General features: G+C 42.1%; 49 protein-coding genes (1 of these 49 only partly in view). 24 read left to right on the forward strand and 25 right to left on the reverse strand.

Features of this window, described 5'->3' with window-relative positions; genetic code table 11:
* The 5 genes from FTU05_RS07580 to FTU05_RS07600 form a co-directional block, all read left to right on the forward strand.
* A protein-coding gene (locus FTU05_RS07580) for a coniferyl aldehyde dehydrogenase (protein WP_180164812.1) crosses the window boundary here: on the forward strand, positions 1 to 1,276 show its 3' portion. The gene continues 173 nt to the left of window position 1, outside the view; only the last 1,276 of its 1,449 coding nucleotides appear in the window; the start codon falls outside the window, past its left edge; its stop codon occupies positions 1,274 to 1,276.
* Positions 1,277 to 1,438: 162 nt separating this feature from the next.
* Positions 1,439 to 1,675: a 50S ribosomal protein L28 gene (gene rpmB / locus FTU05_RS07585; protein WP_000048256.1), complete on the forward strand. Its 237-nt coding sequence runs from the start codon at positions 1,439 to 1,441 to the stop codon at positions 1,673 to 1,675.
* Between the two features lie 12 nt (positions 1,676 to 1,687).
* Positions 1,688 to 1,843 (forward strand): 50S ribosomal protein L33, encoded by a 156-nt coding sequence (gene rpmG, locus FTU05_RS07590; protein WP_001205031.1) that lies wholly within the window; start codon positions 1,688 to 1,690, stop codon positions 1,841 to 1,843.
* 142 nt (positions 1,844 to 1,985) lie between these two features.
* Positions 1,986 to 3,704 carry a cation:proton antiporter gene (locus tag FTU05_RS07595; protein ID WP_180073299.1) on the forward strand — a complete coding sequence of 573 codons (1,719 nt, stop codon included), beginning with the start codon at positions 1,986 to 1,988 and terminating at the stop codon, positions 3,702 to 3,704.
* Positions 3,705 to 3,888: 184 nt separating this feature from the next.
* Positions 3,889 to 4,131, forward strand: coding sequence for a hypothetical protein (locus tag FTU05_RS07600; RefSeq protein ID WP_180164814.1), 243 nt, complete (start codon positions 3,889 to 3,891; stop codon positions 4,129 to 4,131).
* A gap of 74 nt (positions 4,132 to 4,205) precedes the next feature.
* Here FTU05_RS07600 and FTU05_RS07605 read toward each other — a convergent pair whose 3' ends face one another.
* The 7 genes from FTU05_RS07605 to FTU05_RS07635 form a co-directional block, all read right to left on the reverse strand.
* Entirely contained in the window at positions 4,206 to 4,484 is a 279-nt protein-coding gene (locus FTU05_RS07605; RefSeq protein WP_078192732.1) for a hypothetical protein, read from the reverse strand.
* Positions 4,485 to 4,589: 105 nt separating this feature from the next.
* On the reverse strand, positions 4,590 to 5,093 hold the full coding sequence (locus tag FTU05_RS07610; RefSeq protein ID WP_180010190.1) for a DUF6586 family protein: 504 nt from the start codon (positions 5,091 to 5,093) through the stop codon (positions 4,590 to 4,592).
* Between the two features lie 75 nt (positions 5,094 to 5,168).
* Complete coding sequence (locus tag FTU05_RS07615; protein WP_180164816.1) at positions 5,169 to 5,531, reverse strand: ASCH domain-containing protein; 363 nt, start codon at positions 5,529 to 5,531, stop codon at positions 5,169 to 5,171.
* 42 nt (positions 5,532 to 5,573) lie between these two features.
* Positions 5,574 to 5,825, reverse strand: a complete 252-nt coding sequence (locus FTU05_RS07620) for an RNA-binding protein (protein WP_078189697.1) — start codon at positions 5,823 to 5,825, stop codon at positions 5,574 to 5,576.
* Between the two features lie 86 nt (positions 5,826 to 5,911).
* Entirely contained in the window at positions 5,912 to 7,900 is a 1,989-nt protein-coding gene (locus tag FTU05_RS07625) for an ATP-dependent helicase (protein ID WP_180164818.1), read from the reverse strand.
* 119 nt (positions 7,901 to 8,019) lie between these two features.
* A complete protein-coding gene (locus FTU05_RS07630) occupies positions 8,020 to 8,379 on the reverse strand; it encodes a hypothetical protein (RefSeq protein WP_180004573.1) in 360 nt (119 codons plus the stop codon).
* 125 nt (positions 8,380 to 8,504) lie between these two features.
* Positions 8,505 to 9,659, reverse strand: a complete 1,155-nt coding sequence (locus FTU05_RS07635) for a glycerate kinase (protein ID WP_180164820.1) — start codon at positions 9,657 to 9,659, stop codon at positions 8,505 to 8,507.
* 83 nt (positions 9,660 to 9,742) lie between these two features.
* On the opposite strand from FTU05_RS07635, the gene FTU05_RS07640 reads away from it, so the two are divergent.
* Entirely contained in the window at positions 9,743 to 10,192 is a 450-nt protein-coding gene (locus FTU05_RS07640; RefSeq protein ID WP_180164822.1) for a carboxymuconolactone decarboxylase family protein, read from the forward strand.
* Positions 10,193 to 10,269: 77 nt separating this feature from the next.
* Here the strand turns inward: FTU05_RS07640 and FTU05_RS07645 are convergent, their stop codons facing one another.
* The 6 genes from FTU05_RS07645 to FTU05_RS07670 all read right to left on the reverse strand — a co-directional run bounded on the left by FTU05_RS07645 (position 10,270) and on the right by FTU05_RS07670 (position 16,476).
* Entirely contained in the window at positions 10,270 to 10,842 is a 573-nt protein-coding gene (locus FTU05_RS07645) for an HdeD family acid-resistance protein (protein WP_180005283.1), read from the reverse strand.
* A 126-nt stretch (positions 10,843 to 10,968) separates the two neighbouring features.
* Entirely contained in the window at positions 10,969 to 11,727 is a 759-nt protein-coding gene (locus tag FTU05_RS07650) for a hypothetical protein (RefSeq protein ID WP_180005284.1), read from the reverse strand.
* A 168-nt stretch (positions 11,728 to 11,895) separates the two neighbouring features.
* Positions 11,896 to 14,538, reverse strand: coding sequence for a type I DNA topoisomerase (gene topA / locus FTU05_RS07655; protein WP_078192741.1), 2,643 nt, complete (start codon positions 14,536 to 14,538; stop codon positions 11,896 to 11,898).
* A gap of 38 nt (positions 14,539 to 14,576) precedes the next feature.
* The gene (locus FTU05_RS07660) at positions 14,577 to 15,026 is read right to left on the reverse strand and encodes a hypothetical protein (RefSeq protein ID WP_078189705.1); all 450 of its coding nucleotides are present in this window, start codon (positions 15,024 to 15,026) and stop codon (positions 14,577 to 14,579) included.
* A 70-nt stretch (positions 15,027 to 15,096) separates the two neighbouring features.
* A complete protein-coding gene (locus tag FTU05_RS07665; protein WP_180040575.1) occupies positions 15,097 to 16,098 on the reverse strand; it encodes a hypothetical protein in 1,002 nt (333 codons plus the stop codon).
* Between the two features lie 132 nt (positions 16,099 to 16,230).
* Positions 16,231 to 16,476, reverse strand: a complete 246-nt coding sequence (locus tag FTU05_RS07670) for a SlyX family protein (RefSeq protein WP_078189840.1) — start codon at positions 16,474 to 16,476, stop codon at positions 16,231 to 16,233.
* A 34-nt stretch (positions 16,477 to 16,510) separates the two neighbouring features.
* Between FTU05_RS07670 and FTU05_RS07675 the strand changes: the two genes are divergently transcribed.
* The 4 genes from FTU05_RS07675 (at position 16,511) to FTU05_RS07690 (ending at position 21,531) form a co-directional block, all read left to right on the forward strand.
* On the forward strand, positions 16,511 to 18,415 hold the full coding sequence (locus FTU05_RS07675) for an ATP-binding cassette domain-containing protein (protein WP_078192744.1): 1,905 nt from the start codon (positions 16,511 to 16,513) through the stop codon (positions 18,413 to 18,415).
* Between the two features lie 186 nt (positions 18,416 to 18,601).
* Positions 18,602 to 19,363 carry a 3-oxoacyl-ACP reductase gene (locus FTU05_RS07680; RefSeq protein WP_180164824.1) on the forward strand — a complete coding sequence of 254 codons (762 nt, stop codon included), beginning with the start codon at positions 18,602 to 18,604 and terminating at the stop codon, positions 19,361 to 19,363.
* A gap of 87 nt (positions 19,364 to 19,450) precedes the next feature.
* Positions 19,451 to 20,386: an LpxL/LpxP family Kdo(2)-lipid IV(A) lauroyl/palmitoleoyl acyltransferase gene (lpxL, locus tag FTU05_RS07685; protein WP_180164826.1), complete on the forward strand. Its 936-nt coding sequence runs from the start codon at positions 19,451 to 19,453 to the stop codon at positions 20,384 to 20,386.
* A 32-nt stretch (positions 20,387 to 20,418) separates the two neighbouring features.
* A complete protein-coding gene (locus tag FTU05_RS07690; protein WP_180164830.1) occupies positions 20,419 to 21,531 on the forward strand; it encodes a glycosyltransferase family 4 protein in 1,113 nt (370 codons plus the stop codon).
* Between the two features lie 178 nt (positions 21,532 to 21,709).
* Here FTU05_RS07690 and FTU05_RS07695 read toward each other — a convergent pair whose 3' ends face one another.
* Both FTU05_RS07695 and FTU05_RS07700 read right to left on the reverse strand, forming a co-directional pair.
* Positions 21,710 to 22,015 carry a hypothetical protein gene (locus FTU05_RS07695; protein WP_252725792.1) on the reverse strand — a complete coding sequence of 102 codons (306 nt, stop codon included), beginning with the start codon at positions 22,013 to 22,015 and terminating at the stop codon, positions 21,710 to 21,712.
* 371 nt (positions 22,016 to 22,386) lie between these two features.
* Positions 22,387 to 23,514 (reverse strand): endonuclease/exonuclease/phosphatase family protein, encoded by a 1,128-nt coding sequence (locus FTU05_RS07700; RefSeq protein WP_180164833.1) that lies wholly within the window; start codon positions 23,512 to 23,514, stop codon positions 22,387 to 22,389.
* A gap of 183 nt (positions 23,515 to 23,697) precedes the next feature.
* On the opposite strand from FTU05_RS07700, the gene asd reads away from it, so the two are divergent.
* The 5 genes from asd (at position 23,698) to truA (ending at position 29,593) form a co-directional block, all read left to right on the forward strand.
* Positions 23,698 to 24,816: an aspartate-semialdehyde dehydrogenase gene (asd, locus tag FTU05_RS07705; RefSeq protein ID WP_180164836.1), complete on the forward strand. Its 1,119-nt coding sequence runs from the start codon at positions 23,698 to 23,700 to the stop codon at positions 24,814 to 24,816.
* A 143-nt stretch (positions 24,817 to 24,959) separates the two neighbouring features.
* Positions 24,960 to 26,393: a hypothetical protein gene (locus FTU05_RS07710; RefSeq protein WP_180164838.1), complete on the forward strand. Its 1,434-nt coding sequence runs from the start codon at positions 24,960 to 24,962 to the stop codon at positions 26,391 to 26,393.
* 75 nt (positions 26,394 to 26,468) lie between these two features.
* Positions 26,469 to 27,767: a fimbrial protein FimV gene (locus FTU05_RS07715; RefSeq protein WP_180164841.1), complete on the forward strand. Its 1,299-nt coding sequence runs from the start codon at positions 26,469 to 26,471 to the stop codon at positions 27,765 to 27,767.
* A gap of 49 nt (positions 27,768 to 27,816) precedes the next feature.
* Complete coding sequence (locus FTU05_RS07720; protein WP_180164853.1) at positions 27,817 to 28,779, forward strand: asparaginase domain-containing protein; 963 nt, start codon at positions 27,817 to 27,819, stop codon at positions 28,777 to 28,779.
* Positions 28,780 to 28,795: 16 nt separating this feature from the next.
* Positions 28,796 to 29,593 carry a tRNA pseudouridine(38-40) synthase TruA gene (gene truA, locus FTU05_RS07725; protein WP_078189716.1) on the forward strand — a complete coding sequence of 266 codons (798 nt, stop codon included), beginning with the start codon at positions 28,796 to 28,798 and terminating at the stop codon, positions 29,591 to 29,593.
* A 129-nt stretch (positions 29,594 to 29,722) separates the two neighbouring features.
* Here the strand turns inward: truA and FTU05_RS07730 are convergent, their stop codons facing one another.
* Positions 29,723 to 30,730, reverse strand: a complete 1,008-nt coding sequence (locus tag FTU05_RS07730) for an AraC family transcriptional regulator (RefSeq protein WP_078189717.1) — start codon at positions 30,728 to 30,730, stop codon at positions 29,723 to 29,725.
* A 231-nt stretch (positions 30,731 to 30,961) separates the two neighbouring features.
* On the opposite strand from FTU05_RS07730, the gene infA reads away from it, so the two are divergent.
* The 3 genes from infA (at position 30,962) to FTU05_RS07745 (ending at position 32,267) form a co-directional block, all read left to right on the forward strand.
* A complete protein-coding gene (gene infA / locus FTU05_RS07735; RefSeq protein ID WP_001284370.1) occupies positions 30,962 to 31,183 on the forward strand; it encodes a translation initiation factor IF-1 in 222 nt (73 codons plus the stop codon).
* A 148-nt stretch (positions 31,184 to 31,331) separates the two neighbouring features.
* Positions 31,332 to 31,706: a hypothetical protein gene (locus FTU05_RS07740; protein WP_180164844.1), complete on the forward strand. Its 375-nt coding sequence runs from the start codon at positions 31,332 to 31,334 to the stop codon at positions 31,704 to 31,706.
* A 114-nt stretch (positions 31,707 to 31,820) separates the two neighbouring features.
* Positions 31,821 to 32,267, forward strand: coding sequence for a hypothetical protein (locus FTU05_RS07745; protein ID WP_306670321.1), 447 nt, complete (start codon positions 31,821 to 31,823; stop codon positions 32,265 to 32,267).
* A 74-nt stretch (positions 32,268 to 32,341) separates the two neighbouring features.
* Here the strand turns inward: FTU05_RS07745 and leuB are convergent, their stop codons facing one another.
* The 4 genes from leuB to leuC all read right to left on the reverse strand — a co-directional run bounded on the left by leuB (position 32,342) and on the right by leuC (position 36,259).
* The gene (leuB, locus tag FTU05_RS07750; protein ID WP_078189719.1) at positions 32,342 to 33,421 is read right to left on the reverse strand and encodes a 3-isopropylmalate dehydrogenase; all 1,080 of its coding nucleotides are present in this window, start codon (positions 33,419 to 33,421) and stop codon (positions 32,342 to 32,344) included.
* A 41-nt stretch (positions 33,422 to 33,462) separates the two neighbouring features.
* On the reverse strand, positions 33,463 to 34,026 hold the full coding sequence (locus FTU05_RS07755) for a hypothetical protein (protein WP_078189720.1): 564 nt from the start codon (positions 34,024 to 34,026) through the stop codon (positions 33,463 to 33,465).
* A gap of 109 nt (positions 34,027 to 34,135) precedes the next feature.
* Positions 34,136 to 34,786: a 3-isopropylmalate dehydratase small subunit gene (gene leuD, locus FTU05_RS07760; protein WP_078189721.1), complete on the reverse strand. Its 651-nt coding sequence runs from the start codon at positions 34,784 to 34,786 to the stop codon at positions 34,136 to 34,138.
* Between the two features lie 24 nt (positions 34,787 to 34,810).
* Entirely contained in the window at positions 34,811 to 36,259 is a 1,449-nt protein-coding gene (leuC, locus tag FTU05_RS07765) for a 3-isopropylmalate dehydratase large subunit (RefSeq protein ID WP_180010169.1), read from the reverse strand.
* A gap of 356 nt (positions 36,260 to 36,615) precedes the next feature.
* Between leuC and FTU05_RS07770 the strand changes: the two genes are divergently transcribed.
* Positions 36,616 to 36,852 carry a DUF2061 domain-containing protein gene (locus FTU05_RS07770; RefSeq protein ID WP_078192757.1) on the forward strand — a complete coding sequence of 79 codons (237 nt, stop codon included), beginning with the start codon at positions 36,616 to 36,618 and terminating at the stop codon, positions 36,850 to 36,852.
* A 129-nt stretch (positions 36,853 to 36,981) separates the two neighbouring features.
* Here FTU05_RS07770 and FTU05_RS07775 read toward each other — a convergent pair whose 3' ends face one another.
* On the reverse strand, positions 36,982 to 37,191 hold the full coding sequence (locus tag FTU05_RS07775; RefSeq protein WP_180005297.1) for a hypothetical protein: 210 nt from the start codon (positions 37,189 to 37,191) through the stop codon (positions 36,982 to 36,984).
* A 467-nt stretch (positions 37,192 to 37,658) separates the two neighbouring features.
* Here FTU05_RS07775 and FTU05_RS07780 point away from each other — a divergent pair, with 467 nt between their 5' ends.
* Entirely contained in the window at positions 37,659 to 38,522 is an 864-nt protein-coding gene (locus FTU05_RS07780) for a LysR family transcriptional regulator (protein ID WP_078189725.1), read from the forward strand.
* A 195-nt stretch (positions 38,523 to 38,717) separates the two neighbouring features.
* Here FTU05_RS07780 and FTU05_RS07785 read toward each other — a convergent pair whose 3' ends face one another.
* From FTU05_RS07785 to FTU05_RS07795, 3 genes are all read right to left on the reverse strand, one after another.
* Positions 38,718 to 38,960, reverse strand: coding sequence for a DUF2789 family protein (locus FTU05_RS07785; protein ID WP_078189726.1), 243 nt, complete (start codon positions 38,958 to 38,960; stop codon positions 38,718 to 38,720).
* A gap of 96 nt (positions 38,961 to 39,056) precedes the next feature.
* A complete protein-coding gene (locus tag FTU05_RS07790; RefSeq protein ID WP_168377917.1) occupies positions 39,057 to 39,530 on the reverse strand; it encodes a DUF2628 domain-containing protein in 474 nt (157 codons plus the stop codon).
* A 93-nt stretch (positions 39,531 to 39,623) separates the two neighbouring features.
* Positions 39,624 to 40,280 carry an HAD family phosphatase gene (locus tag FTU05_RS07795; RefSeq protein WP_078189728.1) on the reverse strand — a complete coding sequence of 219 codons (657 nt, stop codon included), beginning with the start codon at positions 40,278 to 40,280 and terminating at the stop codon, positions 39,624 to 39,626.
* 181 nt (positions 40,281 to 40,461) lie between these two features.
* Between FTU05_RS07795 and FTU05_RS07800 the strand changes: the two genes are divergently transcribed.
* From FTU05_RS07800 to FTU05_RS07815, 4 genes are all read left to right on the forward strand, one after another.
* Positions 40,462 to 40,941, forward strand: a complete 480-nt coding sequence (locus tag FTU05_RS07800; protein WP_180010168.1) for an RNA pyrophosphohydrolase — start codon at positions 40,462 to 40,464, stop codon at positions 40,939 to 40,941.
* Between the two features lie 77 nt (positions 40,942 to 41,018).
* Positions 41,019 to 43,316, forward strand: coding sequence for a phosphoenolpyruvate--protein phosphotransferase (gene ptsP, locus FTU05_RS07805; RefSeq protein WP_180005299.1), 2,298 nt, complete (start codon positions 41,019 to 41,021; stop codon positions 43,314 to 43,316).
* 79 nt (positions 43,317 to 43,395) lie between these two features.
* Positions 43,396 to 43,824 (forward strand): hypothetical protein, encoded by a 429-nt coding sequence (locus FTU05_RS07810; protein ID WP_180082394.1) that lies wholly within the window; start codon positions 43,396 to 43,398, stop codon positions 43,822 to 43,824.
* 67 nt (positions 43,825 to 43,891) lie between these two features.
* Positions 43,892 to 44,053 (forward strand): hypothetical protein, encoded by a 162-nt coding sequence (locus FTU05_RS07815; RefSeq protein WP_180010167.1) that lies wholly within the window; start codon positions 43,892 to 43,894, stop codon positions 44,051 to 44,053.
* Between the two features lie 22 nt (positions 44,054 to 44,075).
* Here the strand turns inward: FTU05_RS07815 and FTU05_RS07820 are convergent, their stop codons facing one another.
* Complete coding sequence (locus FTU05_RS07820; RefSeq protein ID WP_180164847.1) at positions 44,076 to 44,276, reverse strand: hypothetical protein; 201 nt, start codon at positions 44,274 to 44,276, stop codon at positions 44,076 to 44,078.
* Positions 44,277 to 44,576 lie beyond the last annotated feature (300 nt).

Here is a 44,576-nt window from a genome sequence, read left to right on the forward strand (position 1 = left end):
TCAATTTGCTGATGCAATTAATCAAGACTATGGTAACCGTTCTATCGGTGAAACCAAGATTGGTGAGTTACTCACATGTCTTGAGCACATTAAATATTATAGCAAGCATTTGACAGACTGGATGAAACCATCCAAACGCCATGTCGGAATTATTCACCAACCTGCAAAAGCATGGGTGCAATATCAACCGCTTGGTGTCGTCGGCATTATTACGCCATGGAACTACCCACTGCTTCTTTCTATAGGCCCACTGATTTGTGCTTTGGCTGCGGGCAACCATGCCATGATCAAAATTTCGAGTGCCTCTGCGGCATTCGGTGATGTGCTAGAAAAAGCTCTCGCAGAAGCATTTCCTCAAGAATTGGTGGCAGTCGTCAACGGTGGTGGCCCAATTTCAGATGCGTTTAGTCACCTTGCCTTCGACAAAATGATTTTTACTGGCTCGACCAATGTCGGTAAAACCGTCATGGCGGCAGCGTCTGAAAACTTAGTTCCGGTGATTTTAGAATTAGGCGGAAAGTCACCTGTATTGGTTCATCCGTCTATTGACCTTGCAGATGTCACACAGCGTCTTGCGGTTGGTAAACTTTGGAATGCAGGTCAAACTTGTGTTGCACCTGACTATGTGTTCTTACCTCGTGGTAAAACAGCTGAATTTTTAGATCACTATAAAGTGTGCGTTGAAGCAATGTACCCAAGTATTGCCCAAAATCAGGACTACACCTCGATTATTAATGACAAGCAGTACAACCGCCTACAAGGTTATTTAGAAGATGCGCGTGATCAAGGCGCACAAATCATCAGTTTTAACCCACAAAATGAAGATGTGGACGCTGTACGTAAAATTGCACCGACTGTTTTAACGGGTGTCACTCCAGACATGCAAATTATGCAGCATGAAATCTTCGGTCCGATCCTTCCGATCATGGAATATGATCAAATTGACGAGGTTATTGCTTTTATTAATAGCCGTCCTCGTCCACTTGCTTTATACTATTTCGACTTTGATCAGGCACGTGCCGACTATGTCGCAACACGTACCCATTCAGGACATTTCGGACAAAACACGGTATTAACCCATGTTGCTCAAGATGACCTGCCGTTTGGCGGTGTGGGGGCTTCGGGTATGGGGAAATATCATGGTCCAGAAGGTTTCTTCAGTTTGTCGCATGAACGCTCGGTGATGTCGAATCCAAAACTCTATAGTTTGAAATTCATTCTTCCACCGTTCAATAAGCCGATCCACAAACTGATTTCGAAGACACTTCTTCGATAAACGATCAAGGCATGAACGATCACACTAGGTGATCGTTCGTTTTATGCAAAATCGCTTGTCTTTTAAGCGCATTTTTGATATAAAACGCCCCTTGAATGAATTCAATGTTTTTTTTGACTGGCCATACAGATTTGCTGTTGGCTAAATCAATGGAGTTACACCATGTCTAAGGTTTGCCAAGTTACCGGCAAGCGTCCAGTCGTTGGTAACAACGTCTCACACGCCAACAACAAAACTAAACGCCGGTTCGAGCCGAACCTGCATCACCACCGTTTTTGGTTAGAAAGCGAAAAACGTTTCGTACGTCTTCGTCTAACTACTAAAGGTATGCGTATTATCGACAAATTGGGCATCGAAAAGGTTGTTGCTGACCTACGTGCTCAAGGTCAAAAGATCTAAGGAGCTACGAACATGCGTGATAAAATTCGCCTAGTTTCTTCTGCTGGTACAGGTTATTTCTACACTACCACTAAGAACAAACGTACTATGCCGGAAAAAATGGAAATCAAAAAATTTGATCCAAAAATCCGTCAACACGTAATCTTCAAAGAAGCTAAAATCAAATAATTTTAGTTTTTTGAAAAAAACGACCTACTTAGGTCGTTTTTTTTTGCATTTTTTTTATTCGAATTGCTAAACTTTCAAAATGCTTTTTGGCACTTTTTGTGCTTGTCTTTTTTACCCTTAACTTAGGCTTAAGGAGTTTTTAGTGCCTCATGATGTAGAACTCATAATATTACTTGCTGTTGGCTTTGGTTTTGCCTTAATTTTTGGCTATATTGCTGCACGCCTGCGACTTCCTCCCCTTATCGGCTATCTGATTGCCGGTATTATTATTAGCCCAAACACACCTGGGGTAGTTGGCGATATCCATCTCGCTAACCAATTGGCCGAACTCGGTGTCATGTTCCTGATGTTTGGCGTGGGTATGCACTTTTCACTCAATGATTTGATGCAAGTCCGTCGTATTGCCCTCCCGGGTGCCATTTTACAAATTGCAGTGGCGACCTTACTCGGTATGGGAATTTCCATGCTTTGGGGCTGGAGCATGGGCTCAGCCTTAGTGTTTGGCTTAAGTTTGTCGTGTGCAAGTACTGTCGTTCTACTCAAAGCCTTAGGTGATCGCGGTTTACTCAACTCCGTCAATGGTAAAATTGCCGTGGGTTGGCTCTTGGTTGAAGACTTGGTGATGGTTTTGGTCCTGGTCCTTCTGCCTGCTACTGCCGTACTGCTTGGCGGCCAACCGCTCACAGAAAGCAGTGCTGATGAAAATATTTGGCTGACCTTAGGTCTAACTTTACTCAAAGTTGCTGGCTTTATTGCCTTCATGCTGATCATTGGTAAACGTTTAGTGCCAATGATTATGCAAGTGGTTGCACGCTTAGGCTCACGTGAATTATTCACGCTCACTGTGGTTGCAGCAGCCGTGTCTATTGCCTTTGGTGCCTACAAGGTATTTGGTGTATCCATGGCACTGGGCGCATTTTTTGCCGGTATGGTGGTCAAAGAGTCTGACTTTAGTCACCGTGCAGAAGAAGAAACCCTTCCGCTTCGTGAAATTTTTTCGATTCTGTTTTTCGTCTCCGTCGGCATGCTGTTTGATCCACGGATCTTGATTGAACAACCGCTTCACGTCTTAGCTGTGGTCGGTATTATCATGATTGGTAAGACCATCGCTGCAATGGCATTAGTATTGTTCTTCCGCTACCCCATCAATACCGCATTAACCGTTGGGGCAAGCTTGGCGCAAATTGGTGAGTTCTCATTTATTTTGGCGACCTTGGGTGTATCTCTAAACCTCCTTTCTATGGAAGGACAAAACCTGATACTGGCAGGTGCATTAATCTCGATTACGCTGAATTCATTTGTATTTTCTGCAATCGAGCCTATGCAGCGACTCATCCGTGAGCGCTCGAATTTGGCTCGTTTACTGGAACGTAGTAGTGACCCATTGGCCATGTTGCCGGATGAGGTCTCACAGGATTATCTACGTGATCAGGTGGTGCTGATTGGTCATGGTGAAGTCGGTCGTCGTATTACCCGCGAATTAATGAATGAAAACATTAAAGTGGTTATTGCTGAAGAAAACCGTGAAATCGTGGAAAACTTGCGGGAAAAAGGCATCGCTGCGGTATCCGGTGTAGCAACAGAACCTGGCGTTTTAATTCAAGCCCATATTCAACACGCACGCCTTTTGGTCATTTCACCTATGGATATTTTAGATATTCATAAAATTGTCGATATTGCCAAAATGCTGAATCCTTCTATCCAAGTATTGGTTTGTGCGGAAAGCAAAGAAGAAGCTGAAGTCATTCGTCGTGACAATATCGGTGAGGTTTATTATGCCAAAGAGGAAATGGCGAAAAATATGAGCAATCATATTTTAAATCAAATCCAAATTGCCCATCACCAAACACCGACACACTAAGATGTCAAATTAAGTGCTTAAAGGTGATACCAAAAAGGCGATGCATTTAAGCATCGCCTTTTTTTAATGGATATAATTCATTAATTTTAAAATTACAAATAATTGAATTTAAAAAACATATTGATAAAATAAGCATCAAACGAAGCATCATTTTTAAAAACTTCAAACAAGATACGAGATAAACATGTTCATTCTTTATTTAGGCCTTGCCATTATTATAATTGGCGGTCTGGGCTTTCTCATCGCTGCATTTAAAACCAGTATTTTATGGGGACTAGGCTGTCTATTGTTTTATCCCATTTCCATCGTCTTTCTGATTCTGTATTGGCAAGATGCCAAAAATCCTTTTTTCTTACAGCTCATCGGGGTCTTTATTGTATTTTTAGGTTCGATACTGATCTCACCTACTGAACTGGGCACAGTCTAAGTGCCATTTTGGGTATAAAAAAACGCACCGAAAGGTGCGTTTTCATCATGATCTAAAAATCAGTGCCTATATGATTAGCTCATATATTTAGGCTTTTCATCGACCACTTCGGCATGCCATTCATCCACTTGTTTTTCTAACAAACCAAACAATGCAGCCTGAATCATTTGCTGAGCGATCACACTCATTTGATCGCCCAAAATATTGCGTAATTCTTCATTGAATTGGATAGTCACCAAAGGCTCTTTTTCTGAGCCTGCATTACGCAATGCCAACTCACCACCTTCCAATTGAACCAGCTCTAAAATTGCTTCCTGGTTCCCAAAGAGTTCTTTCAACTGTTCTATAGACATATATCCCTCCATGCGCAACATGGTGATAAAGGCATCTGCACTTTGTATTACTTAGATAATCTTATATCGGGTTAAATAAATTTATTTCAAGTAGCAATAGTCCGATTAGAACTCCACCATCTCGTTACGAAATCCATCAATTAATTGAGTTAGATCACGATGCCATTCACGCAAAATAGCGGTATCTGGCAACCATGCTTGCGGTGTTTGGGTAACTTTAATAATTAAATTTGAAGACGTTTCATCTTCTGGCTCTGGTGCAGACGGTTCAGGTGCATATTGACACATACGATGTGCGCGTTTCAGCTCTGCAATAAAGCCCTGCTTTGCCAATTGCTGCATAACAGTCACTTCAGGTGATACCTGACCTTTTTCAGCCATCAGCGTTTCAATCGACTTTAACGTGGGCGCAGGATCATTTAAACGATAGTAACGCACCAACTCTTGTAAAAACGCAAGTACTGCACCATGCAAATGAAAAACTGCTGCTTCGCGATAAGCCTGAGCTTGTTGAACATGATCGGTCTGCTCAGCTTGCTGACATGCAAGACGGCTAAAATATAACTTTTGATTGGTACGATCAGCATGAAAGCGAGCAACACGAGACATGAACAATTCCCTAAATTTTGGCGTTTTTCTACATGAATAAGCTTAAACGGATTTTTAGGAAATTCACAATAAATATTATGGATGATCGATTTCAATTAAATAAATGTCACGCTTTGCGGGAACAGGCATATCCCAATGGATCATCCTGATATTTTCCAGACGCCAAGCCCAGTACCCTGCTGCCCAATATGTCGCCTGCGCTTGCTCTACCTCTGTTTCAGTCCATGCATGAACGTCATATACATCGACCATCGCCACTGCACGTCCAATATCTTCATCTCCGCTTTCATGTAAGTAGCGTTGATTTTCCACGATCACTAAATCTTTTAAAGGCAAATGCTCAGGCTGCCATGAGCGGACTTCAAGCGTTTTAAGCCCAGACGCAATGTTCGAACCAGATGGCGCAACAATAGACAAAGCCGAGTAGCGTTTTTTCATAGATCCCCGATAAAAAAAGGAGCGTTACGCTCCTTTTTGAATTTATGCTTTAGGCTTATCTTCAGCCGCTTTTACACGAATACCCGCACCTTTGACTTTCAAAGTATTCAGGCCTTTAATCGCTTTTACAGCTTCACGACCATTTGGCATTTCAACAAAACCAAACCCTTTCGATTTACCTGTGCTTGCATCCATAACAACAACAGCAGACTCTACTGCGCCAAATGGTTTAAACAGTTCAACCAATTCTGCTTCAGTAACTGAACGCTCTAAGTTACGTACTAAAATTTTCATTCAATCTTCCAAATAGGCAGCATCATCAAAAAGCATTTGTCTATTTTGCTTTTTAACTTGCGTGTAAATCACGTCAAAAATCTATTTTAATCGAGATCGATACCAAAATCTAAATTAATCGATTTTCTTTCGATTAACGCACTTTTTACAGTCTGTTGACGGGTTTTATAGTGTGTTTCCAAACTACATAAATTTCGAGTTAAATCATTCATAAAGTAACTTTCTACTTTACGCCCTTGCTCATCCACAGTTTCACGTGCCCAGTGGTTCAAGTTTTGCTTAGTCAAAATCAATTCATTTTGCGCACGTGTCAGCGCCACATATAACACGCGACGCTCTTCTTCCACCTCATCGAAATTACCCTGAGCACGTGCATGCGGGTATTGCCCTGGCGTGACATTCGCCACATAACAGACTTTTTGCTCCGTTCCTTTTGCCGAATGAATGGTAATTAACGTCACGACATCACTGTCAGATTGGCGTTCAATTTCAGAAATGGAAACTGGATCAATGACATATTCTTCTAAGAATTCACTCAACTGCGTATGTTTGGATGCCAATTGTTTCACCAGATCAAAATCACCGACACGGCGGTTCCAATCTTTTTTATAGTTTTCTTCCAGCTGCTCAGAAATCGCTTGAACAGCCAAGCTTACACATTCTTTGACCTGATCTTTCAACACCGACATTTGCTTCATCATCAGAATCGCTTGGTCAGGTACTTTGCCAAACTTTTCCAACTTGGTTGCAATGGCTTGCATTTCTGGCTCAAGTAAAATCTGCTGCGATAACTTACTCGCACCTACATCACCCACACCATTCCACAAGGTTAAAAAGCGCATCCATGCAATATCATCTAAGGGATTGGCCACTACACGCAATACACTGAGTAAGTCTTTTACATGGGCTGTTTCAAGTAATTTCATGCCGCCAATAAAGCGATACGGCACGTTTGCGGCAATACAGGCCGCTTCAATATGACGAGCAGCAAAGCTTGAACGCACAAGCACCATATGATCCGACCATTTGCTGCCTTCGAGGTAATGACGCTCTTTAATATCAATGGCAATCCATTTGGCTTCATCAAACTCATTCGGGAAAATATGCATTTTCGGCTTAATCCCTTCACCACGATAGGCATCTAGGCGTTTGTCATATTTAATTTCACTTTCATCCAACAACCAATTCGACAGATCTAAAATTTCTTGGGTTGAACGATAATTTTTTTCGAGTTTGAAAATCTGTGCGTCGGGTACCCGCTCTTTGAAATGATGAATATTTTCAAAGTCTGCACCTCGGAAGCCATAGATTGACTGTGCATCATCGCCGACACAGAACAAACTGACACGTTCCTTTAGTGGCTCAAGTAACGCCCATTGCAGCGGATTGGTATCCTGCATTTCATCAACCAACATGTGGCGACAAATTGAAGCGACATAATCGACCAGTCCATCTGATTCCGCCAAGGCTTTCGCCACAATCGCCAAGATATCGTCATAATCTAAAAAACTACGCGCACGTTTACGAGCTTCGTATTCTTTCATGATATCCGCGATTTGATCTTTCAACGCAAAGTACTCAGGCATTTGCTTTTCCATGGCAATGCTAAGTTTTTGGCGCGTATTCCGCGCAAAGGAATACAGATCACAGAGTTCTTTCGGCTTGGGCAAGTGATTGGGGTTTTTCTTATCATCACGGCCACGAATCAGGCGGAACATCATGAGTTGATCATCACGATCAATAATCGAAAACTGTTCTAGGCCAAAGGCATTTGGAATACGGCGCAATAGGTACATACAAAAAGTATGAAAGGTTGATGCACGTAACCCTTTGGCTTGCTCACCTAGAGCCAACTCCACACGAGCGACAATTTCACTGGCCGCACGGCGAGTAAAAGTCAAAATTTGAATTTGATTGGCAGGCACGCCTTGATCAATTAAATAAGCTGCACGCGCCACGATGGTTTTGGTTTTACCACAACCTGCTCCCGCCAAAACCAAGCTATGCTGTGCTTCTGTTGTTGCGGCTTGTTTTTGTTGAGGATTTAATTCATCAATCAGGTTGGCTAAACTCATGGTGTCTCATCGTGCTATGTGAGTTGGTAGTTTAACAGAGCTATAGATAAATTATGAGTTTTACAATCTAGTAAGAAATCTTGATTACCAACAAAGTGCAACACTTTATAGAATTAATTTCATTTAATAATGCCACTTGCTATCGAAAGTTTTTCAATAGTTTCGCAGTTTTTTTCAAAAGTCGTTCCTGATAAATTCTGAATTGCTAGTTGAAAAGGTAATATTTCATTTTTCAAATTATTTGCTAGATGCCCAGCATCTTGAATCTGTTTATTTTCTAAAGCTAATTTATACATTGCAAGTTTTGAGTCCCAAACCTTACATGTTAATAAATTGCTTTTTACAGTTGCCTCAAACGAACTTTCAGAATTTAACTTCTTTAGTGCTGCCTGATCTCTAGCAAGTTCATTTTTATAATTCTTATAATTTACATTAAATTCCGCTTCAGAAATTCTTTCTGCATAAATCGGTGTGCTCATAAACACTATTGAGAGAATTATTATTGGTTTCATAAATTTCATTTGTTTAATAATTAAAGAAAAACAATACTACAAAATAAACAAAGCTATTAGTCTTTTATTATAAAAAAATCATTACTAAAATTTCAGTCCCTTATAATATTGTATCTACATCTAATAGCCCTAACCACATTCTTGCAACACCATTCTAAATTTCTCTTACCATTTTTTAATGCATCTTCCAACTTACAATCTGGTGGATTAATCCCAACAATCTGTGTGAAACCTAAATCATAAAGTTCTGTTATTTCCTCACCCACTAGACCAGCAAAGGCGATCACGGGTTTATTAAACTTTTTTGCAACCTGCGCCACACCAAATGGTGTTTTACCTAACTTGGTTTGATGATCAATTTTCCCTTCACCTGTCAGCACATAATCTGCCTGTGCTATTTTTTCCTTCAACTGAGTTTGTTCAATGACCAATTCCACACCTGATTGCATCGATGCACCTGCAAAAGCCATCAACCCAAAACCTAATCCACCTGCAGCACCTGCACCTGCTGCATCACGTAAAGCACAATCCAGAGTCGCTTCAACCACATTGGCATAATAACTGAGGTTCTGATCTAACTGACGCACCATCTCCTGCGTTGCGCCTTTTTGCGGGCCAAAGATATGGGATGTGCCATTATCACCACATAGTGGATTAATGACATCGCTGGCAATGATGATCTCTGTGTACTTTAAACGTGAGTCGAGCTGTGTCAAATCAAGACTATTAATTTGATCCAGATAACCACCACAAACTGCTATTTCGAAGCCATTTTCATCTAAAAATTGTGCCCCCAAGGCTTGCGCCATACCTGCACCGCCATCATTGGTCACACTCCCGCCCAAGCCAATGATAATTTTACTTACTCCGAAGTCTAGAGCAGCCTTGATCATTTCGCCCGTACCATAAGTTGACGTCAGTAATGGATTTCGCTGAGCCATATCGACAAGATGAATTCCATTGGCTTTTGCCATTTCAATCACTGCGGTTTTCCCACCGTCGATCAAACCGAAATACGTCGTCACACGTTGATTGGGCAAAGGACCTGTAAGCGCTATCGTCAATTTTTGGCCGTCGCAAGCACTGAGTAACGCATCTACAGTTCCCTCACCACCATCTGCCATTGGCACAGCGATGACATTTGCATCAGGTATGAGTTTTAAAATTGCACGCCGCATCGCGTCACAGGCTTGTTGAGCACTCATACTTTCTTTAAATGAATCGGGCGCAAGAACAAAAGTGGTCATCTAAATGCTCAAAATAAAACTTGTCCTCAACCATAACGGTTTTAAAATAGCAGGTATATCTAAAAACATCAGAAAGGCTCGAAATGTCACGAATCAATCTAGGTCAGTCTGCACCTGAGCTATATAAAAAAGTCGCAGAACTTGATGCACTGGCAATGAAAAAAATAAATGAAGCTGGCCTAAGTGAAGGATTAGCTCATTTACTCAAATTACGTGCATCCCAAATCAACGAATGTGCGTTCTGTATTCGCATGCATGCGCAAGATGCACTTAAAACAGGTGAAAGCATTGAACGTATTAGCCTACTCAATGCATGGCGTGAAACTGCGTACTACGATGAAAAAGAACGTGCGGCTTTAAGCTTGATCGAAGCGATTACATTGATCGCCGAAGGCCAAGTTCCCGATGCAGTTTATGAAGATGCTCTACCCTTTTTAACTGATGATCAAATCAGTGCAATTGAATGGCTCGCAATTGTCATTAACACATGGAATCGTATCGCCATTAGTAGCCTCTATAGCGTGAAACCTTAACGGGTTGTACACATTAAAACTGAATAAAAAAAGAGTGCCTCAGCACTCTTTTTTTATTTATCGGATCCGCAAGCAGTTTACTGCTCTGCCGAGCTTTTCGGTACTTCACGTCGAATATAAGAAGCCAAAGTAAGGTAGTTGACCCCTTGGAATAAAATATCAACCGCCAAGAATAATCCTAATACCCAAAATGGTGCATCAGGTGACATCAAAATGATCACACCCGTAATCAAGGTCAATAGACCTGAAAATAGTGTCCATCCCCAACCTTGAAATGCTCGAAATAGCACAGCATTAAAGATACGAATGACCCCTGCAATGATCAAAATAATCGCCAATAAATTGGTTAGGACAATGGCCGTTTTGACAGGCGTTGTAAATGCATAATAGCCTGCGACCAAATACAGCACACCAAATAATGCCCAGAACCAGCGGTAACCGCCTTCAAAAATTTTAAATGCTGCAATGAAATGGATTACGCCACCTAACATCATCAGCACACCAAAAATATAAATCACCGTAAGTGTCGCAAATGGCAAGGCTACCAAAAGGACCAATCCGAAGACCACCAATAAAGCACCTAAACCGAGATACCACTTACGGTTTTCATGGAGCTGACTGCGAATTAAATCGTTGCCTACTGTTCTCATGCTTTTTCTCAAGTTATTCGTTATTCAATGGATTATGCAACTTCATGATGAAGAAAAATGAAAGAAAAGTCCAAATCTTATCCACACTGCTGACTTAGACTGTGGATAAGATAGGTTTTATCCACATTATTTTTTCCATCCCACTTCAATCGCTGTGACGTCATTCACCACAGTATCAGCTAAATCTTCAGGCATTTTACTTTGCGTCTGTGAGGTAGGAATATGCCCTGCCATCAGTTCAGCTTTGCTTTGTGGAAACAAAGGCTGCCGCTCAGGTTCTGCATAACCGACAGGGAAGATTGGCTGACCTGTGGCCAAATCATACTTATCCGTTGCACCAAAAGCGTGTAATAACTCATGGGCTAAAACGATTTTATTCTGCGCAGTCTGTTTATTCGATGCAAATAAATTCACCGATCCAATTCGACCATTTTCCAAAGCTGTGGAATGTTTAAGTTCTTTGGTTTGAGTCGGATCGTAATAATTTAAAAATAGCGTCACACTCGAAACACCATCTACATTTTCATGCTGCTGCCAAGCATAGTAGCGGAATTTCAAACTCCATAAGATAACGTCCAACATGCCAGCATCATTGGGTACTTTGGGAGGTAAAACTTTTAACTCTCGACCTAACTTAAAATACACATAAGTCGGTTGTCCTCGGTATTTCTGTGCCGTCGTTTGTAAATATTGTTGAACATCGTTTAAATCATTGACAGAAAGCTGCTGTATATAAGCTTGTGTGCTCTCTCGACCATCTGCATTAATTGGATGTAACAATACAAAGATCGGTTTACTCCAGTCTTGATTTTTGTCTTTATAGGCATTGACTGCGACAACCAATAAAATCAGCAATAAACACAGTACCCGAATTTTTTTCCACATTCCCCAAGATCTCAATTAATTTTTAGCATTTATTTTCAGAATTAAAACAGAACATCCTTTGAATGTCTTGATCAATTTAAAAGCTCAATCGATTACTTACTTTAAAAATCCCTGATCAAAAGACATAAAAAATGCCGACCGAAGTCAGCATTTTATTGATTTTAAAGCTTAAGCCTCAACCCACTTACCGTCTTGGTACACCAAAGACCATTTGGTTTGTTTTCCTTCAGCATTTTCAGAACCAATATATTGCGCTTGGTTCTTACGGCTGAATTTCACCAATGTTGGGTTTCCTTCAGGATCGACATCCGGCGCTTGCAAGATGAACTGATATTTTGCATCCAACTGATCTGCGACAGAACGTAGTTCAGCTACTTTCGGTGCACGGGTTTCACGTACTTTCGGGAACTTACTTGCAGCTAAGAATAAACCTGCTGCGCCATCACGAAGAACAAAGAAGTCATCATGTTTGGTTGAGCGTAAGTGCTCCATTTTAATTGGATCTACACGTGGAGGTGCAGGCTGACCGCTCTTCAACACTTTACGTGTATTGTCACAGCTATTACATGCAAAGTAAGGACCGAAACGGCCTGTCTTCAATTGCATTTCGCCATCACATTTGTCGCACGGAATGGTTGGACCATCATACCCTTTGATTTTGAACTCACCTTCTTCAAGCTCAAAACCAGCACAGTCTGGGTTATTACCACAGATATGCAACTTACGCCCACCATCAATCACATAGCTGTCCATGGCTGTTTCACAAATTGGACAGCGTTTTTTCGACATTAAATCTGCTGTTTCAGCCGAGTCATCGTCAGACAGTGCAGCCAATGATTCTACAGGTGTCAGGTTTAAAGTTCCCTTACAACGCTCTTTAGGCGGTAAGTTATAACCTGAACAACCCAAGAACACTCCTGTAGTCCCTGTACGAATCTGCATCGGACGATCACATTCTTTACAGTGCACCGCATCCACTTCTACAGGTAAATTACGGCGCATGCCATTTTCACCCTGAGCTGTGGTTAAGCGTGTTTTAAAATCACCGTAGAAGCTATTGAGTAACTCTTTCCAGTTACGATCACCATCGGCGACTTTATCCAGCTGGCCTTCAAGGTCTGCCGTAAATGCATAGTTCATCAAGTTATTAAAGTTTTCATCGAGACGGTCTGTCACGATTTCACCCATTTTCTCGGCGAACAAACGACGGTTATCGAGCTTCACATAACCACGGTCTTGAATGGTTGAGATAATCGCAGCATACGTCGATGGACGACCAATCCCTTTTTTCTCAAGCTCTTTGACCAATGATGCTTCAGTGAAGCGCGCAGGTGGTTTAGTAAAGTGTTGAGATGGATCTAATTTTTCAAGCTTGAGTACTTCCCCAACTTTTACAGCAGGTAGCAGTACATCATCATCCGATTTGTTTTGGCCACGCACTTTAGTGAAACCATCAAAGACCAATGTACGGCCTTTGGCTTTGAGTTCAACACCATTGGCATTGACTAAAATCGTTGATGATAAATATTCTGCAGGGGTCATTTGACATGCAACGAACTGACGCCAGATCAGGTCATAAAGACGCTGCGCATCACGCTCTACACCCACCAAACTATCGCCTTTTAGCGCAACATTTGATGGACGAATCGCTTCATGGGCTTCTTGCGCACCGGCTTTATTACCATAACGATTTGGTTTAGCTGGTAAATATTTTTGACCAAACTCAGTTTCGATATGACCACGAACCATATTCACAGCATCATCACTCAAGAATGTGGAGTCTGTACGCATGTAAGTAATAAAGCCGGCTTCATATAGGCGCTGTGCCAACATCATGGTTTTCTTCACAGAAAAACCTAAACGTGTACTTGCTGCTTGTTGCAATGTAGACGTGATGTAAGGCGCGCTTGGATTGACCTTGGTTGGTTTGTCTTCACGTGCTGAAACTGTGTAGTCGGCATCTTTAATCAGGTTCAGTAAAGCATCCGTTTCAGCTTTATTGTGCAGTTTTAAAGTCTTGCCATTTTGCTTCACTGCTTCTAAACGGATATCGTCTTTCTTCGACTTGGTATCTGCAAAAACTTGCCAAAATTCTTCTGGAACGAAGGCACGAATTTCACGTTCACGCTCAACCACAAGTTTAACAGCCACAGATTGCACACGACCTGCTGATAAACCACGGGCGATTTTTTCCCATAAGAGTGGCGAGATCATAAAGCCCACAATACGGTCGAGGAAACGACGGGCTTGTTGAGCATTGACTTTATCTGTATCGAGGCGAGAAGGATGTTTAAACGCTTCTTGGATGGCATTTTTGGTAATTTCGTTGAACACTACACGTTGATAACGTGAGTCGTCACCGCCAATAACTTCTTTTAAATGCCAAGCAATTGCTTCTCCTTCCCTATCCATATCCGTTGCGAGATAGACCTCGTCAACTTGCGATGCAAGCTTTTTCAGTTCCGCAACAACATGTTCTTTACCCGGTAGGACTTCGTACTGTGCCTTCCAGTCATTTTCAGGGTCTACACCCATACGATTAACCAAAGCTTTTTGTGCTTTTTTGGCTTTTTCAGCTTCAGTTAATTTTGCACGAGTTACTGGCTTTTTTTCTGCTGTTTTACTCGAGCCGCCTGTAGGTAAATCACGGACATGACCCACCGATGATTTCACGATGTAATCAGAGCCCAAATATTTATTGATTGTTTTCGCTTTTGCAGGCGATTCCACAATCACTAACGCACGCTTTTTCCCAGCATCGGCAGATTTTGCTGTGGTACTTTTAGATGTGGACCGAGGAGCGTTCGCCATAGTTAACCATCATTCCTGTTTAATAGGTTTTTTAAAATTTAAAGTTCAGCCAATGAATGTAAAAATGCTTTCATATCATCAAGCTGTGTGGCTCTTAAGTCAGATTCTTCGTTCCAATAGAGTCCTACACAGTTTGCCTGCATATCAATAGCATAAATGCCCTTTAATGTAATGGCTAAATCCTTGAACTTGTCATCACCATGCACCAGTTCAAGTTTGTCATCGACCACTAAAGCACGCATTAAAGGCAAACGCGCATCTGGAATCAGCACACTGTAATACGCCACCATACTGGCACGTTTTTCAGAAGCCATTGGAATCTTGGTCCAAGCAGGTGCAGCCACTAAACGTGGGTGCAGCCCCATCTTACGCGCCTTCTCGCGCATAATGCCTAAGGCTTTTTCTCTAGGATTTACTCGAAGTCCAAAAATCGACCCAAGTACAAAGACCACAATAAAAACAGTAACCCAGATTCCAGTATTTTCCATAGCACAACCTTTATATTCCTTTATTAGAGTTGCATAAGCGCAATATAAAACGCAAGTTCACTCGATAAAATTAATTCAGGAACATCTCGTGGCTATATAGCACTTCGTGACCATTCCAATAGATATATCCTTTTTCGATCAACTCTTTAAGTAATAATCGAACATCAGATTGTGGGAACATTTGCTCCAATAAATCACGTAAGGCGTAGATATCTTTTGGTTTATCTGACTTTAATTCATGCAATTTTCGGATCACTTCCATTTGCACAGGATCAATTTTATTGAAATTTTTAAATAAGCCTTGTTGTGCAGCCTGAATCATCGATGCCGTATCATCAGTCTTTGAGGTTTGATCTTCGAGTGAAGCAGTAAATGCATTCAGGTCTGTTTTTATCGGCAATGCTGTTTCAGCAGTCGCATTTAAATCTAGCTGTACCCATTGTTTGAGTACTTTTTTTCGAATCGAAATTTGCTCATCAAAGCGTTTGACGATTTTTAGATTGATCAACATACCAACCAAATGCTGAGCTTTTTCGCTAGAGACTTGCAAAATATTCATCAGCGAGTTTTTCAGTTTATGCAAACTGTTGGGTTTGCCACTGAGTTTTTCCAGACCATCACAATAGTGTTTAATCAGTAATAAATCAGGTTTATTCCGAATGGTTTCAAGGTCAGGAATTTTATATTTCACTTTATGTGAAACTTCTTGTTCTGACTGAATTTGAATGAGATGTGCGCTGAGTCTAGAGCCGTCCAATTGTTCCATCAGTAATTCAATATCAGGCATCGCTGAAATCACTTCAATATGCGCATCTAGATCCATCAAGGCCATCAGTTGCCCCACAATCACCGCATATTCAAATTCTTTTTGCGGCGTTTCTGGAATATCCAAAACCACCAATTGGCCACTCACGATCCACCCTGCAATTTCAGTTAAATCTTCAAGTGCATATTCAAATTTTCCGCTGCAGCTAAACACATACAAAGTACTGTAATGTTCAATGATATTGCGCAATAGATTTGCTGTGGGCGGGTTATTTTCCAAATCTAGCAGGACAACTTTTTGACTCATGAGATGAAATAATGGGTTTCGATCAGCAGATGCGGTGCATTAGACCTGTCACGCTGCAAAAGGTCAAATAAATTTACACCAATCCACAGCTTTGGCGCTGATTCGTCATCTGCCTGTCATTCAATATCGACATTAATAATGCGGTGGGCGGTTGGTCATTGGGTCAAATGCTGCGATGCCTTCAGATAAATCTGCCGATTCAATACGACGATACAACATCTGCATTTGTTTCTTTAAATCAGCGATTTCGGCATTTTGACGGGCAACTTGATCATTCAATTGATCAACTAAATCATCTAAAAATGCAATTCGGACTTGCAAATCTTCAATGGGTGCGGAAAATGACGCCTGTTCATCAAGATTTTGTTGTGTAGTCAATTTACACTCCTCATATAAGATTTCAGGAAACATTATGGCCTATATTACCTTAAGGGACGTCCAGCTTGCGTTTGGCGGACCTTCCCTACTCGACGGCGCGAACTTCAGTTTAGAGCGTGGCGAACGAGTGTGTTTAATCGGTCGTAATGGTGAAGGTAAGTCTACTTTACTTAAACTGATTGAGGGAACTTTATTGCCAGACGGCGGTGAAGTTTCATTGCAAAATGGCATTACGATTTCAATGCTTGCTCAAGATGTACCCATGGATTCCGGTAAAGTCGCTGATATTGTTGCCGATGGTGCAGGTGAAGCTGCAACTGTATTACGTGCGTATCATGAAGCCAGCGAAGCCTGCGTACTTGGTGATATGGACGCCTGTGAGCGCATGGGTAACCTACAACATCAGATGGATCAAATGGATGGCTGGTCACTTGAAACCAAAGTGAATGCTATCCTCAGTAAAATGGGCCTAGACCCAGAAGCTGACCTTGCAGATTTGTCTGGTGGTCGTAAGCGTCGTGTTCTATTGGCACGTGCTCTCTTAACGCAGCCCGATGTATTGTTACTCGACGAACCAACTAACCATTTGGACGTTGAAAGTATTGAATGGCTCGAAAAATTCCTGCTTGATCAAAACAACTTAACCCTGTTGTTTATTTCGCATGACCGTTCATTTGTCGACAGCATCGCAACCCGTATTGTGGAACTTGACCGCGGTATTTTGCGTAGCTATGAAGGTAACTATTCACGTTACCTCGAACTCAAAGCTCAGCAAATGGAAGCAGAAGAAAAGCAAAATGCACTATTCGATAAAAAACTCGCTGAAGAAGAAGTATGGATTCGTCAGGGCATTAAAGCGCGTCGTACCCGTAACGAAGGTCGTGTTCGTGCCTTAAAAGCATTGCGTGAAGAGTCTAAAGCGCGCCGTTCACAACAAGGCAAAGTGAGCATGGCAACGCAAGATGCGCAGCGCTCAGGTAAAGTGGTCTTTGAAATTGAAAACTTAGCTGTGCAATTTGGCAACAGCGCACCAATCATCAAAGACTTCTCGGCACTGGTATTACGTGGTGACCGTATCGGCTTAGTCGGTGACAACGGTGTGGGTAAAACCACTCTTATCAAAGCTATTTTGGGTGAGCAAGAACATACTGGTACAGTAAAAACAGGTACACAGCTTGAAGTTGCTTACTTTGATCAGCTTCGAAATGCACTTGATCTTGAAAAATCAGTGAAAGATAACGTCTCTGAAGGCTCAGACCATGTCGATGTAAACGGTAGCCGTCGTCACATCTACAGTTATTTACAAGACTTCTTATTCTCTCCAGAACGTGCACGTACACCTGTTAAAGCACTGTCTGGGGGTGAGCGTAACCGTATTCTGTTGGCTAAGCTTCTACTAAAACCATCGAACCTTATCGTGATGGACGAACCGACCAACGACTTGGATATGGTGACGCTTGAACTGTTGGAAGAAATGCTCAGCGCTTACAAAGGCACACTGTTACTGATTTCGCATGACCGTGCCTTTATGGACAACGTGGTGACTTCGACTTGGGTATTTGATGGTAAAGGTCAAATCGATGAATACATCGGAGGTTACCAAGACTATTTGGAACAGCGTCCTGACCAAACTGTCGTGGATCAAAAAAGCGACGTGAAAAAAGCCATGGCTAAAGCCGAAGCAGCGGCTGCCGCTGCCGTGCCTAAAAAAGTCAAGCTCAGCTATAAAGACCAACGTGCCCTAGAACAACTACCGACTGAAATTGAAGCATTAGAACAAGAGCAAGCTGAATTGTCTGAAAAATTAGCCGACGGTTCTTGGTTCATGACTGACGCCGATGCTGCCACTAAAGCATCACAGCGTCTTGCTGAAATTGATGACGAAATGCTAGAAAAAATGGAACGTTTAGATGAGCTAGAAACGCTCGCTAAAGGCTAAGTCCACAAATATTCCACACAGAAAAAGCCGTATTTCGATACGGCTTTTTTTATCTCGTATGACTCGACTGAATTATTAGATCGGATGACTCAGTTTCAAATTGGAGCATGCAGCGTCTGTAAAGACGATTCCGCTAATGTGAAAAGCTTGCTATGGTGACACTCAACATTAGATTGGGTCACGAACATGCAAATTTCAGATCAAATTGTCTTAGTTACAGGAGGCGCACGTGGCCTCGGTTTGGCAATTAGCCAAACTTTAATAGCTGAAGGCGCACGCGTGGTCGTGAACTATCTATCCAGTCAAACTGCAGCAGAACAATTGACTACCGAATTTCCTCAGCAAGTGTTTGCCTATCAAGCAGATGTCACTGATAAAGCTCAAGTAGAACAGCTTTTTGCCGCAGCAAGAGCACATTTTGGTGCCTCAATCACCTCTGTCGTGAATAATGCCCTCATCCATTTTCAATTTAATGGCGATGCCCGTCCTAAAATGGAAGAACTGACTGCACAGCACTTACAGCAACAATTTGATGGAGCAGTCGTCGCTGCACTCAACACCACTCAAGCGGCGCTTCCCAAGATGAAAGCACAGGGTTTTGGTCGCATTGTCAATATTGGTACCAACCTGGTACAAAACCCTGTCGTGCCTTACCACGACTACACTGCAGCAAAGGCAGCTCTGTTGGCCTTCACCCGCACAGCGGCGCATGAGCTGGGTGAGTTTGGGATTAATGTGAATATGCTTTCAGGTGGCTTATTACAAAGAACCGATGCCAGTAAAGCGACGCCCGATGCCGTGTTTGATTTAATCGCAGCATCGACACCTTTACGCACAGTGACCACGCCTGAAGAATTTGCTGCAGCCATCATGATGTTCTTGTCCCCTTACTCACGTGCGGTCACAGGGCAGAATTTGATTGTCGATGGCGGTTTAGTCAAAGGTTAAGTCTAGCGCAGCATGAGGTTGAACTTTCTCTTTCAATTCAGCTTCATGCTAAACTGAACCCTATTTTTTAATCTTTGATTTAGCCCTATGAGTCAAAAGCCAACATATCAACCCGGAAAATTCCAATGGTCTTTCTTACTTCCTCAGTATTGGGGAATTTGGATAGGGATTGTATTTCTTATGATTTTGGCGATTCTTCCGTGGGCAATTCAGTATCGACTTGGGCAATTCCTTGGTTCTGTCGCATTTAATAATCTCAAATCACGTGGTAAAACCACGATTCGCAACTTGGAAGTTTGCTTTCCTGAATGGACGGCAGAACAGATTGAAGCTAATGCAAGACAGGTTTTTATCGACCAAATGATTGGTATTTTTGAAACCTTAAATGCATGGTACAGCCCGCAGTGGTTCAAAAATCGGGTGCAAATTGAAGGCTTAGAACATATTCAAAATGCACAAGCTGAAGGCAAAGGTATTTTACTCCTCGGCACACATTCTACCCTGCTCGATGCTGGTGGCTATTTATGCGCACAGTTCTTTGAGCCGGATGTGGTTTATCGTCCGCAAAATAATCCGCTGTTGGATATGTTGATTGTGCGTTGCCGTGCCACCATCTATGCCAACCAAATCGACCATGACGATATGCGTGGCTTGATTCGCAATCTGAAAAATGGCCATGCCATTTGGTACAGTCCCGATCAAGACTTTGGTTTAAAACAAGGGGTTATGGCACCGTTTTTTGGTACTCCCGCAGCCACTGTTACTGCACATCGTCGCTTATTAAAAATTGCTAAAGCCGAGGCGATCCCGTTGTATTTTTATCGCGACGGCGACATCAGCAACCCTCAATATCATGTGCTGATTGAACCTGCTTTAGACAATTTTCCGAGTGAAGATGAAGTTTCGGATGCTGTTCGAACCAATAAAATTATTGAAAATCAGCTACGAATCGCACCGACACAATACATGTGGTTCCATCGCCGCTTTAAAACCCGCCCACAAGGCTATGACAAAATCTATTGAGTTCAACTCAGCACATAAAAAAGAGAAATGCTATGAAAGTAATGCAGCTTTTACCTGAATTGAACAGTGGTGGTGTCGAGCGAGGAACCTTAGAAATAGCTCGTGCTTTAGTGACCGCCGGTCATGAGTCCTTAGTGGTTTCAAATGGTGGCCGTATGGTGACTCAATTGGAAGCCGAAGGCTCAACTCATCTCACACTCGCAATCCATAAAAAAGCCTTATCAAGCTTATGGCAAATTCGTCCTCTACGTAAACTGATTGAGCAACATCAACCAGATATCGTGCATGTGCGCTCACGTGTCCCCGCGTGGCTCACGCATTTTGCCCTCAAAGAGATTCCTGCAAACAAACGACCTCACCTGATTTCAACTGTACATGGCTTTTATTCGATAAATCGCTACAGTCAAATCATGACGCAGGCTGAAAAAGTCATTGCGGTCTCGGATAGTGTTGTCAAATACATCACGGACAACTACAAAAACTGTCCTACCAAGGACATTGTGCGTATTTATCGTGGCATTGACCCCGCTGCTTTTCCACATGGTTATCAACCCTCAGCACAGTGGCTCAATCAAACCCTAAAAGATTTCCCTGAACTAGAAAATAAGCGTCTGATTTGCTTACCAGGCCGTATCACCCGTTTGAAAGGTCATGAAACCCTGATCCATTTAATGGAACAGCTACAAACACAGTATCCCGACGTACATGCGGTGGTGGTCGGTGGTGCAGATCCGAAAAAAGCGGCTTATTTACAAGAAATGCAAGACAGTATTGCGGCTAAAGGGCTGAGTGATCGGATTACTTTTGTCGGTCATCGTTCAGATATCCGTGAATGGTTAGCTTTTAGCGATTTGGTTTTATCTTTGTCGAGCCAAGCGGAAACCTTTGGACGGACTGTACTCGAAGCACTGTCTGTAGGTACACCTGTAATCGGTTGGAATCGTGGTGGTGTGGCTGAAATTTTGTCGAATGTCTATCCGCAGGGTTTAGTCACTGTCGATAATGAAACACAATTACTCGACACCTTAAAGTTGCATTTAGATCAACCACAGCAGGTGCAGCCTATCAGTATGTTTAGTTTAAAAGAGATGTGTGACCTGACTTTGGAGTTGTATACGCAGGTGGTCTCTCAGCATTCAGCTTGATTGACTACACGCCATAGATATTTGCTGTGCAGGATAACGCTCTGGAAATATTTTTAATTCAGCAACTAGATCTGCATCTAGAAAGGATATTGTGAAATACACAATATCCTTTTTATTATGAATGACTCAATGGTGATTCAACCCTACTATTTAGCCCTTCAATTTCGCGCTTCCACTTTTAGCCCTTCCACACACGGTATCGAGCCATTAACCAGAGGATTAGCGGCAGTAACAAGACATTCAAAATATGTTGCAAACTTTGCCCTATACGCCAATAACCTCTATCTAAAATATCATGCCGTGCATTAAACAATTCCAAACCCACTGCGACGACCACAACGGTCCAAATCGCATAAGGTGATTTCAATTGGCGGTGATGGCAAAAGGCCACAAAAAAGAACAGTATTAAGCCAAGGTAAATGGAAAGTGCATCGGTGGATAAGTGTGTAATCTGCAATATTTTTTGGTGCCATTCGGACAGCATAGAACGTCTCATACCTATATTTTTATTGGAAATTCATCGTTTTTTTCTTGGCACACTGTATAAAGAAATTGATCAAAAGAAAAGCAAAAAATTCTATATCACAAAAGCAAAACCCGAGTTCTGCATCCTGCAAAACTCGGGTCTATGAGGTTGTGCTTTCACAAGTATTCTTTTTATTTTTTATTGGCTTTCCTTTCCTGCATCCGTTCCGTGATGCTTCCATCGGCTTCGTCTTCCTTAGTGGGATGTTCCGTTCCCAGTTCCATGTGCCGATGAACAAAGAATAAGTCAATACACTTGACCTGACCATTCGTCAGAAGCCGAAAGCTGTGTAAGCTATTTCTTACACTTTTCTCTTAAATCAAACAAAATCAAGGTGCCTTCGTACCATCCTTATAATCATGGGCGATTTCATCAGTCACAATCTTCTCCTCTTTCTCAGCTTTTTCTATACCCTCCTGAATTGCCTCTTGCGCTTCTTGTTCATCTTCATCTGTTTGCTCTAATTCTTCTTGGATTTGCTCAAATACCCTGCCTGTTTGCAGCACCACATAGACTGGAAAATGGTCTGAACCGATATTGGGCAAGCGTTCCATATGTACCAATGCAAAATCTGTACTATGAAAAATATGGTCGAGCGACCAACGCAGCAGTGGATAATTGGCATGAAAGGTATTTACGAAATGACGTCCAACACGCGGGTCTAAAAGCCCACTGATTCGTTGAAAGAGTCGTGTAGTACGTGACCATGCCACATCATTCAGGTCCCCCATAACGATGCAACTTTCATCTAAATCTTTAATCTGATCGCCCACAATCAGCAATTCTGCATCGCGTAAAGTTGAATCTTTGGCTTCTGTTGGACTTGGCGGTTTGGGATGTAAACAATACAGTTGAACCTGATTTCCTGATGCTAAGGTGACTCGGGTATGGATCGAAGGAATTTCATCACTGAGAATAAATTTGACTTCAGTTTCACTAAGTTCTAACTTGCTATACAAATGCATGCCATACAAATTATCCAAAGGTACGGGTACGCGATAAGGATAATCAGCTTCAATCACTGCCAATTCATTTTGCCAAGTTTGATCTGTTTCTAGCGTGAGTACTAAGTCAGGTTGATGCTTTTGTATTTGTGCCAATAATAAGTGATATTGAGTATTCGCCGTAAGTACATTTGAGACAATGATTGAAATTTGTTTCTGTTTATCTAGATGGTCTGATCGAACTTTTTTGACTTGTTTTTTCCAAATAAAGGTATAAGGCAAAACCATTTTTAATTGATATGCCAAAGCAGCAATCAACCCAATTAAAATGATTTCACGCGCCAAGTCCCATTCAGCATTCCATAAAATTAAGCCTATGAAGGCAAAGATGCCCAAAGCCAAGATTTGCAGACGCGGAAAATCTGCACCACGAAACCACCATTCATCTCGTGGTATGAGTGACCAAAATGTCAACCAAATGACGAAGCCCGCCAGTATTTCAATCCAAATCATTACGCCTCCCTTATATTCTTTATTTTTTATTGATTCATAAATTTATATCAGTTTTGCATGTAACATAAACAAGATATATTGCACAATATTATTGGTGTTTTCATTATGTAGCGCTTGCAGTTATGCGCCCTTTTGGTACACTCGAACCCCCTTTTATTTTTTAACGCACCGAGGCAAAGTGACATGAAAGTAGGTCTGGTCGGTTGGCGCGGGATGGTTGGTTCCGTCCTTATGCAACGTATGGTTGAAGAAAACGATTTCGCTCATTTCGAACCGTTTTATTTCTCTACCAGTAATGCAGGTGGTGAAGCCCCTGCGTTTGGTGGTAAGACTGCCCCAGCACTTATGGATGCAACGGACATTGATAGTCTGAAGCAAATGGATGTCATTATCACCTGCCAAGGTGGCGATTATACGACTGAAGTTTTCCCTAAGCTGAAAGCTGAAAACTGGAATGGTTACTGGATCGATGCTGCATCGACTTTACGTATGGATGATGAAGCGATCATCGTACTTGACCCAGTAAACATGAACGTCATCAAAGACGGCTTAGTGAAAGGTACAAAAACCTTCGTGGGCGGTAACTGTACCGTTTCATTAATGTTAATGGGTTTAGGCGGTCTATTCCAAAATAATTTAGTGGAATGGGCAACTTCAATGACTTATCAAGCGGCATCTGGTGCAGGCGCGCAAAACATGCGTGAACTGATTTCAGGTATGGGCTACTTGTACAACAATACCAAAGATTTGCTAGATGACCCACGTTCACCAATTTTAGATATCGATTCTAAAATTGCACAGTTACAACGTGGCGAAGGTTTCCCATCTGCAAACTTCGGTGTGCCTTTAGCAGGTTCGCTCATTCCTTATATCGACAAACAACTTGAAAGCGGTCAGTCGAAAGAAGAATGGAAAGGTCAAGTTGAAACCAACAAGATCTTAGGCAACCAGCAAATCGTTCCAATCGATGGACACTGTGTCCGTATTGGTGCGATGCGTTGTCACTCACAAGCTTTGACTTTAAAACTTCGTAAAGATGTGCCACTAAATGAAATCGAAGATATCATCGCTAGTGCCAACGATTGGTCTAAAGTGGTTCCAAATACGCGTGAAGCGTCAATGACTGATCTGACTCCTGTTGCTGTAACTGGCACCTTGTCTGTTCCAGTTGGTCGTCTCCGTAAGCTCAACATGGGTAAAGAATACCTAGGTGCATTCACTGTGGGTGACCAATTGCTTTGGGGTGCTGCTGAACCTTTACGTCGTATGCTAAGAATTCTCATTGATTATAAAAATGCTTAAGCATTTTTAAGTCTCTGAACAAGAAGCCGATCACAATTGATCGGCTTTTTTATGTAACTGTCGTGTAAATATTTTACAATTCTTCGACAACTCGCTAATCTATAATTTTCGCCATGCGACATATATTCGAGCTAAAGATTAAGATGACCGTATATAACAAATTAAAGATCGCCATTTTAGCCGTTATTGCATCTCAAAACATTCAAGCGATCAGCATTGATCCTGTACAAGTCCAGTCAGCACCCGGGGAATTGCTGTACGCTGAGATTCATTTTCGCCACTCAAATACATCTGTGCCGCTCAATGCAAGTTTAGCCACGGCAGAGGATTTATTGAGTATGGGTACAGGGCATCAACCACCGGGGCATTTAAACTTCTTCACGCGTCGTGATGGTGCGGGCAATGGGGTAATTACCATTACCTCTTCGCGTCCAGTGACCGATGCTGAGCTTAATTTTATTGTCAATATTAAAGAAGGTAATGCTTCACGCCTGCAACAAATTCGCACACCATTAAAACGCAATCCAGCGCCGTCGAATGCGACTCAAACCCGTGCCAATGAGCGTGCTTTAGCACCTGTCGTGATCGTAAATGAAAAAGAAATTGCCTTAAATTTACCTGTTAGCACCCTCTACACCGCAAAAGCACCTGTAGCTGCAGAACAACCCTTATTACTCAGCACCAAAGCACCGCCAAAGTTAGCACAATTAGCAACGTCAACGCCTGTTGCGATTGAACTTGTCACGCATGTGCAAAATTATAGCGTCGCACCTGCGGAGCAAAATAGCGCAAGTACTTCATCAGGTTCTGAAACATCAATTTCGCAAGTTACAAAAACCAATTCGACCGGCTCTGTCAGTTCAGAAATGCAAGCCACACAAACTGCAACAGCATCAACTGCAAGATCTCAAGACCCATTGGCACAAAAATTTGCTGCGGAGCAGGCAGCACAAAAACGTGAAAATCCAACAACGACAGCTCAAAAAGCATCTACACCAAAACCAACAAGTACTGCAGCAGCATCGACAGCAACACCAGCGGCAAAATATGTGGTTCGCTCGAATGAAAGCCTTTGGGGGATTGCCTCACGTATTGCGACAGAACAAAACCGCCCTGTTTCTGAAGTCATGCAACAGATTAAAAACAGCAACGAACATGCATTCATTCAAGGCGATGTAAACCGTCTGCGCCGTGGTGCGGCCTTAAATCTGCATGGTATGCAGCAAGCAAAACAGCCTGTAAAAGTCTCTGCTGCAGAACTTGCCAAAGTGCCTTCGAAGCAGTCAGGCAAAACCAAATACCGCCTGAATCAAGCTGAAATGAGTCTGGTGGCAGAGAAAGCGCAAGATTCGACACAATCTTCTGCCAACAGTGCAGCAGAAAAGAATAAAACTTCGAAAGAGTTGTCATTAAAAGTTATGACATCTCGTGAAAAAACCGTTAAATTACAGAGAAACGTAACTCAATTAGAATTGGCGCTAAATCAAAAGGATCACAGAATTCAATTATTAAATGCTCGTCTTGCTCAACTGCAACAACAGTTGAAAGCTCAACAAGCAGATAAAAGAAGCCAATAAACTAAAACGTTACCAATCAAGATTTTATAGAGATGAGTGCAACTTTATATCGCTCTATCTCCAAGGGGTTAAAACATGCTGATTTATGTGATTCCATTAGTGATCTTAGTGATCGTATTGGTTTTTTTAAACAAACGCCAAAAAGATCAAGAATCAGATAAAGCCAAACCAACATCCACTAAAACCAAGAAAACGGGTGTTTCAGCTAAAGCGACTCCGAAGAAAACTCAAGTGGTTGAAAACAGTGTCATTGAAAAAAAATCAATGACACCATTAACGACAGAAGCTCGTGGCAAAATTGAAAAATTAATTGCAGAACGTAATTTCTTTTCTGCTGAAGCGCAAATCAATCAATCGTTAAAACGTGACAACTCACAACATGAGTTATACCTATATCTATTAGATATTCACATTTTACAAAAAGACGAATTTGCCATCAGCCAATTGCTGAGCCATATTCGTTCACTTGAACTCGATGAAATTTTAGAACAAGCTGAAGCAAAAAAAGTAGAGTTTGAAAATTCTCAAAATGTGAAAGATGATGCCATTAACTTTGTATCACCGATCACTGAAGAGGCTCCCTCAAAAGCCCAAAATACCTCTGATTTTGATGCTTTAATGCAAAGTTCAACTGCTGCACCTGTTGAGCCCAAAGCAGCCGAAATTAAACCACTAGATTTTAATTTCACCACTGAAACGCCTGCAAAAGCAGACATTTCTACCCCAGTTGAAAGTGCGCCTGCTGAAAAAATACAGCCGCTTGAATTTGACACGCTTTCAATTTCACCAGAACCTGCACTTGAAGCAACACTGAAAACCGAAGAGATTGCTCAGCCATCTCCTGCTGTTGAAGAAATCAAACCAATTGATTTTGCCCCAAGTACAGAAGCTGCTGTCGAAACCAAAACAGAAACTGTAGAAGAAAAAATCGAGCCTTTAGATTTTTCATTTACAACAAAAACACCGGTTGTAGAAGAAAACAAAGTTGAAGCTCCAGCCTTAAACTTTGACTTAGGTGCTTTTGAAACAGCAAAAACAGAAGAAGCCGTTGTCGCTCCTGCAACAGAGTTTAACTTAGAGTCTACGCCTGAAGAGAAACCTGCCGCACCTTCTTCAAGTGGTGTGAGTTTTGACATTAGCGGTTTAGCCACACCTTCAACCCCATCTGCTACAGACCAAAACGATCCATTGGTTCAATCTTTCCCCGAACTGGTTGAAGTCAATGAAATTGAATTGAATCTTGAGTTGGCAGCGCAATACATCAAACTGGGTGCTTATGACGCTGCACGTGAAATTTTGACTGAAAAAGAAGCTGAGTTTTCTTCAGCTCAACGTCAACAAGCAGATCAGTTACTGAATCAAATCGCATCTTAAGCAAAAGCGATTTAAACTAAAGCAGTCTTTCAAGGCTGCTTTTTTTATGATGAAAAAAATTGCTCTTATTTATATGGGTGGTACCTTCGGTTGTATCGGTGAACCGTTAAGCCCCATGCCAGCGAATGCGTTTTTACCTAAATTACAGCATGTGCTGCCACTACACCTAAACATTGAATGTTTTGTTGCACCTGTCATTCGTGACAGTAGTGCTTGTACTGCACCCGACTGGCTGGCACTGATCCAACAAATTCAAAGTTTACAATTACAACAATTTCAGCATTTCGTAATTATTCATGGCACAGACACGCTTAGCTATGCCAGCGCAGTACTTGCACACTTTATAGGACAGTCTGCTCATATCGTGCTTACAGGCAGCCAATATCCGCTGTTTAATGTGGCTGGTGACAACACCCGTGAATTTACCGATGCCATCGACAATTTAAATTTTGCATTGGAATCGGTACATCAATCGAGTGTTGGGGTTTATTTGGCCTTTCATCATCAACTGATGCATGCTCAATCCGCATTAAAAGTACATACAACCGATCTGAAAGCCTTTGATGGGCTGCCAGCCACACAGCCAATTTCAATGCTGACATCGCCGTATATTGTTCAAGCCAATGATTTAGACAAAGCAGCTCATTTCAATTGCCTGAATTGGATGTGGCAACCGATTGCAACCAAGCTACACAGTCAAAATTTAGCGGCCCTGCTTTCACACACGCCAGATGTTTTAATTCTGCAAGGTTTTGGCACAGGCAACATTGCCGTTGATGCTGAATTACTCAATGTATTGAAGGCTATACAACAAAAAAATTGCCAAATTATTTTAAGTACACAGGTTGTTCATGGCGGTATAGATCAGCGCTATGCTGTGAGTGACTGGGTCAAAGATAGTGGAATATTACTGAGTAATTGTTTGGGTCATGCAGATCTTTATGCTAAATGTTTGAAAATGTATTTACAATACGGCAGTGCCGCAGACTGGACTGCGCATTGGAACGATTAAGTCATTTGAGGTAACTATGCAACGTTTTGCGATTGGGATTGAGTTTTGTGGCATGCAATACAAGGGCTGGCAAACTCAGCAACCGGGCGTACCAAGCGTGCAAGAAACCATTGAAACCGTCCTCAGCAAAGTGGCCAATGAGCCAATCATGTTGCACGGCGCTGGCCGAACAGATGCCGGCGTCCATGCAACCAATATGGTGGCACATTTCGATACTCAGGCGATTCGTCCCATTCGTGGATGGTTAATGGGCAGCAATAGCCAATTACCCCGTGATATTTCCATCCAATGGATTAAGGAAATGGATCAGGACTTCCATGCCCGCTTTAAAGCGCAAGCACGTCGTTATCGCTATGTGGTCTATAACAATCCACAACGTCCAGCTTTATTACATAAGCAAGTGACCCATGTTTATGCCAAGCTAGATGTGCTGAAAATGCAACGTGCCGCGGCCAAATTTGAAGGCACTCATAATTTCGAAAGCTTCCGTGCCGCAGCCTGTCAGTCCAATCAGCCAGTTCGTCATGTCAGCCATTGCCGTCTGATCCAACACGGATGCTACTTGGTCCTAGATATTCAGGCCGATGGTTTTTTACATCACATGGTGCGTAACATCATGGGCTGTTTGTTGGAAATTGGGCAAGGTATGTATGACGTTGACCATATTGACGATATTTTTGCTGCTGAAGACCGAAAAGCAGCAGGTGTCACCGCACCACCCGATGGACTATATTTTATCCATGCAGACTATCCAGCTCAGTTTGAACTTCCTCAAGTTCCGTTAGGACCACATTGGCTAAATATGCCTGAATAAACAATCCCTCCCAACCTCACTTTCACAGAGAGGGTGTTTCATTTCCGCCATTGCCAGATTCTAAAGATGAAAATCCCTCTTTGAAAAAGGGGGATTCTGTTTAGGGAAGGATTTTATCGAAGATCAACCTTAACGCTGCTTTCGCTTACGGTATTCCACGGGCGTTTCATTGGTCCAGCGTTTAAATGCGCGATAGAACGTACTTGGCTCAGAAAAACCCGTTAAGTACACAATGCGCTCCACACTTTCATTGGTATTGGCTAATAATTTTTTAGCTAAACGACAGCGATAGTCTGACAAAATTTGCTGAAAACTGGTATTGGCTTCTGACAACTGAGTCCGTAAACGACGTGGGGTAATGTTGAGCTGTGCAGCGACCGTTTCGAGTGTGGTTTCACCACTTTCAAGCGTTGAACCAATAGCACGGCGAACTTCACCAACCAAATCATAACGCGCCAACTCCTGAAGTTTTTCAATCGCTAACTGCTCATGCAATTGTAATAACTCAGGTTCTGCCTGCCACAATTGATACTCTAAAATAGCCGGATCAAAATATAATCGGGTTTCTTTCTGCCCTAAACTCACAGGGCATTCATAGACACGGAAATACTCATCATCTGGCGCGCCCTGACTAAAGTTAAAGTCGATATAAATTGGCTGAAAACGCCCTTCAGTAATAAACTTAAAGAAACGCAAAACACCCGACATCGCGCATTCAGAAAAATGACGATTCACGATATTTTCTGCCCAAGGCTGATGACCATTGGTCAAATAGCAGCGGTCATCTTCAATCACCAATTGCGCATGAAAGGCATCGCTAATGAGGCGTTGATACGCCAAAGCCCGCTTTAAACCTTCACCGAAATTCTCAGATGAAATGAATAAGTGTTCAATCACCTGCCCTCGATATAAAGGCAAATGCTCACCCAGATGCAAACCAATATCAGGATCCTTACTGACTTCTTCTGCAGCCACCCAGAACGCAAATTGCGCATTCAATGGGGTACGGTCATTGGTTTCAACCTGATTTAATGCTACACCCGCTTTTGTTAAAATTTCTTCTGTTGGCAATCCGGCACGACGAATCGCTTGATACCCTAAACGCAACACAACAGATGCATCAGTTAGCTGACCCACTCCAGAACCTTCCTTGTATGTACTTCATTTATACTTAAAAAGATTGATTTTAGATTAACTGTGATTGACCAAACTGACAACTGTTACTACACATTTTTTGTTGAAAATATTTAACTGAATTGTTCGCTTATTTTACTGACAGTCGATCAGTTCAAAGCCTTTTACGGCTTGTATTCTGAAAAAAAATTGACTATAATTTGCGCCTTGCTAATTTATTCATTCAGGTAGGCTATGGCCAATAAAGAGGAACTCATCGAGTTCGAAGGCGTTGTCACCGAGACGCTTCCTAATACTATGTTCCGTGTACGTTTAGAAAACGGTCATGAAGTGATTGCTCACATCTCTGGCAAAATGCGTAAACACTATATCCGTATTTTGACTGGCGACAGTGTTAAAGTAGAAATGACACCTTATGATTTGACTAAGGGTCGTATCACTTACCGTGCGCGCTAAGTTTTAGCGAAGCGAAAAAGCCACTTTATCAGTGGCTTTTTTTGTATTTATTTCAATACAATGATAAAAATTGACTGCAAATTTGCTTTACAGTCTAAAAACATAAAAATTCGATTATAAAATTCAAAATATAAGGACATAAAATCATATGAAACATCTAGGATTAGTCGGTGCTATCTTTTGTGTTGCTTGCGCCACGACAGGCCAAAAGCAACTCAATCAATCCCTACAACACTATATTGAACAGCCAGCTGATCAAGTTCGTAAAGAGCTCAACTTGAGTCAATTGGGCTATAAAGTGATGGGAGCACCCGTACAAAGCAATGAAAAACTCAGCTATACCATTTTACGCTCGATGCCAATCCCGATTGGTACACCAAATATCGGCACCAGTATAGCCATGGGCGCCCCTATCCCAACGCCGTCTAAAGGTGGTGTCACTGTCGATATGGAATGTAAAATCGAGTTCAAATTACGCAATCAAATAGTTGAATCCATTGACTATGTTGGCAGAGCTTGTTGATCCTGCATGAGAATCCTAGAGGCTAATCTTGCTCAGCTGACCGTGTATCAAATGACTACAGTGTTATACAGACCGATCTGACTAAACTGAATTTATTTCGTGAGGAACTGACCCATGGAATTTACTTTAGAACATCAGGTTTACAAAGATCAGCGTTTTATTCGCCCAATATTGAGCATGGGATGCGTTCTAAGCATTGTATGGTTGGCTGGTTGTACCACGACATCAACGATATCCTCCGTTGAACGTGAACGCTATTTAGCCTCATTTATTGGTCAATCGAGCCAAACGATTCAAGCAGAACTTAATCTCAGCAAACTCGGCTATCAAAGAACCTCTCCCGTAGAGGTCAGTTCAGACTACCTTCGTTATCGTGTCGCACGCCCGATCAGTATTCCTTTACCGATGGCGGAAAATCCTGCGATGGGCATGGGCAGCGGCGCTGCTGTGCCGATTCCCAGTGGAAATACACGCTATGAGGTTGAGTTAAACTGCCTTATTCAATTTCGCATAAAGCATAATATTGCAACTGATGTCCGATTAACTGGTCGCACCTGTTAGCGCATCAATTCTAGGATTGATAATTTGTAGGCATAAAAAAACGCAGCATAAACGCTGCGTTTTTTGATTCGCCATTAGTTCAATGCAGAAACTACAGCTTGACCCATTTCAACAGTACCGACTTGAGTACTGCCTTCTGACATGATGTCACCTGTACGTAAGCCTTGATCTAAGACATTACCTACAGCATCTTCAATTGCTTTTGCCGCCGCTTCTTCACGGAAGGTATAACGTAGCATCATAGCAACAGACAGAATTGTTGCTAATGGGTTCGCAATGTTTTGACCTGCGATGTCTGGTGCTGAACCGTGGCAAGGTTCATACATACCTTTACCATTTTCATCTAAAGAAGCCGATGGCAGCATGCCGATAGAACCGGTTAACATCGCCGCTTCATCAGACAAGATATCGCCGAACAAGTTACCTGTCACGATTACATCAAACTGTTTTGGCGCACGGACCAATTGCATGGCAGCATTGTCAACGTACATATGAGACAAGTTAATTTCAGGATACTGCTCTTCTTTTAACGCAGTTACGGTTTGTTTCCAAAGCTCAGTCACTTCTAGCACGTTGGCTTTATCCACTGAACACACTTTACCACCACGTAAGTTCGCCATTTCAAAAGCAACTTTGGCAATACGCTTGATTTCAGATTCAGCATATACGTCAGTATTGAAACCTTGTTTTTCGCCGTTTTCGAGTTCACGAATACCACGTGGTTGACCGAAATAGATCCCGCCAGTTAACTCACGTACGATCAAGATATCCAGACCTGCTACGATTTCAGGTTTTAAGCTCGACGCATCTGCAAGCTGCGGATAAAGAATGGCTGGACGTAAATTAGCAAATAAATTTAATTCTGAACGAATTTTTAATAGGCCACGTTCTGGACGAATTGAACGCTCAATGGTATCCCACTTAGGACCACCCACTGCACCCAATAAAATCGCATCAGCAGTCTTCGCTTGTGCTGCTGTTACGTCTGGATATGGTGAACCGTGCGCATCGATCGCTGCACCACCTAAAAGACCTTGTTCCCAAGTCAAACCTAAGTTGAATTTCTCGTTTACACGTGTCAGCACTTGTTCAGCCGCTTTCACGATTTCAGGACCAATACCATCACCTGGTAAAATCAAAATATGTTTTGACATGAGTCTTTCCATTTATACGCTGGCTTGATTACCAGTCAGATTTAAAGTTTCTTTTCTACAAACTCACCAAGTCCTGTGAGGACATTGTAGGGTCGGCAGAAACGTCGAATTGTTTTTGCACCTTGCTTTAAGTCTACACAGAGCGGATCAGGCGCAGATTTATCCAGTAAACTGCCTCTGTTTTTTGAACGCTCACGGTACATTTTAAAGGTGTACTCGTGTTTGGACCTAAAGTTGTGAATGACATGCAAGCGCTCTGCTTTTTCCTGAGAAATTGGATAATAGCGAATCACGACTTCATGCTGACCTGAAGGTACAGACAAATACAAAGGATTAGGCTCAGACAATGAACGACCATTCAACCGTACAATGCCTGCTTTAATCGCAGCACGTTGTACATGTTGATTATTTGGATCAACCACCTGTATTTGATCAAAACGCTCAAATTCACAATGCGCTGTACCTGCACAGTAAATCAGAGCATTATTTTTTGTACTTTCAGTTTCTTTCACATTTTTAATGCGTGCCGTGTCAAAGCTTTGACAGGCAGAGAGCGTTGCGAACAGCGCTCCCGTTACAACCAGCTGACCGAAGAACTTTTTCATTTTTCGAACCCAACCTGTTCAATTCTGGCTAACGTATAAATTTTGTTTCGCCTGATATTAGCAAGACTTAAGCCGACTGACTACTAAGAAGTTCTACAGTGACACTGACTTAAGCTTTAATTTCTGCAAATACCCAAGGGCGAGATGCTTTGGTTTTTTCTTCATAAGCGCGAATATCATCGGCTGCTTGTAAGGTTAAACCGATATCATCCAAGCCATTCAATAGGCAGTGTTTACGGAATGGATCGACTTCAAATGTAAATGCTTCACCACTCGGTGTACGTACTTCTTGCGCAGCCAAATCAATGGTTAATTGATAGCCTTCAGATGCAGCACATTCTTTAAATAACTGATCTACGATCTCTTCAGACAAGATCACTGGCAACATGCCATTTTTAAAGCTGTTATTAAAGAAAATATCCGCATAGCTTGGTGCAATGACAGTACGGAAACCATATTCTTCTAATGCCCAAGGCGCATGCTCACGGCTCGAACCACAACCAAAGTTTGCACGAGAGATCAAAATCGACGCACCTTGATAACGCGGTTTGTTCAATTCGAAATCGGGGTTAATCGGACGTTTTGAAATGTCCTGACCTAAATAGCCTTCATCCAAATAGCGCAACTCATCAAATAAGTTGGCTCCGAAGCCTGTACGCTTAATAGATTTCAAAAACTGTTTTGGAATAATTAAATCTGTATCAACATTGGCACGGTCTAATGGTGCAACGATACCTTGTTCAACGGTATATTTTTTCATGCGATTTGCTCCTATTAGCCCTGATTAGAAGGTACGAACGTCAACGAAGTGACCTGCAATTGCCGCAGCTGCTGCCATTGCTGGACTCACCAAATGCGTACGACCACCATTACCTTGACGACCTTCGAAGTTACGGTTAGACGTTGATGCACAGTGCTCACCCGGTTGCAACTTGTCAGCATTCATTGCCAAACACATTGAGCAACCCGGCTCACGCCATTCAAAGCCTGCTTCAATTAAGATTTTATCTAAGCCTTCTGCTTCTGCTTGTGCTTTAACTAAACCTGAACCCGGAACCACCATGGCTTGTTTAATCGATGCCGCCACTTTTTTGCCTTTGGCCACTTCAGCCGCTGCACGAATATCTTCGATGCGTGAGTTGGTACATGAACCAATGAATACACGGTCTAATTGGATATCTGCCAAAGCTTGACCCGCTTCTAAGCCCATATAGTTGTATGCACGTGTCCAGTCATTACGCTGTACGTCATCTTTGGCTTGTTCTAAAGTTGGCACTGCTTGAGATACAGGAATCACCATCTCAGGAGAAGTCCCCCAAGACACTTGTGGCTCAATATCTTCACCTTGCAATACCACAACAGTATCAAAATGCGCACCTTCATCAGACACTAAAGTATTCCAATACTCTACTGCAGCGTCCCACTGTTCGCCCTTCGGTGCATACGGACGGTCTTTCACATAGGCAATGGTTTTGTCATCGACAGCCACCATACCCACGCGCGCGCCACCTTCGATCGCCATGTTACATACCGTCATACGACCTTCGATCGACATATCACGGAACACTTGACCACCAAATTCAATCGCGTGACCTGTACCACCCGCCGTACCGATTTTTCCGATAATCGCTAAAACCACGTCTTTAGGAGTTACGCCTTGACCCAATTGACCATCAACACGCACCAACATATTCTTCATTTTCTTTTGAACTAAGCATTGAGTCGCCAATACGTGTTCAACTTCCGATGTGCCGATACCATGAGCCAAGCAACCAAATGCACCATGCGTTGCAGTATGTGAGTCACCACATACCACGGTCATACCGGGCAAGGTTAAACCTTGTTCAGGCCCCACCACGTGCGCGATCCCTTGGCGTACATCGTTGATGTCAAACTGGGCAACATCAAAAGTTTTACAGTTGTCATCTAAAGTTTGCACTTGGATACGTGAGGTATCATCTTCAATACCCGCAATACCTTCAGCACGCTCCTTAGTAGACGTAGGTACGTTATGGTCTGGCGTTGCCACGTTAGCGCTTAAACGCCATGGTTTACGACCTGCAAGTTGTAGCCCTTCAAAGGCTTGTGGAGAAGTCACTTCATGCAATAAATGACGGTCGATATACAATAATGAAGAGCCATCATCTCGTTGTTTTACTAGATGGTCATCCCACAATTTGTCATACAAGGTTTTTTTTATTTGGGTTTCCGCTTTTTGGGTTTCGCCTGCCATGTCGATTTGCTCCACTGGACTGGGTAAATTCTTTCGTTAAATCGATTATAACCACGTATTCACATAAATCTAATTTATCATTTTTATTAGTTTAAAAACTTATAGGAATGATATTTAACTGCTGATTTCCGCTGCATTTTAATCACCATTGATGCGTTCAAAACACGCTCACTTCAATACTTTCAGCAGATGAAACTTTAGAATTTTCTCCGACTTTTTGATCACTTTCTGCCATTTTTAAGCAGTGATTTAGAAATTCAATGATCATAAATTGAATTTTCTCTTTTACATTGCAAATAAGAATCATTATTATTAACTCATTGCCAAGATTTATCAATTTAACAAGGAGCATTCTCATGGCACACATTAACAAGTTCGTCGAAAATAATCAGCGCATGTTCAAAAAAACCTTGAGCTATTACATTATGCATATCACGGTTGCGATGTTGGTTGGTTATTACGTGACAGGCAGTATTGCAATGGCCATTACCTTAAGTTTACTTGAACCAACTGTTCAAGCGGTTGCCTTTTTCTTCCACGAAAAAGCATGGGAAAAGAAAGATAAAGCTGTAGAGGAAAATATCCCCGCTTAATCCAATCCTGCTCCTTGTAAAAAAACCACCATCACGGTGGTTTTTTTAATGACCTTAAAACGTTCTTTTACTCTATCCACTTTAACTTTCTATTCATTTCATCCTATAGATTCAATTGTAGACAGATCATCAAAGCTTGGGTTTTTGTTGTAAGACCAGCTGATCATGCGCCTCGATCAATTGTTCTATCGCAAGAATCAGTTTGTTTTTTGCCGCATTACACTCGGCAGCTGCACGGTTTTCGTCGTCTTCGTCATCTGCGATTTCATATATTGCACAGCGCTTTTCGACTGTCCCTTCAAAAATATCCAATAAATTTTTAATGTGTTTAATATCCATCGCCTTCTCCCTGTGAGGTACGCCATCGCTAATCGATGCCGCCTTGACTGTACCTGTTGCTTTAATTATTCAATGAAAGTATGTCCCCCAAGCCATCAAAACTTGAGTTCATTTTTTGTTTTAGTTCAATGCCGAGTTAAAAAGAAACGCCATCGCTCCTCTTTAATTTAAACGGTTGACGTACTTTCCAGCCGTGTATTTTTTATATTATGCATAACTCTGGTTTCGGTTTAAAAAATAACTTTGTAACAGCGCATTTGAGCTGAAAATGTCACAGCCCAATCTTAAATCATGCAGTGACCAAGTACTCAAATAACACTATTGAACCCTGAAAATCCCCTCAGATTTAAAGCGTCATCTGGCTTGAACGCCTAGTTTTAAATCAAAAGATACAACTTTTCCTTTGATTTATTCTTAAAATATTATAACAATGAGACTACGCATAAAAATTCTTTATAGGAATGAAGATGAATCTCGCAGCCTTTGAAGCCTTTGTAAAAGTCATGGAAACTGGTTCGATCTCTTTGGCAGCAGATCAGCTCTTCATTACGCAACCTGCTGTGACCAAGCGTATTCACAGTTTAGAAGAATACTTCGGTGTCAAACTTTTTGAATCCGCGGGTCGTGGTGTTCAAGCGACGCATGCGGCAAACTCTCTCTTGCCAAAAGTAAAAAGCTGGCTGAATGAATTGGGTGATATTCACCATACGCTCAGCCATGAGCAAGGTCAGGTTCAAGGTAAACTGAAAATTGGTACCAGCCATCATATCGGCTTACACCATTTACCGGCGCATTTGCGTCAATATGTACAACAGTTTCCAGAAGTGACCTTAGATGTACACTTTGTTGATTCTGAACAAGCCCATGAGCAAGTTTTAGCTGGCGACTTAGAGTTGGCTTTTTTGACTTTACCGCCACAAGGTGACAGCCGTTTAAAATACATCACGACATGGAATGATCCATTGGTATTCGTGGTTGCGCCTTTCCATCCTTTGGCGCAAGTTGAACATTTAACCTTAGAAGATTTGATCCAATACCCAAGTCTTTTACCTGCGGCGCAAACCTATACCAGTCAAATTACTTTGGCTGAGTTTGAAAAGTATGGCCTGAAGCCAAAAGTCACCATGAGCAATAACTCACTTGAGTCGATTCGCATGTTGGTTTCAATTGGTCTCGGTTGGTCAGTCCTTCCTAAAACATTATTGAACCAAGATTTAAAACAATTGAATTTACCTTCAAACATGAATCGTCAATTGGGGATGGTATGGCATCCAGGCCGTACTCAATCACTTGCTGCACAAAAACTGGTTGAATTGATGAAACACATCTAATTCATTTTTTGCCTACAAAATTCAATTATTAATCAAGCCACCGCTATGGTGGCTTTTTTTAGTGATCTGTTTGAGCATTTAGAAAAAGCAAATGATTTTCTATATGTTGAATGATCGCTTAAATTTCTTTTGCATTAAAAATGGGATCACCTTTTTCAGCCGATCCCATTAAATACCAAGGCGGACCCGTCAGTTTTACTTCGTCAACGAATCTTCATGTAATGATTCATTCAATTGATCGACAATAATCGCCCATTCACCATCTGACTTAATTTTTTCGGCCAAGAACTGACGCTGAGCATCTGTCCAATAGTCTGCTTCGGTAATTTTAGTTTGGGCACTGAGTTGATGCGTCACGATAAATAAAGCAATCGCGTCTTCACTCGAATCTAAACCCAGTTGTTCAAATAGATGAGTCATGCGTGGACGTACACTCATTGTCATTCTCCGTGTTAAAACTTATTGTTTATGGATACAAAATTATTCTGTTTTAAGGATATAACACGGAACGAACACGCACTCAATTACAGAATACTATAGCGGTGAAAATTGAATAAAAGGCAAACTGAGCATAATCATCACGACCGATTGAATAAATACCAACAACAAAGGCAGCCCCCAGTTCACTCCGCCTTCTTCAGCAAACACCTGCTCACTATATTTCGGCTGCTGCATATAGGCTTTGGTCTTTTGCACCGCAAAATCGCTATAAAGCCGCTTTCCGATGCCAGCGAGTATGAGGTTAGGAATCAATGCTAGCCCCATCAAGACTTGATCAGGCACTCCGATGATGAGTGCCAACATACTAATCAAAAAACCAACCGCAAAGAATAAGAAGAAATAGCGATACATCTTCCGATAGAGTAACCAATAGGGCCCAAAAATTAACCCCGCCCAACTCAGGCCACTGTTCTGCCCACCTTGTTGTTCTATGAACTTTAAATAAGATTGAGCACGTGGCCCTATAAAGATTTGAATTAAATGTTTAAAAGAAGCTTCTGTCTGCATATAGAGCGATAGTTCAAATTAGTGAGCTGAAGTTTAATCAAAAGGACGTCAAATAAAAAAGCATCTAATGATGCTTTTTTATCATATCTATTTTTAGGCTTGAATTGACCAGTCTTGAATGTCCCAACCTTGTTCTTTTGCAAGGACTTCTAAACGGTCATCTGGGTTAATTGCAAAGGCATGATCGGCATATTCCAATAGGAAGCGGTCATTAATCGAATCTGAATAGGCCCAAGATTCTGTCACATCACGACCTTCTAACCATTGATTCAAACGGACTAATTTGCCCTTTTGGTAGCACGGAGTATTAATCACTTTACCCGTATATTTACCATCCACAACTTCGGCATTGGTCGCAATGATTTCAGTAATACCAAATTCACGAAAAATCGGTGCGGTAATAAAATCAGACGTTGCGGTGATCCCGACCAATTGATGCCCTGCATCTTGATGGCGCTGAATGGCAGCAAAGCCCTCTGGACGCATTTGCGCACGAATGACTTTTTTCATAAACAACTGATGTAACTCAGTTAAGTAGGCATTGTCATGTTGAGTTAAAAACTCAAATACAAATTCATTATAAGCAATCGGGTCAAGCTGGCCTTTTTTATAATCATCATAAAATTTATCATTCATGGCACGATGATGAATTGGATCAACCAAGCCTTCATTGACCAAAAACTCCCCCCAAGAATGGTCTGAGTCGGTATTTAATAAGGTGTGATCAAGGTCAAACAGTGCCAATTTCATGAAAATACTCGTAAAAGCTGAAATTTAAGAAAAAAATTGTAAATCTATCTCCGCTAGTCGATAGAAATTCGTTAAGATCATAACAATTTTAACATTTTTACACTTTGCTTTTTCGAGATGGACACAGAAATAAACGTCCCCGTGAGCAAAGTCATAAATTACACAATATTTAGGTAGCCAAATGATCGATTCAGAAGGTTTCCGACCCAACGTCGGGATCATTTTGGCAAACGACATTGGACAAGTTTTATGGGCAAAGCGCATTGGTCACAATGCCTGGCAATTTCCACAAGGAGGTATCCAACATGGAGAAACCCCCGAACAGGCACTTTACCGTGAGCTGAGAGAAGAAGTTGGCTTACTGCCCCAACACGTCCAGGTGATAGCACAAACCCAAGGGTGGTTGCGCTATCGTTTGCCACATCGGTATATACGTACGGATTCAGACCCCGTTTGTATTGGTCAAAAACAAAAGTGGTTTTTATTAAAACTGACGGCTTCGGCACAGCATATTCAGCTGGATTTGTCAGACCCACCAGAGTTTGATCAATGGCAATGGGTCAGCTATTGGTACCCTTTGGGTCAAGTGGTGAATTTTAAACGCGATGTATATCGTAAAGCCATGGTGGAGCTGTGCAATCAGCTTCCGCAAAAACCGTAAAAATTTGCAGAATGGATGCAGATTTTTAGGATGAGTGTTGTTATAAATAAAGCAGAATAAATTTTGGAGCAGACACGATGTCGAACATGCAACTGGATACCTTAAGACGCATAGTCCAAGAGATTAATGCGTCGGCCAGTTTGCATGAATCTTTAGACATTATGGTCAATCAAGTGGCCGAAGCCATGCATGTGGATGTCTGCTCAATCTACTTGCTTGATGAACGAAATCATCGTTATTTACTAATGGCTTCTAAGGGTTTAAACCCTGAAGCCGTTGGGCATGTCTCTTTGCATACCAGTGAGGGTTTGGTCGGCTTAGTTGGACAACGTGAAGAAATCGTCAACTTAGACAATGCACCCAAACACGAACGCTTTATGTATCTGCCAGAAACGGGGGAAGAAATTTACAATTCCTTCCTCGGTGTTCCGGTGATGTATCGCCGTAAAGTTATGGGCGTCTTGGTGGTTCAAAACAAAGAGCCTCAAGACTTTAGCGAAGCTGCCGAATCTTTCCTCGTGACCCTGTGCGCTCAACTTTCAGGGGTGATTGCCCATGCACATGCCGTCGGGAATATTGAAGTCTTTCGTAAACCAAACAACCTCCCTGCCTATAAAACTTTCCAAGGTATTTCAGGTTCAGGCGGTATTGCGCTAGGTCGTGCAGTCATCCTGTATCCACCTGCTGATTTGGCTTCAGTCCCCGATCGTGAAGCCGATGACATCAGTGAAGAACTCGAATTACTCGACAATGCCATAGACGCAGTTCGTCAAGAAATTTTGTCTCTCGATGAAAAGATGCAAGATGCCCTCATGGCCGAAGAGCGGGCATTATTTAGCGTGTTCTTGCGGATGCTCGATGCCAATGCCCTCCCCGCGGAAATCAAAAGTGAAATTCGTGACGGTAACTGGGCACAAGGTTCGGTACGCATTGTTATTGATAAACATATTGCGCTCTTTGCACAGATGGAAGATGACTATCTCCGCGAACGTGTTTCAGACTTAAAAGATCTAGGGCGTCGTATCTTGGCCTTTTTGCAAGAAGCAGATGCCAGTCACCGTGAAATCACCGATGAAAGCATTTTAATTGGTGAGGAAATTTCTACGGCTGCCTTGGTTGAACTCCCTGTCGATAAAATAGCGGCGATTGTAACCACTGAAGGTGCCATGAACTCACACATGGTGATTGTGGCACGTGCCCTCGGTATTCCAACCGTAGTCGGTGTGACTGAACTACCAATTAATACCCTCGATGATGTCGAAATGATTGTCGATGCACATCAAGGTCGTGTATTCATCAATCCACCTCGTCGTTTACGCACACGTTATAAAGAGATTCAAAAAGAAGAAGAGCAAATTGCTAAAGATCTGAAGCAATACGAAACCAAAGATGCCATCACCCCTGACGGTGTTGCAGTTCGATTGTTTGTAAATACTGGCTTGATGATCGATGTGGTTCGCGGTGTACAACGTGGCGCCAAAGGTGTCGGTCTATACCGTTCTGAAATTCCGTTTATGCTGCGTGATCGCTTCCCTGGTGAAGAAGAACAGCGCGCTATTTATCGTCAACAGCTCAGTCATTTTGCCAATAAACCAGTGGTGATGCGTACCCTCGATATTGGTGCAGATAAAGACCTGCCTTATTTCTCGATTGAAGAAGAAAACTCAGCACTGGGTTGGCGTGGAATTCGCTTTACCCTCGATCATCCTGAGATTTTTTCAGCCCAAATTCGTGCCATGCTCAAAGCCAGTATTGGCCTGAACAACTTGCATATATTGCTGCCGATGGTGACCAGTGTCAGCGAAGTCGAAGAAGCGTTGTATTTGCTCGATCGTGACTGGCAAGCGGTGCAAGAAGAAGAACAGGTGAAAATTACCAAACCCAAAATCGGCATCATGGTCGAAGTGCCGAGTGTGCTGTTACAGATCGATGAGTTTGCTGAATTGGTTGACTTCTTCTCGGTCGGATCTAACGATTTAACCCAATACTTACTTGCGGTTGACCGTAATAACCCACGGGTTGCCAATGTCTATTCACACTCACACCCAGCCGTACTTCGTGCGCTGACTCGCTTGGTGCAAGAATGTCATAAATACGACAAGCCGATTAGTATTTGTGGAGAAATGGCCGGTGATCCACTCACAGCTATTTTACTGATGGCGATGGGCTTTAATACCCTATCGATGAGTTCGAGTAATATCCTCAAAGTCCGTAAAGCCATCTGCCATGTGCCGATGCCAGATGCAAAAGAGCTCTTGGATCGTGCTTTGAGCATGAATAATCCACTGATGGTGAAAAGCATGATGGAGTACTACTTCAAGACTCATGGTCTTGGTGATATGGTGAAATCGGCAACCCGAATCGTGAGTGCTTAAGAACACTCATGTAAAATAATAAAATGAGGTGATGATGGATTTTTTATTTTTTCTGGCTTTTGTCGCAATTGCCTTTTATATGACAAAGATCCATCCGCAACTCAAACAAAAAATGTTAGAGCTGCAACACGATACACCGATTGAAAAAGTATCCTCAACTCGACCTAGACCGCCCCAAGCACAACAAGTCAATATACGCCCAACCAAGCCAACAAAATCCAAAGCTCCGGTCAGCCGCTCTCGTATTCCCCCCTTACTCGGTATAGAAATTACTGCGTCACAGCAGCGCCGCTTAGGTAAAAATGATCCATCGGTGCTGGCTGCACAGCGCGCCAAACAGCTAAATCAGACGCAGCACAGCGACGCAACATGGTTTGAGCAATTGACTAGTCAGGTGGAACACGTACTTCAGCAACCTAATAACGCCGTAAAACATCAAAGCACAGCGTCTAGACCACAACAAAAATCCACATTCAACAAAATGTTTGAAGACTTATTTTCAAAATAAGCGGTGTTTTAATGTTCAATATTTCAACTCAAAACCAATGCTTTAAATCCTGCATGGAACCACCTAAATGAACGTTGGTATCTTATTATTCAACGAAGTTGAAGTCTTAGATGCCGCGGGGATTTCTTCGGGGATCCATGCATCGCTTTATATTGTGGCCAAATTGCATGGCTTAGAGATTGCGAAGCAAACAGCAAAACGTATGGAATATGATGTGGAATTTGTTTAAGCAGATGTTGAAGCCGAATCATTTAGTAGACTAAAAACTGAGAACATACACTGAAATAAAAAGGGAGATAATCATTCGAATATCCCCCTTTTTTGTGCTTTGCATAGCCGCGTTTTGCATTTTTCTTTCGATCTACAAAAGTTTGGCTTTTGTTAAAATCGTTCATGTGTTTTGCCACAAAGTTGCGAACTTCAACTTCAGGCAGGACTTTTTTCTTTGCCATTTGCATTCACCTTTTTGCCTATACAGCACCCTCGTACTGTAGTGCATATATTGGTCTATTTTTAGATTTTTTCAAGCACTTTCCTATGGCTTTTTGATACAGCGTAGTTAGTCCCATGTCCATAAAAAATTGTTTTCCCACATTATTCCCATCTCCAAAACCCTCTCCCATTAAGCATAGGTATCTACACATTTTTTATAAATTGAATGCGATCTGAGCAATCGCATTCAGCTCATCAGACGAATACTCTGACAACAACTGAAGAGTGTTCAATAGTATTGAAAGCCCTGCCAGTATGGC

The sequence above is a fragment of the Acinetobacter sp. YH12049 genome (assembly GCF_013419875.1).
Taxonomy (GTDB): Bacteria; Pseudomonadota; Gammaproteobacteria; order Pseudomonadales; family Moraxellaceae; genus Acinetobacter; species Acinetobacter amyesii.

Bases quoted from the DNA above. Each gene is read 5' to 3' on its own strand.
- rpmB (WP_000048256.1), top strand. From the start codon at position 1,439: ATGTCTAAGGTTTGCCAAGTTACCGGCAAGCGTCCAGTCGTTGGTAAC.
- rpmG (WP_001205031.1), top strand. From the start codon at position 1,688: ATGCGTGATAAAATTCGCCTAGTTTCTTCTGCTGGTACAGGTTATTTC.
- FTU05_RS07600 (WP_180164814.1), top strand. From the start codon at position 3,889: ATGTTCATTCTTTATTTAGGCCTTGCCATTATTATAATTGGCGGTCTG.
- FTU05_RS07605 (WP_078192732.1), bottom strand. From the start codon at position 4,484: ATGTCTATAGAACAGTTGAAAGAACTCTTTGGGAACCAGGAAGCAATT.
- FTU05_RS07610 (WP_180010190.1), bottom strand. From the start codon at position 5,093: ATGTCTCGTGTTGCTCGCTTTCATGCTGATCGTACCAATCAAAAGTTA.
- FTU05_RS07615 (WP_180164816.1), bottom strand. From the start codon at position 5,531: ATGAAAAAACGCTACTCGGCTTTGTCTATTGTTGCGCCATCTGGTTCG.
- FTU05_RS07620 (WP_078189697.1), bottom strand. From the start codon at position 5,825: ATGAAAATTTTAGTACGTAACTTAGAGCGTTCAGTTACTGAAGCAGAA.
- FTU05_RS07625 (WP_180164818.1), bottom strand. From the start codon at position 7,900: ATGAGTTTAGCCAACCTGATTGATGAATTAAATCCTCAACAAAAACAA.
- FTU05_RS07630 (WP_180004573.1), bottom strand. From the start codon at position 8,379: ATGAGCACACCGATTTATGCAGAAAGAATTTCTGAAGCGGAATTTAAT.
- FTU05_RS07635 (WP_180164820.1), bottom strand. From the start codon at position 9,659: ATGACCACTTTTGTTCTTGCGCCCGATTCATTTAAAGAAAGTATGAGT.
- FTU05_RS07640 (WP_180164822.1), top strand. From the start codon at position 9,743: ATGTCACGAATCAATCTAGGTCAGTCTGCACCTGAGCTATATAAAAAA.
- FTU05_RS07645 (WP_180005283.1), bottom strand. From the start codon at position 10,842: ATGAGAACAGTAGGCAACGATTTAATTCGCAGTCAGCTCCATGAAAAC.
- FTU05_RS07650 (WP_180005284.1), bottom strand. From the start codon at position 11,727: ATGTGGAAAAAAATTCGGGTACTGTGTTTATTGCTGATTTTATTGGTT.
- topA (WP_078192741.1), bottom strand. From the start codon at position 14,538: ATGGCGAACGCTCCTCGGTCCACATCTAAAAGTACCACAGCAAAATCT.
- FTU05_RS07660 (WP_078189705.1), bottom strand. From the start codon at position 15,026: ATGGAAAATACTGGAATCTGGGTTACTGTTTTTATTGTGGTCTTTGTA.
- FTU05_RS07665 (WP_180040575.1), bottom strand. From the start codon at position 16,098: ATGAGTCAAAAAGTTGTCCTGCTAGATTTGGAAAATAACCCGCCCACA.
- FTU05_RS07675 (WP_078192744.1), top strand. From the start codon at position 16,511: ATGGCCTATATTACCTTAAGGGACGTCCAGCTTGCGTTTGGCGGACCT.
- FTU05_RS07680 (WP_180164824.1), top strand. From the start codon at position 18,602: ATGCAAATTTCAGATCAAATTGTCTTAGTTACAGGAGGCGCACGTGGC.
- lpxL (WP_180164826.1), top strand. From the start codon at position 19,451: ATGAGTCAAAAGCCAACATATCAACCCGGAAAATTCCAATGGTCTTTC.
- FTU05_RS07690 (WP_180164830.1), top strand. From the start codon at position 20,419: ATGAAAGTAATGCAGCTTTTACCTGAATTGAACAGTGGTGGTGTCGAG.
- FTU05_RS07695 (WP_252725792.1), bottom strand. From the start codon at position 22,015: ATGCTGTCCGAATGGCACCAAAAAATATTGCAGATTACACACTTATCC.
- FTU05_RS07700 (WP_180164833.1), bottom strand. From the start codon at position 23,514: ATGATTTGGATTGAAATACTGGCGGGCTTCGTCATTTGGTTGACATTT.
- asd (WP_180164836.1), top strand. From the start codon at position 23,698: ATGAAAGTAGGTCTGGTCGGTTGGCGCGGGATGGTTGGTTCCGTCCTT.
- FTU05_RS07710 (WP_180164838.1), top strand. From the start codon at position 24,960: ATGACCGTATATAACAAATTAAAGATCGCCATTTTAGCCGTTATTGCA.
- FTU05_RS07715 (WP_180164841.1), top strand. From the start codon at position 26,469: ATGCTGATTTATGTGATTCCATTAGTGATCTTAGTGATCGTATTGGTT.
- FTU05_RS07720 (WP_180164853.1), top strand. From the start codon at position 27,817: ATGAAAAAAATTGCTCTTATTTATATGGGTGGTACCTTCGGTTGTATC.
- truA (WP_078189716.1), top strand. From the start codon at position 28,796: ATGCAACGTTTTGCGATTGGGATTGAGTTTTGTGGCATGCAATACAAG.
- infA (WP_001284370.1), top strand. From the start codon at position 30,962: ATGGCCAATAAAGAGGAACTCATCGAGTTCGAAGGCGTTGTCACCGAG.
- FTU05_RS07740 (WP_180164844.1), top strand. From the start codon at position 31,332: ATGAAACATCTAGGATTAGTCGGTGCTATCTTTTGTGTTGCTTGCGCC.
- FTU05_RS07745 (WP_306670321.1), top strand. From the start codon at position 31,821: ATGGAATTTACTTTAGAACATCAGGTTTACAAAGATCAGCGTTTTATT.
- leuB (WP_078189719.1), bottom strand. From the start codon at position 33,421: ATGTCAAAACATATTTTGATTTTACCAGGTGATGGTATTGGTCCTGAA.
- FTU05_RS07755 (WP_078189720.1), bottom strand. From the start codon at position 34,026: ATGAAAAAGTTCTTCGGTCAGCTGGTTGTAACGGGAGCGCTGTTCGCA.
- leuD (WP_078189721.1), bottom strand. From the start codon at position 34,786: ATGAAAAAATATACCGTTGAACAAGGTATCGTTGCACCATTAGACCGT.
- leuC (WP_180010169.1), bottom strand. From the start codon at position 36,259: ATGGCAGGCGAAACCCAAAAAGCGGAAACCCAAATAAAAAAAACCTTG.
- FTU05_RS07770 (WP_078192757.1), top strand. From the start codon at position 36,616: ATGGCACACATTAACAAGTTCGTCGAAAATAATCAGCGCATGTTCAAA.
- FTU05_RS07775 (WP_180005297.1), bottom strand. From the start codon at position 37,191: ATGGATATTAAACACATTAAAAATTTATTGGATATTTTTGAAGGGACA.
- FTU05_RS07780 (WP_078189725.1), top strand. From the start codon at position 37,659: ATGAATCTCGCAGCCTTTGAAGCCTTTGTAAAAGTCATGGAAACTGGT.
- FTU05_RS07785 (WP_078189726.1), bottom strand. From the start codon at position 38,960: ATGAGTGTACGTCCACGCATGACTCATCTATTTGAACAACTGGGTTTA.
- FTU05_RS07790 (WP_168377917.1), bottom strand. From the start codon at position 39,530: ATGCAGACAGAAGCTTCTTTTAAACATTTAATTCAAATCTTTATAGGG.
- FTU05_RS07795 (WP_078189728.1), bottom strand. From the start codon at position 40,280: ATGAAATTGGCACTGTTTGACCTTGATCACACCTTATTAAATACCGAC.
- FTU05_RS07800 (WP_180010168.1), top strand. From the start codon at position 40,462: ATGATCGATTCAGAAGGTTTCCGACCCAACGTCGGGATCATTTTGGCA.
- ptsP (WP_180005299.1), top strand. From the start codon at position 41,019: ATGTCGAACATGCAACTGGATACCTTAAGACGCATAGTCCAAGAGATT.
- FTU05_RS07810 (WP_180082394.1), top strand. From the start codon at position 43,396: ATGACAAAGATCCATCCGCAACTCAAACAAAAAATGTTAGAGCTGCAA.
- FTU05_RS07815 (WP_180010167.1), top strand. From the start codon at position 43,892: ATGAACGTTGGTATCTTATTATTCAACGAAGTTGAAGTCTTAGATGCC.
- FTU05_RS07820 (WP_180164847.1), bottom strand. From the start codon at position 44,276: ATGGCAAAGAAAAAAGTCCTGCCTGAAGTTGAAGTTCGCAACTTTGTG.